At 71.2% G+C, this 46,684-nt stretch carries 43 protein-coding genes and 2 pseudogenes; 25 read left to right on the forward strand and 20 right to left on the reverse strand.

The features are described from left to right. Positions 1 to 135: 135 nt before the first annotated feature. The 9 genes from ACFYX0_RS36080 (at position 136) to ACFYX0_RS36120 (ending at position 8,034) form a co-directional block, all read left to right on the forward strand. Positions 136 to 792 carry an HAD family hydrolase gene (locus ACFYX0_RS36080; RefSeq protein ID WP_388977032.1) on the forward strand — a complete coding sequence of 219 codons (657 nt, stop codon included), beginning with the start codon at positions 136 to 138 and terminating at the stop codon, positions 790 to 792. 93 nt (positions 793 to 885) lie between these two features. After that, positions 886 to 1,620: a VC0807 family protein gene (locus ACFYX0_RS36085; protein WP_388977035.1), complete on the forward strand. Its 735-nt coding sequence runs from the start codon at positions 886 to 888 to the stop codon at positions 1,618 to 1,620. A 105-nt stretch (positions 1,621 to 1,725) separates the two neighbouring features. Then, positions 1,726 to 2,943 carry an MFS transporter gene (locus ACFYX0_RS36090; protein ID WP_388977037.1) on the forward strand — a complete coding sequence of 406 codons (1,218 nt, stop codon included), beginning with the start codon at positions 1,726 to 1,728 and terminating at the stop codon, positions 2,941 to 2,943. Further along, positions 2,894 to 4,066 (forward strand): acetoin utilization protein AcuC, encoded by a 1,173-nt coding sequence (locus ACFYX0_RS36095; RefSeq protein WP_355918962.1) that lies wholly within the window; start codon positions 2,894 to 2,896, stop codon positions 4,064 to 4,066. Before ACFYX0_RS36090 ends, ACFYX0_RS36095 begins: the two co-directional genes overlap by 50 nt. Before the next feature lie 114 nt (positions 4,067 to 4,180). After that, positions 4,181 to 4,996 carry a phosphatase gene (locus tag ACFYX0_RS36100; protein WP_388977094.1) on the forward strand — a complete coding sequence of 272 codons (816 nt, stop codon included), beginning with the start codon at positions 4,181 to 4,183 and terminating at the stop codon, positions 4,994 to 4,996. Positions 4,997 to 5,125: 129 nt separating this feature from the next. Next, positions 5,126 to 5,338 (forward strand): helix-turn-helix domain-containing protein, encoded by a 213-nt coding sequence (locus tag ACFYX0_RS36105; protein WP_004984898.1) that lies wholly within the window; start codon positions 5,126 to 5,128, stop codon positions 5,336 to 5,338. 143 nt (positions 5,339 to 5,481) lie between these two features. Beyond that, complete coding sequence (locus tag ACFYX0_RS36110) at positions 5,482 to 5,580, forward strand: 30S ribosomal protein bS22 (RefSeq protein WP_003948845.1); 99 nt, start codon at positions 5,482 to 5,484, stop codon at positions 5,578 to 5,580. Positions 5,581 to 5,875: 295 nt separating this feature from the next. After that, entirely contained in the window at positions 5,876 to 6,937 is a 1,062-nt protein-coding gene (locus ACFYX0_RS36115; RefSeq protein WP_355918956.1) for an NAD-dependent epimerase/dehydratase family protein, read from the forward strand. 14 nt (positions 6,938 to 6,951) lie between these two features. After that, positions 6,952 to 8,034, forward strand: coding sequence for a 1-acyl-sn-glycerol-3-phosphate acyltransferase (locus ACFYX0_RS36120; RefSeq protein WP_388977040.1), 1,083 nt, complete (start codon positions 6,952 to 6,954; stop codon positions 8,032 to 8,034). A gap of 96 nt (positions 8,035 to 8,130) precedes the next feature. Here ACFYX0_RS36120 and ACFYX0_RS36125 read toward each other — a convergent pair whose 3' ends face one another. The 3 genes from ACFYX0_RS36125 to ACFYX0_RS36135 all read right to left on the reverse strand — a co-directional run bounded on the left by ACFYX0_RS36125 (position 8,131) and on the right by ACFYX0_RS36135 (position 12,052). Further along, positions 8,131 to 9,348, reverse strand: coding sequence for a DUF5667 domain-containing protein (locus ACFYX0_RS36125; RefSeq protein ID WP_388977043.1), 1,218 nt, complete (start codon positions 9,346 to 9,348; stop codon positions 8,131 to 8,133). A 417-nt stretch (positions 9,349 to 9,765) separates the two neighbouring features. Continuing rightward, entirely contained in the window at positions 9,766 to 10,539 is a 774-nt protein-coding gene (locus ACFYX0_RS36130) for an ECF subfamily RNA polymerase sigma factor, BldN family (protein WP_311697457.1), read from the reverse strand. A 580-nt stretch (positions 10,540 to 11,119) separates the two neighbouring features. Continuing rightward, positions 11,120 to 12,052, reverse strand: coding sequence for an HAD family hydrolase (locus ACFYX0_RS36135; protein ID WP_388977046.1), 933 nt, complete (start codon positions 12,050 to 12,052; stop codon positions 11,120 to 11,122). A 172-nt stretch (positions 12,053 to 12,224) separates the two neighbouring features. Between ACFYX0_RS36135 and ACFYX0_RS36140 the strand changes: the two genes are divergently transcribed. The 5 genes from ACFYX0_RS36140 to ACFYX0_RS36160 all read left to right on the forward strand — a co-directional run bounded on the left by ACFYX0_RS36140 (position 12,225) and on the right by ACFYX0_RS36160 (position 18,083). After that, the gene (locus tag ACFYX0_RS36140) at positions 12,225 to 12,524 is read left to right on the forward strand and encodes a glutaredoxin family protein (RefSeq protein WP_355918941.1); all 300 of its coding nucleotides are present in this window, start codon (positions 12,225 to 12,227) and stop codon (positions 12,522 to 12,524) included. A gap of 306 nt (positions 12,525 to 12,830) precedes the next feature. Further along, a complete protein-coding gene (locus ACFYX0_RS36145) occupies positions 12,831 to 13,598 on the forward strand; it encodes a redox-sensing transcriptional repressor Rex (protein WP_355918938.1) in 768 nt (255 codons plus the stop codon). Further along, complete coding sequence (locus ACFYX0_RS36150) at positions 13,595 to 15,388, forward strand: glutamyl-tRNA reductase (protein ID WP_388977049.1); 1,794 nt, start codon at positions 13,595 to 13,597, stop codon at positions 15,386 to 15,388. Before ACFYX0_RS36145 ends, ACFYX0_RS36150 begins: the two co-directional genes overlap by 4 nt. After that, positions 15,385 to 16,380: a hydroxymethylbilane synthase gene (hemC, locus tag ACFYX0_RS36155; RefSeq protein WP_355918932.1), complete on the forward strand. Its 996-nt coding sequence runs from the start codon at positions 15,385 to 15,387 to the stop codon at positions 16,378 to 16,380. The genes ACFYX0_RS36150 and hemC overlap by 4 nt, the downstream gene beginning before the upstream one ends. Beyond that, entirely contained in the window at positions 16,377 to 18,083 is a 1,707-nt protein-coding gene (locus ACFYX0_RS36160) for a uroporphyrinogen-III synthase (protein ID WP_355918929.1), read from the forward strand. The genes hemC and ACFYX0_RS36160 overlap by 4 nt, the downstream gene beginning before the upstream one ends. 49 nt (positions 18,084 to 18,132) lie before the next feature. Here ACFYX0_RS36160 and ACFYX0_RS36165 read toward each other — a convergent pair whose 3' ends face one another. Continuing rightward, positions 18,133 to 19,002 (reverse strand): NmrA family NAD(P)-binding protein, encoded by an 870-nt coding sequence (locus ACFYX0_RS36165; RefSeq protein ID WP_388977052.1) that lies wholly within the window; start codon positions 19,000 to 19,002, stop codon positions 18,133 to 18,135. A gap of 50 nt (positions 19,003 to 19,052) precedes the next feature. After that, a pseudogene (locus ACFYX0_RS36170) lies at positions 19,053 to 19,429 on the reverse strand (nuclear transport factor 2 family protein). Positions 19,430 to 19,652: 223 nt separating this feature from the next. On the opposite strand from ACFYX0_RS36170, the gene hemB reads away from it, so the two are divergent. Further along, on the forward strand, positions 19,653 to 20,645 hold the full coding sequence (hemB, locus tag ACFYX0_RS36175) for a porphobilinogen synthase (RefSeq protein ID WP_355918921.1): 993 nt from the start codon (positions 19,653 to 19,655) through the stop codon (positions 20,643 to 20,645). On the opposite strand, the gene ACFYX0_RS36180 is transcribed toward hemB, so the two are convergent. The 3 genes from ACFYX0_RS36180 to ACFYX0_RS36190 form a co-directional block, all read right to left on the reverse strand. Then, the gene (locus ACFYX0_RS36180) at positions 20,605 to 21,750 is read right to left on the reverse strand and encodes an amidase family protein (RefSeq protein WP_388977055.1); all 1,146 of its coding nucleotides are present in this window, start codon (positions 21,748 to 21,750) and stop codon (positions 20,605 to 20,607) included. The genes hemB and ACFYX0_RS36180 overlap by 41 nt on opposite strands. Positions 21,751 to 21,832: 82 nt before the next feature. Further along, the gene (locus ACFYX0_RS36185; protein WP_388977058.1) at positions 21,833 to 22,399 is read right to left on the reverse strand and encodes a DUF4232 domain-containing protein; all 567 of its coding nucleotides are present in this window, start codon (positions 22,397 to 22,399) and stop codon (positions 21,833 to 21,835) included. Positions 22,400 to 22,819: 420 nt separating this feature from the next. After that, positions 22,820 to 23,752, reverse strand: a complete 933-nt coding sequence (locus ACFYX0_RS36190) for an aminoglycoside phosphotransferase family protein (RefSeq protein WP_355918909.1) — start codon at positions 23,750 to 23,752, stop codon at positions 22,820 to 22,822. A gap of 394 nt (positions 23,753 to 24,146) precedes the next feature. Here ACFYX0_RS36190 and thrS point away from each other — a divergent pair, with 394 nt between their 5' ends. After that, on the forward strand, positions 24,147 to 25,385 hold the full coding sequence (thrS, locus tag ACFYX0_RS36195) for a threonine--tRNA ligase (protein ID WP_388977061.1): 1,239 nt from the start codon (positions 24,147 to 24,149) through the stop codon (positions 25,383 to 25,385). Between the two features lie 15 nt (positions 25,386 to 25,400). Here thrS and ACFYX0_RS36200 read toward each other — a convergent pair whose 3' ends face one another. From ACFYX0_RS36200 to ACFYX0_RS36210, 3 genes are read right to left on the reverse strand one after another with little or no spacing between them, the layout of a single operon-like run. Further along, a complete protein-coding gene (locus ACFYX0_RS36200; RefSeq protein WP_388977064.1) occupies positions 25,401 to 26,249 on the reverse strand; it encodes a DUF4253 domain-containing protein in 849 nt (282 codons plus the stop codon). Positions 26,250 to 26,284: 35 nt separating this feature from the next. Continuing rightward, positions 26,285 to 26,524 (reverse strand): DUF397 domain-containing protein, encoded by a 240-nt coding sequence (locus tag ACFYX0_RS36205; protein ID WP_388977066.1) that lies wholly within the window; start codon positions 26,522 to 26,524, stop codon positions 26,285 to 26,287. Next, a complete protein-coding gene (locus ACFYX0_RS36210) occupies positions 26,521 to 27,348 on the reverse strand; it encodes a Scr1 family TA system antitoxin-like transcriptional regulator (RefSeq protein ID WP_388977069.1) in 828 nt (275 codons plus the stop codon). Before ACFYX0_RS36210 ends, ACFYX0_RS36205 begins: the two co-directional genes overlap by 4 nt. A 113-nt stretch (positions 27,349 to 27,461) precedes the next feature. Between ACFYX0_RS36210 and ACFYX0_RS36215 the strand changes: the two genes are divergently transcribed. Further along, positions 27,462 to 27,884: an ATP-binding protein gene (locus ACFYX0_RS36215; protein ID WP_388977072.1), complete on the forward strand. Its 423-nt coding sequence runs from the start codon at positions 27,462 to 27,464 to the stop codon at positions 27,882 to 27,884. Here ACFYX0_RS36215 and ACFYX0_RS36220 read toward each other — a convergent pair. After that, a complete protein-coding gene (locus tag ACFYX0_RS36220; protein WP_388977074.1) occupies positions 27,874 to 28,611 on the reverse strand; it encodes a DUF4232 domain-containing protein in 738 nt (245 codons plus the stop codon). The two genes, ACFYX0_RS36215 and ACFYX0_RS36220, sit on opposite strands and share 11 nt — an antisense overlap. 210 nt (positions 28,612 to 28,821) lie before the next feature. Here ACFYX0_RS36220 and ACFYX0_RS36225 point away from each other — a divergent pair, with 210 nt between their 5' ends. Next, positions 28,822 to 30,132, forward strand: a complete 1,311-nt coding sequence (locus ACFYX0_RS36225) for a helix-turn-helix domain-containing protein (RefSeq protein WP_388977077.1) — start codon at positions 28,822 to 28,824, stop codon at positions 30,130 to 30,132. Positions 30,133 to 30,211: 79 nt separating this feature from the next. On the opposite strand, the gene argS is transcribed toward ACFYX0_RS36225, so the two are convergent. Beyond that, on the reverse strand, positions 30,212 to 31,978 hold the full coding sequence (gene argS / locus ACFYX0_RS36230) for an arginine--tRNA ligase (protein ID WP_388977079.1): 1,767 nt from the start codon (positions 31,976 to 31,978) through the stop codon (positions 30,212 to 30,214). 229 nt (positions 31,979 to 32,207) lie between these two features. Between argS and lysS the strand changes: the two genes are divergently transcribed. Next, positions 32,208 to 33,953: a lysine--tRNA ligase gene (gene lysS / locus ACFYX0_RS36235; protein WP_388977082.1), complete on the forward strand. Its 1,746-nt coding sequence runs from the start codon at positions 32,208 to 32,210 to the stop codon at positions 33,951 to 33,953. 83 nt (positions 33,954 to 34,036) lie between these two features. Here lysS and ACFYX0_RS36240 read toward each other — a convergent pair whose 3' ends face one another. The 3 genes from ACFYX0_RS36240 to ACFYX0_RS36250 form a co-directional block, all read right to left on the reverse strand. Beyond that, a complete protein-coding gene (locus ACFYX0_RS36240; RefSeq protein WP_388977097.1) occupies positions 34,037 to 35,347 on the reverse strand; it encodes a DUF2637 domain-containing protein in 1,311 nt (436 codons plus the stop codon). A gap of 176 nt (positions 35,348 to 35,523) precedes the next feature. After that, positions 35,524 to 36,444 (reverse strand): DUF3558 domain-containing protein, encoded by a 921-nt coding sequence (locus ACFYX0_RS36245; RefSeq protein ID WP_388977085.1) that lies wholly within the window; start codon positions 36,442 to 36,444, stop codon positions 35,524 to 35,526. 126 nt (positions 36,445 to 36,570) lie between these two features. Further along, a complete protein-coding gene (locus tag ACFYX0_RS36250; RefSeq protein ID WP_388977087.1) occupies positions 36,571 to 37,425 on the reverse strand; it encodes a DUF3558 domain-containing protein in 855 nt (284 codons plus the stop codon). Positions 37,426 to 37,617: 192 nt separating this feature from the next. Between ACFYX0_RS36250 and ACFYX0_RS36255 the strand changes: the two genes are divergently transcribed. Next, positions 37,618 to 38,811, forward strand: a complete 1,194-nt coding sequence (locus tag ACFYX0_RS36255; protein ID WP_355918875.1) for an RtcB family protein — start codon at positions 37,618 to 37,620, stop codon at positions 38,809 to 38,811. 208 nt (positions 38,812 to 39,019) lie between these two features. Here the strand turns inward: ACFYX0_RS36255 and ACFYX0_RS36260 are convergent, their stop codons facing one another. The 3 genes from ACFYX0_RS36260 to ACFYX0_RS36270 all read right to left on the reverse strand — a co-directional run bounded on the left by ACFYX0_RS36260 (position 39,020) and on the right by ACFYX0_RS36270 (position 40,439). After that, positions 39,020 to 39,187, reverse strand: a complete 168-nt coding sequence (locus ACFYX0_RS36260) for a hypothetical protein (protein WP_355918872.1) — start codon at positions 39,185 to 39,187, stop codon at positions 39,020 to 39,022. Beyond that, positions 39,187 to 39,963, reverse strand: a complete 777-nt coding sequence (locus ACFYX0_RS36265) for an SDR family NAD(P)-dependent oxidoreductase (RefSeq protein ID WP_311697484.1) — start codon at positions 39,961 to 39,963, stop codon at positions 39,187 to 39,189. Before ACFYX0_RS36265 ends, ACFYX0_RS36260 begins: the two co-directional genes overlap by 1 nt. 140 nt (positions 39,964 to 40,103) lie before the next feature. Next, positions 40,104 to 40,439: a YnfA family protein gene (locus tag ACFYX0_RS36270; protein WP_388977090.1), complete on the reverse strand. Its 336-nt coding sequence runs from the start codon at positions 40,437 to 40,439 to the stop codon at positions 40,104 to 40,106. Positions 40,440 to 40,571: 132 nt separating this feature from the next. Between ACFYX0_RS36270 and ACFYX0_RS36275 the strand changes: the two genes are divergently transcribed. The 5 genes from ACFYX0_RS36275 (at position 40,572) to ACFYX0_RS36295 (ending at position 45,913) form a co-directional block, all read left to right on the forward strand. Then, complete coding sequence (locus tag ACFYX0_RS36275; RefSeq protein ID WP_388977092.1) at positions 40,572 to 41,027, forward strand: hypothetical protein; 456 nt, start codon at positions 40,572 to 40,574, stop codon at positions 41,025 to 41,027. Positions 41,028 to 41,321: 294 nt separating this feature from the next. Beyond that, the gene (locus ACFYX0_RS36280; RefSeq protein WP_311697487.1) at positions 41,322 to 42,437 is read left to right on the forward strand and encodes an LLM class flavin-dependent oxidoreductase; all 1,116 of its coding nucleotides are present in this window, start codon (positions 41,322 to 41,324) and stop codon (positions 42,435 to 42,437) included. After that, entirely contained in the window at positions 42,434 to 43,189 is a 756-nt protein-coding gene (locus ACFYX0_RS36285; protein ID WP_355918863.1) for an FMN reductase, read from the forward strand. The genes ACFYX0_RS36280 and ACFYX0_RS36285 overlap by 4 nt, the downstream gene beginning before the upstream one ends. A gap of 448 nt (positions 43,190 to 43,637) precedes the next feature. Beyond that, positions 43,638 to 44,348 (forward strand): response regulator transcription factor, encoded by a 711-nt coding sequence (locus ACFYX0_RS36290; protein ID WP_355918860.1) that lies wholly within the window; start codon positions 43,638 to 43,640, stop codon positions 44,346 to 44,348. Between the two features lie 116 nt (positions 44,349 to 44,464). Further along, positions 44,465 to 45,913, forward strand: coding sequence for an ATP-binding protein (locus ACFYX0_RS36295; protein WP_388977100.1), 1,449 nt, complete (start codon positions 44,465 to 44,467; stop codon positions 45,911 to 45,913). 21 nt (positions 45,914 to 45,934) lie between these two features. Here the strand turns inward: ACFYX0_RS36295 and ACFYX0_RS36300 are convergent. Further along, positions 45,935 to 46,684 (reverse strand): annotated as a pseudogene (locus tag ACFYX0_RS36300) (amino acid transporter); the annotation flags it as partial.

Here is a 46,684-nt window from a genome sequence, read left to right on the forward strand (position 1 = left end):
ACCCGGAAGCTAAGCCTTACAGCGCCGATGGTACTGCAGGGGGGACCCTGTGGGAGAGTAGGACGCCGCCGAACAAATTTTGAGAAAGCCCCCGTGCCATTCGGTACGGGGGCTTTCTGCGTTTAGGGTCGAGTCATGCGCTATGACCTCGTCATCTTCGACAACGACGGCGTACTCGTCGACAGCGAGCCCATCTCTAACCGGCTGCTGGCGGCCCATCTCACCGAGTTGGGCCACCCGACCACGTACGAGGACTCCATCCGGGACTACATGGGATCGGCGATGCACCGCATCCACGACCTCGTGTACGAGCGGACGGGCCAGCGGCTGCCGGACGACTTCGACGACGTCTTCCACGCCCGTGTCTTCGCCGCGTTCACACGGGAGTTGAAGCCCGTGACCGGGGTCGTGGACGTCCTGGAGAAGCTCAGCGCGGACGGGGTCCCGTACTGCGTGGCGTCGTCCGGAAGCCATGAGCGCATCCGGGTGGGGCATCGCACGACCGGGCTCGACCGTTGGTTCGGCGACGCCCGGATCTTCAGCTCGCAGGACGTGGGGCGCGGGAAGCCGGCACCCGACCTCTTCCTGTACGCGGCCGAGCGGATGGGGACCGCCCCCGAGCGGTGCGTGGTCGTGGAGGACAGTCCTCTCGGCGTGCAGGCCGCGGTGGCCGCCGGCATGGACGTCCACGGGTTCACCGCGATGACGCCCGCCGACCGGCTCATAGGTGCCACGCAACTCTTCGCCCACATGGACGCGTTGACTGACCTGCTGGTACGTCCGCGGTCATGACCCCGGCCACCGGACCGGCACTGACATTTGTCATGCAGAGCTCCGGACGATCGTTTCTACTGGCACACCCCTGCCCTCCGCGAAGCTAAGGGCATGACGACGAACACGGTTCCCCAGCGCCAGAGCAAGAAGAACACCTTCGCGCCGCTGATCATGGACGTGGCGGTGCCGGTCGGGTCCTACTACCTCTTCAAGGACGGACTCGGGACGAGCACCCTCATGGCTCTCGGACTCAGCAGCGTCGTCTCCGCCGTACGAGTCGCCTGGAGCATCGTCCGGGAGCGGAAGTTCAACCACTTCGCGTCTCTCATCCTGTTCGTGAACGTGGTCGGGCTGGCGCTCAGCTTCGTCTCCGGCGACCCGCGGCTGATGCTCGCCAAGGACAGCGGGGTCAGCAGCGCGATCGGGATCGGGGTCCTGGTCTCCGTGGTGCTCGGCAAGCCGATGATGACGGCCGGCATGAAACCCTGGCTCGTGAGGGGCGACGCGGAGAAGGAGGCCGCCTGGGAGCGGCTGCGGAACGGGTCGCCGGCCTTCCGGCGGGCCGAGCGGGTCTTCTCGGTGGTGTGGGGTGTGGTGCTGCTCGGTGAGTGCGTCGTGCGGATCGTGGGCGCGTACACGCTGCCGGTGGACACGATGGTCTGGCTCGGGACCGTCATCTTCATCGTCGCGATGGTCCTGGGCTTCCTCGTCAGCGGCGCCCTCGCCGCCGGTCCCATGGCGGGGATGCTCGCCGCCGAAGTGAAGGCGGACGACCGGACCTTCGCCCCGGAGGCAGCGACGGGCGAGCCCCGGGTGGCCGCCCCCGCGCCGGCCCTCGCCCGGTGAGACTCCTCCCCGCGACTGAACGGCACTGCTGAACGGCAAAGCTGAACAAAAATCAACTTAGGCTGGATCTATCCAGCGGTAGCCAGGGGCCCTACGCTCGCCGCCATGACAGATGTGCTGCGGCGCGGTAGGGCCTCTCTGGCGTTCAGCTTCTTCGCCCAGGGCGTCACCTTCGCACTGCTGGTGACCCGGATCCCGGCCATCCAGAACCGCTACGGCATCTCCGACGCGCTGCTGCCCGCCTTTCTCGCCGCGGTACCGATCCTCGCGGGTGTCGGCAGTGTCACCACCGAGCAGCTCGTCAAGCGCGTCCGGCCCAGTCGGCTGCTGCGCTGGTCGCAGCCCGTGGTGCTGCTGGCCCTCCTCGGCGTCGGGTCCGGGGACCGGTTGGCCGAGGTGGCCGTCGCGCTGGGCGCGTTCGGGCTGACGGTAGGGGCCCTCGACGCCTCCATGAACATGCTCGGGGTGAGCCTGCAACGGGCCTACGGGCGCAGCATCATGCTCGGCTTCCATGCCACGTACAGTCTCGGCGGGATCGTCGGCGCCTCGCTGGCCTGGGTGGGGGCGCACTGGCATCTGGCGCTGTGGGTGTCGTATCTGCCCGTCGTCGCGGTGCTGCTGCCGGCGACCCTGGTGGGCAGCCGCTGGTACGTCGACGGTGAGGGACCGGCCGCGCAGGGGGAGCAGGGCGGGGCCGACACCGGCAGCGTGGCCTTCCGGCTGCTGCTGCCGCTGTGTCTGGTGATGACCTTCGCGTACATCGGGGACTCGACCGTCTCCAACTGGAGCGCCAAGTACCTTCAGGACACCCTCGGCAGCTCGGAGCAGTTGGCGACCGTTCCGTACAACGTCTACATGGTCACCACGCTGCTCGGGCGGTCGATCGGGGACTTCGGGGTGCGGCGGTTCGGGGCCGCGGCGGTCGTGCGGGCCGGTGCGCTGGTGGCGGCGCTCGGGTTCGCGGTGGTGGCCGGGGCGCCCGGTGCCTGGGTGGGGATGCTGGGATTCACTCTGCTGGGTCTGGGGCTGTGTGTGCTCGTGCCGCAGACGTTCGCGGCGGCCGGGCGGCTGTTCCCCGGGGCGTCGGACGCGGCGATCGCGCGCCTCAACATCTTCAACTACGTCGGTTTTCTGATCGGTTCGCCCTTGGTGGGTGCGCTCGGCGACGCCTGGAGCTACCGCGGCGCCATGCTGGTTCCGATGGTGTTGGTCCTGGTGACGCTGGTGTACGCCCGTTCGTTCGCGCCCAGTGGGGACCGATACGGTGGCGGGCATGAGCGGCCGCGCACAGCTGATGTGGGACGAGGCAGTAACGGGCTATGACTTCGGCCCGGACCATCCGATGGATCCGGTCCGGCTGGCGCTGACCAGGAAGCTGGTCGACGCCTTCGGGCTGGAGAAGGACATCGAGGTGGTCGGGGCGAAGCCCGCGGGTGACTCGACGCTCAGGCTGGTGCACCGGGAGGACTACATCGAGGCGGTGAAGGCCGCCTCCGCGGATCCCCGGTCGGCCGACGGGGCGTACGGGCTCGGGACCGTGGACGACCCGGCCTTCGCCGGGATGCACGAGGTGTCCGCCCTGATCGCCGGGCAGTCGGTCGGCGCGGCCGAGGCCGTGTGGCGCGGGGACGCCCTGCACGCCGTGAACTTCGCCGGGGGGCTGCACCACGCGATGCCGGGTGGTGCCTCCGGGTTCTGCATCTACAACGACGCCGCCCTCGCCGTGGCCCGGCTGCTGGAGCTGGGTGCCGAGCGGGTCGCGTACGTGGACGTGGACGTGCACCACGGGGACGGGGTGCAGGCCGCGTTCTGGGAGGACCCCCGGGTTCTCACCGTCTCGCTGCACGAGCATCCGCGGACCCTTTTCCCGCAGACGGGGTGGCCCCAGGAGACGGGTGCCGAAGGGGCCGAGGGCAGTGCGGTCAATGTGGCGCTGCCGGCCGGGACGGGGGACACGGGGTGGGTGCGGGCCTTCCACTCCGTCGTACCGGAGCTGATCGCCGACTTCCGGCCGCAGGTGCTGGTCACCCAGCACGGTGCGGACACCCATTTCGAGGACCCGCTCGCGCACCTGGCGGTGTCGCTGGACGCCCAGCGAGCGGTGCAGATGGCGTGCCACGACCTGGCGCACGAGTACGCCGAGGGGCGCTGGGTCGCGCTGGGCGGGGGCGGGTACGCGGTCGTGGAGGTCGTGCCGCGTTCCTGGACGCATCTGGTCGCCATCGCGGCGGGGCGGCCGATCGAGCCGGAGACCGTGATCCCGGAGAGCTGGCGCAGCGAAGTCTTCGCCCGGACCCGGACGTTGGCGCCGATGCGGATGACGGACGGGCGGTGGCCGGTGGGACACGCGGACTGGGACGCCGGGTACGACCCGGCGGACCGGCTGGACCAGGCGGTGCTCGCGACGCGCAAGGCGGTGTATCCGCTGCGGGGCCTGCTGCCGTAGCGGGCCCGTGGCTCGTGCCGTCTCGCGCGGGCAGGGTCGCACGATTAGGCCGACTGTGGGGTGTTTCCTGCATTCCGTTCATGCGGGGCGGGTGGTTGGGCCAGCATCGCTGGAGTGTTGAGCACCGGAGCGCTGCGTGCGCATCTGCTGGCCGCCGGCCTGGCCGGACCCGTGGCCACGGCGCGCGAGGACAGCCTGCGCAGCTATCGGCTTTTCGCTGCGCGTGACCCCCGTGTACTGATCGGACTCGATCCCGAATGGACATGGGGAGCCATAGACCTGATCGAATTGATGGCGGACAAGTGTGGGGTTTCGGCCGATCCTCGTCATACGTCCGGCCGTGATGTGATTGACCCGGAGCGCACCCTGGAGGCTCTGGAGGCCTTCGGCGAGCGGGTCGGTGACGCCGCGCGGCGCGGGGAGACGGTTCTGCTGGGCACCGGTCATCCGCACCGGCTGGTCGGCTTCTACGCCGCTCTCGCTCATGCTCTGTCGGCGGCGGGATGTGCTGTGCTCACACCGGCGCAGGGTCGCTGTGTCGACATATTGACCCGGTTCGGCCTACGTACGTACAACCTTGATTACGTACAGGGCGTCGCTCTCGTACGGAGACCGGATCGCGGACGGACGGGTTGTGAGCCCGGCGCACACACGCACTCGCCGCTGCCGGTTCGGACCGCGCTGGCCGCCGCGGCGGAGTCCGGGGGGCCGCTGCCGGACCTGGTGATCGGGGACCACGGCTGGGTCTGCGGGGCAGGTCAGCTGGGGTTCGAGGCGATCGGGCTGGCGGACACGGACGATCCGGCGCTCTTCGTCGGCGAGGCGGAGGGGCGGGTGTCCGTCGTCGTTCCACTTGATGACGCTGTGCGGTCTGATTACTACCGGCCGCTTACTCGCTATGTACTCAATCGAGCGTGTCTGTCACAGTAGGCCGCGGATGGCATCCCCTCTTCCCCACTTGCATCACCCGCACCTAGTCTGGGGAGTGAGCACGCAACGACGAAGAGTCACCGGAAGGGGAAGCCGGTGGCCGTCGAGTGCGGAAGGTTCAGGTGTGTCATGGCTGCAGCAGGCGAGAGGCCTCTGAACGAGGTTCAGTTCCTGACCGTGGCGGAAGTCGCCTCGGTGATGCGCGTGTCGAAGATGACCGTGTACCGGCTGGTGCACAGCGGTCATCTGCCGGCAATCCGGGTGGGGAGGTCCTTCCGGGTGCCGGAGCAAGCGGTTCACGAGTACCTCCGCGAGAGCTATGTGGGGGTGGAGACGGCCTGACGGCGGCCCGGCGGGGTCCGGTTGGGGCCTGCCGGGTCACCTCGATTACGACCTCAGCGCTCGGGCGGGTAGGCTAGCCCCTCGTAGGTCGTGTGGGCCCATGGCGCCCAGCACCGAGTGATGAGAAGTGAGCGAGGGTAGTCGTGGGCTCTGTTATCAAGAAGCGGCGCAAGCGGATGGCTAAGAAGAAGCACCGCAAGCTGCTCAAGCGCACTCGCGTTCAGCGTCGTAACAAGAAGTAAGGCGCGGCCCCGCGAGGGGCGCCCTTACCGCTGTACGCGCACGCGCGTGGCCCCCCACCGACGGTGGGGGGCCTTTGCCTTTTTCGGGCCCCTCGTCGGGGAAGCCGCTTGCGCACAGGCCCGTGGGCCGAATGGCTGGGTCTGGTCGTACGTACGGGGTTGTCGTCACTTCGTGCATCAGGCGGTCATCACAGCGCAACGTCAACCCGCTAAGTTGGCCGCACACGGGGAACGCGGCAGGCTGAGGGCAGAGCTACGTCCATGACTGGACGGGACGGGAAGAAAGGCGCTGATCTTGGGCAAGGTCGTGCTCGTGACCGGGGTGGCCCGCCGGCTGGGCGGCCGGTTCGTACGGCGGATCCAGCGTGACCCGGAGGTGGAACGGGTGGTCGCGGTGGACGCGGTCCCGCCCGAGCACCATCTGGGCGGCGCCGACTTCGTCCGGGCCGACATCCGTCAGCCCACCATCGCCCGCGTGCTCGCCGAGCACGCCGTCGACACGGTCGTCCACATGGACGTGACCGGCACCCCGCTGGGCAGCGGCAGCCGGGCCACGGTCAAGGAGACGAACGTCATCGGCACCATGCAGTTGCTCGGTGCCTGCCAGAAGTCCCCGTCGGTCAAGCGGCTCGTGGTGAAGTCCAGTACCAACGTCTACGGCTCGGCGCCCCGCGACCCGGCCGTCTTCACCGAGACGACCCCGCCCAAGTCCCTGCCCAGCGGAGGCTTCGCCAAGGACACCGTCGAGGTCGAGGGATATGTACGGGGCTTCGCGCGGCGCCGCCCGGATGTGGCGGTCTGTGTGCTGCGCTTCGCCAACATCCTCGGCCCGAACGCCGATACGCCTCTCGCCTCGTACTTCTCCCTGCCGGTGCTGCCCACCGTCCTCGGCTACGACCCGCGGCTGCAGTTCGTGCACGAGGACGACGTGATCGAGGTGCTGCGGATCGGCTCGCACGAGCCGCAGCGCGGCACGCTCAACAGCGGCACCTTCAACGTGGCCGGGGACGGTGTGCTGCTGCTGTCGCAGTGCGCGCGGCGGCTGGGCCGGCCCACGGTGCCCCTGCTGCTGCCCGCGGTCACCTGGGTGGGCTCGGCGATGCGCACCCTGGGCATGACGGACTTCTCGCCCGAGCAGATCCGGCTGCTGACCCATGGACGGGTGGTGTCGACGGACCAGATGCGCGAGACACTGGGGTACGAGCCGAAGTACACGACCGCCGAGACGTTCGCGGACTTCGCGCGCAGCCGCGGGCCCGGACTGCTGCCGCCGGAGGCCCTCGCGGGGGCCGTGGACCGGATCGCCGCACTGCCCGCACTGGGCGGTGGCCACCCCCCGACGCAGAGCGCCAACTGAGGAGCGCATCAACGATGGCGGACGCCAAGGTCATTCCGTTCGACGACGACCGGTCCCGCGGGGCTGCCGTGCAGCGGCCGCAGCGGCGCCGGAGCGCGGGGAGCCGGCGCAAGGGCGAGCCGGCGGCGGTCCGGGAGGTGCAGCCGCTGCCCGGCAGCGAGGCGCCCCAGAATGCCCAGGATCCCCAGGAACCACAGGGTCCCCAGGACGAGTCCCCTGTGACGCGTGAGGAGGAGCCGCCGGTCCGGCCCCGGGACGGCGGCCTGGAGCGGCGGGTCGCCGGGGGCCTGGCCTTTCTGCGGCGCCGGCTGACGGGCGACTACGAGGTCGACGACTTCGGTTATGACGAGCAGCTCACGGACCAGGTCCTGATGTCGCTGCTGCGGCCGGTGTACGAGAAGTACTTCCGGGTCGAGGTCAAGGGCATCGAGAACATCCCGTCGAAGGGCGGGGCGCTGATCGTCGCCAACCACTCGGGCACGCTGCCGCTGGACGGCCTGATGATGCAGGTCGCGGTGCACGACAAGCATCCGGCCGACCGCCATCTGCGGCTGCTCGCGGCGGACTTGGTTTTTGTGCTGCCGGTCGTCAACGAACTGGCCCGCAAGCTCGGTCACACCCTCGCCTGCGCCGAGGACGCCGAACGGCTGCTCGAGCAGGGCGAGCTGGTCGGGGTGATGCCGGAGGGGTTCAAGGGCATCGGCAAGCCCTTCAGCGACCGCTACAAGCTGCAGCGTTTCGGCCGGGGCGGGTTCGTGTCCACCGCGCTGCGTCATGGGGCGCCGATCATTCCGTGCTCGATCGTCGGGGCCGAGGAGATCTACCCGATGATCGGCAACGCGAAGACCCTGGCCCGGCTGCTGGGCTTCCCGTACTTCCCGATCACCCCGACGTTCCCGTGGCTGGGGCCGCTGGGCGCGGTCCCGCTGCCGACGAAATGGACGATCCAGTTCGGTGAGCCGATCCGGACGGACGGCTATCCGCCGGAGGCCGCCGAGGACCCGATGCTGATGTTCAACCTGACGGACCAGGTCAGGGAGCAGATCCAGCACACGCTGTACAAACTGCTGGTGCAGCGCAGGTCGGTCTTCTTCTGACGCGTCCTGCCCCGAACTGCCCCGAACTTCCGGTACGACGACGGGGGCGCTCCTCTCGCAGAGGGCGCCCCCGTCGTCGTACGGGCCCAGTGGGCCCTATTTGTTCTCCTCGCTCTCGATGCCGAGGCCCGGCAACAGGCCCGGGAGCAGCGGGGGCAGGGTCACGTTCGGTTCCGTCGACGGGCTCCTGCTCGACGACGGTGAACTGCTGGCGGAGTTGTTCGGTGGGTCCAGCAGGCCGCCCGTGCTGCCGCCGAGCAGACCGCCACCGCCGCTCTGGGACGCGGACGGCTCGGGTGTGCCGCTGCCGCTGTGGGTGGCGTCGGCGGAGCGGTCCGGGCTGCTGGGGGCCGCGCCGCTGGTGCCGGCGGGGCCGCTGGGGGTCGGACCGGAGCCCCGGTGTGTGCCGGTGCCGCCCTTGGCCGGGGCCTGCGGCAGCAGCGACTGCAGCGGGGCGACCTCCTGGTCTATGGCGTCGAAGACCGACGAGACCTGTCGGCTGACGTCGCCGAGCTGGACGGGCAGCCGCTCGCGCAGGCTGCCCCAGGTCGTGCGGTGGGACTGGGAGAAGGCGGAGAGGGCCTGGATGGGGGCGAGGGAGCCGTCCCGCTCATAGGCCTCGTGCAGCAGGCGGTGTCCTTCGGACGCGTCGTGCTGGACGCCGGACAGGGTGCGCCGGATCTCGCCGATGGACTCGTGGTCGAGGTGGCCGACGCGGTCGCGCTCCATCAGCCGGCGGGCCTCGTTCAGCCGGCTGGAGGCCTGGTCCAGGTAGAGCTGGCCGCGTTCGTTGTTCCCGTCGGCCATGCCGAGTCTGACGTCCTCGAGGCCGCGTTTGAGGCCGTAGAGGGAGTCACCGGGCAGGGCGTCTGAACTGGCGGCGGCCACTCCTCCGAAGGAGGCCGCCGCCACGCCGACGCTGAGCCCGCCCGCGGCGAGGCCCTTGGTGAGCCGGGTACGCGGGCGCAACTTCCCCAGGGGGCGGGCCCGGTGCGCACCCCGGGCCCGGTGGCTGCGCTGCTCGGGTACGGAAGGATCCGCGGCCTCGCCCAGCGTGCCCTCCTGCAGCATGGCCTCCATCGCGGCCACCAGCCGCGCGCGCTGGACCACCTTGACCTCGGGATCCAGTACGGGCCCGGGCAACTCGCGCAGGCCTGTCGCGAGGGCCAACAGGCGGGCGCACTCGGTCCGTTCCGCGGCAGCCGGGGCCGATCCGTCGGGCCGTCCGGCCGCCGTGCCGCGGTCGTCGGACTGCTCCTCCAGGGCCTGGGCGAAGGCGTTCGCCCGCCGGTGCGCCGATACGTTCGCGATCACTGGCGGCACCTCCTCTCGTCATCACGGTCGACTCCCCAGGGGGTCCTGAGGGTTGCACGCCCTGGCCGCATACACACGATCGGGTGAGCGGAGGCGGCCAGGGGTGACCACAGGGAGCCTGTATCCCGCACAACGAGCGGCTCGGCACTTGGGTTACGGACGACGGATGATCGGACCGCGAACTCAACGGGCGTACACGGAACGTGAGTTGAGAGTGGCGCTGTGTGCACGAAGGGTGCGGTGAGCGCGGTCGCGAGGCGGCCTCGATGAGTGGGCGGCGGCTCGACGGACCCGCGGTGGGTGGGGGGACGGCTCGGTGGGGGTCGGTGCCGGACGGTGGGGGGAGGGGGATGGAGGCGGTGGGGGGACGGGACGGGGTGGCCGGACCGGCTGGGAGGGGGGTGCGGTCCGTGGGGCTCAGCGGGCGTCTTCGGGCAGGAGCCGGGCGAGGGTGCGCACGGCCCGGTACTGGAGGGTCTTGATCGCGCCCTCGTTCTTGCCCATCACCCGGGCGGTCTCGGCGACGGAGAGCCCCTGGAGGAAGCGGAGCGTCACGCACTCCTGCTGCTGGGGGTTGAGCCGTCGTACCGCATCGAGGAGGGCGGCGTTGGAGAGGGATTCGAGGACGGAGTCCTCGGGGGAGCGCTCGACCTCGTTGGCGTCGAGCATCTCGCCGGTGGTGACCTCGAGCCGGAAGCGGCTCGACTTGAAGTGGTCGGCCACGAGGTTGCGGGCGATGGTGACGAGCCAGGCGCCGAAGTCGCGGCCCTGCCAGGTGAAGGTGCCGATCCGGCGCAGAGCGCGCAGAAAGGTCTCACTGGTGAGGTCCTCGGCGGTCGCCCTGCCTCCCACCCGGTAGTAGATGTAGCGGTACACGGTGTCGCTGTACTGGTCGTACAGCCGCCCGAAGGCCTCGGCCTCGCCGGCCTGGGCGCGCTCCACGAGATCCATCATGCGGGCGCTGTCACTGTCCGCAGCGGGGCGGCGTGCGGTGGTCGCGGAACCGGAACGGCCCCGTCTGCCGCCGACCGCGGCGCTGCCGTCGGCCAGTGCGTAGCACGGGCCGACAGGGGCGGCGGTGGCGAAGGCGGGGACGGCGTACGCGGTGGGGACGAAGCCGCGCAACAGGTCGTGGACCGTCGCGCGCAGCGTAGCCAGGCCCGAGGCGTCAACCCCGACGTGTGGGTACACGGGACTCCCAGAGGCAGAGCTTCCATCACGTGCAGTACGGGACCGTTCACCCGTCGTAGCGACGGAGGGGTACCGGTTTGCGTCTGAGGAGAATAACGCTTAGTACAGGCAGCGCTACACCCAGTTGCTCAAATCATCGATTACGTCGCTTCTGTAACCGATTGATGCCCGTTCAAGTGCCGCACGCTGACCGATTGTTGATCGAATCAGTTCGTCTTCCGTCTGGCTGTGGGGCGTGTTGTGGCCGGGTGCGCGGGAGGGGAGTGGTGGGGAGGGGTGGGGGGTAGAACACGGCGAATGCGGGCGTCCTCCGCGGTCCGATCGGCCTGAGCGCGCCTCGATTGCGCTCGCGCGCGGGCCGTCCGCGGTCCACCGGGGCTCTTTCGCGGTCCGCCCGTGGCGTGCCCATGGTCCGCTCGTGGTTCACCCATGGTCCGCTCGTGGTCCGGCTGTGGTCCGGCTCAGGGCAGGCGGATGTCGGTCACGGAGTGTGATGGGCGCGCAGACGTCCCGCCCGGCGCTTCGTAGGGCGCCCGGCGGTGGTGGCGGTCTGTCCGGTGGTGGTGGTCCGTCCGGCGCTTCAGCGGCGGCGCCGGTGCAGGGCGATGGCCGCTGCCGTACCGCCCGCCACCGCGCCCACGCCGGCCGCTGCCGGGAGGCCGACCTTGGCGGCCTTGCGGGCCGTGCGGTAGTCACGCAGGCGCCAGTCCTGGGCGCGGGCGTGCTTGCGGAGCTTGGTGTCCGGGTTGATCGCGTAGGGGTGACCCACCAGCGACAGCATCGGGATGTCGTTGTGGGAGTCGCTGTACGCGGCGCAGCGGGACAGGTCCAGGCCCTCCGCCGCGGCGAGCGCGCGCACCGCCTCCGCCTTGGCCGGGCCGTGCAGGGGCTCGCCCACCAGGCGGCCGGTGTAGACGCCGTCGACGGACTCCGCCACCGTGCCGAGGGCTCCGGTCAGGCCCAGTCTGCGGGCGATCACCGTGGCGATCTCCACCGGTGCGGCTGTGACCAGCCACACCTTCTGGCCCGCGTCCAGGTGTGCCTGCGCTAGCGCCCGCGTACCGGGCCAGATGCGCTCAGCCATGTACTCGTCGTAGATCTCCTCGCCGATCGACATCAGCTCGGAGACCCGGTGGCCCTTCACGATCGACAGCGCCGAGTCGCGGGCGTCCTGCATGTGCTCGGGGTCCTCGACCCCGGCCAGCCGGAACCACGCCTGCTGCCACGCGAACTTCGCCAGGTCGCGCGTCTCGAAGAACTTCCGCTTGTACAGGCCCCGTCCGAAGTGGAACAGCGCGGCGCCCTGCATCACGGTGTTGTCGAGGTCGAAGAAGGCAGCGGCCTGCTCGTCGCCGAGGACCGGGAACTCCGGTTCCTCGGAGACGTCCACGCCGCTGTCGGCCACGGCGTCCTGCGAGGTCTTGCGCGCTGCCTCCGCCGAGGCCTCGCCTGCCAACACGCTCCGCGCCGTGGCGGAGCGCCTACGGGGAGTGAGCCATCCGAGAGCGGCCATGACGCGAGCATAGCCAGTTTGTTCGGTGGTTCCGGAGTCGAGAGGTTGGAAGGCTGTGAACTCTCCGCGACCGTGTCGTTAAAGAAGTGATCCGATCGGCGTGGCGGCGTGGCGGTGACCGGCGGTCCCGCGTTAGGGGCTCGGGCTCGCGCCCGGGTCTTCCGGAGTGAAAATGGCCGACATGAGTCCCATCTTTCGGAGCAACAGCACCAAGGGCCGCGATCCTCAGGACCGCCTCGTCACCCTCATCCGCAAGCCCGGCTGTCATCTGTGCGACGACGCGCAGGTCGTCGTCGAGAAGGTGTGCGGCGAACTGGGGGTCCCCTGGGAGCAGAAGGACATCACCGAGGACGAGGAACTGCATCGCCAGTACTGGGAGCAGATCCCGGTCGTGCTGGTGGACGGCGCCCAGCACACGTTCTGGCGTGTGAACGAGGAGCGCCTGCGAAAGGCGCTCACCACGGCCCGCTGAGCGTCCCGCGGAAACTGACTGATCAGTCCAAGTGGGCCGGGGGGTCGCTTAGGATCGTCGGCGATCGGTCTCGGGGGCGTGGATTGTCGAGGAGAGTGGGCGGCTTTGCCCCCAGGAGAAAAGGAACGGCTGGGTCCGTGCGCCGGTTCCCCACCGGCGCGCCCAGGGCGCGTGACGCCGGTCACGTTGGCCGGGCAAATCGGACACCATCTTTGTGCACGCGTTCACAAAGACATAGCCTGCATTCGACGGGGCGGTCTGGGGACGTGTGACCGCCTGCAGCCCCGCGCTACCCGCAGGAGCACCGTGGCAACTGGCCGAACTCACCGACCGGCGACCCGCAGCCGAGGGATTCCCGAGGCCACCGTCGCCCGTCTTCCGCTGTACCTCCGAGCTCTGACCGCGCTGTCGGAGCGCTCGGTGCCCACGGTCTCCTCCGAGGAGCTGGCCGCCGCTGCGGGAGTCAACTCCGCGAAGCTGCGCAAGGACTTCTCCTACCTCGGCTCCTACGGCACCCGGGGCGTGGGCTACGACGTCGAGTATCTCGTGTACCAGATCTCCCGTGAGCTGGGCCTGACCCAGGACTGGCCGGTTGTGATCGTCGGTATCGGTAACCTCGGTGCGGCGCTGGCCAACTACGGCGGGTTCGCGTCCCGTGGCTTCCGGGTCGCCGCGCTGATCGACGCCGACCCGGCGATGGCCGGAAAGCCCGTCGCGGGCATCCCGGTCCAGCACACCGACGACCTGGAGAAGATCATCCAGGACAACGGCGTCTCCATCGGCGTCATCGCCACCCCCGCGGGCGCCGCCCAGCAGGTCTGCGACCGGCTGGTGGCCGCGGGCGTCACCTCCATCCTGAACTTCGCGCCGACCGTGCTGTCCGTCCCGGACGGTGTGGACGTGCGCAAGGTCGACCTGTCCATCGAGCTGCAGATCCTCGCCTTCCACGAGCAGCGCAAGGCGGGCGAGGAAGCCATGGAGGCCATGCCCGACGGCCTGCCCGCCGCCGCGGCGGCCAAGGGTTCCGCCGACCAGGGGCCTGACGGGGACGTCCCCGCCGTGATGCCGGCATGAGTCTCCTCGTCGTCGGCCTGAGCCACCGCAGCGCTCCGGTGAGCATCCTGGAGCGGGCCGCGCTGGCCGCGGACACCCAGACCAAGTTGCTCCAGGACACGGTCGCCGCCGAGCCGGCCACCGAGGCCGCGGTGCTCGCCACCTGCAACCGCATCGAGCTGTACGCCGACGTGGACAAGTTCCACGCGGGCGTCGCCGAGCTGTCCACCCTCCTCGCCCAGCACAGCGGGGTCGGCCTGGACGAGCTCACCCCCTACCTCTACGTGCACTACGAGGACCGGGCCGTCCACCACCTGTTCTCGGTGGCCTGCGGGCTGGACTCGATGGTCGTGGGCGAGGGCCAGATCCTCGGCCAGATCAAGGACTCCCTGGCCACCTCGCAGGAGCTGCACACCGCCGGACGGCTACTGAACGACCTGTTCCAGCAGTCGCTGCGGGTCGGCAAGCGAGCCCACTCCGAGACGGGCATCGACCGCGCCGGGCAGTCGCTGGTGACCTTCGGTCTGGAGCAGCTGGCGGCGGGTGCGCCGGTCGCGGCCTGGGCCGCGGGCAAGCGGGCCCTGGTGATCGGCGCCGGTTCGATGTCCTCGCTGGCCGCCGCGACCCTCGCGCGCGCCGGGGTCGCCGAGGTCGTGATCGCCAACCGGACCCTGGAGCGTGCCGAGCGCCTCGCGCGGATCTTGACGGAGTCGGACGACACGTACGTGGTGGCCCGTGCGGTACCGATGGAGTCGGTCCCGGACGAGCTGACACGTGCCGACGTCGCGGTCTCGTGCACCGGCGCGACCGGCCTGGTACTGACCGCCGAGGCGGTCGCCCAGGCCCTGGAGGGACGCGTGGAGGGGCCTCTGACCCCCTCGCTCCCGAGCCCCGCGGGTGCCGGATCCCGCCGTACGGCCGCCGCCGACGCCCCGCGCACGAGCGCTCCGGCCGTCGTACGCGACGGACTCGCGCCCCTCGGCCCCGACAGCGACGACGACTGCCCGCTGGACCTGTCGGCCGTGCAGGGCACGGCCGGATTCTCGGTGCTGGGCGAGGCGGCCGTGGCCGGGATGGGCGCCGCCGAGCTGGAGCAGCACGCGGCATGGGTGGACAAGGGCGCCGCAGAGCGCACCGCCCGCCCCGCCGCCGGCGCAGTACTGGACCCCGAGGCCGAGACCGAGGTCATCACGGCGCTCGCCGCGACCGTGGCCACCGTCGGCCGGATCCCCGAGCGCCGCCGCCCCGAGGCGGTCGTGCCGGCTCCCCGGCCCGAGCCCGTGCTGTCGCTGCTGGACCTGGCGATGCCGCGGGACGTGGACGCCGCCGTGCACCGGCTGCCCGGCGTGCGGCTCGTGGACATCGAGTCCCTCGCCGAGGCGTCCGCGGACGCGCCCATGGCCTCCGACGTCGACCAGGTGCGGGGGATCGTCTCCGACGAGGTCGCCGCGTTCGGTGCGGCCCTGCGCGCCGCGCACATCACCCCGACCGTGGTCGCGCTGCGCTCCATGGCCGCCGACGTGGTCGCGAACGAGATCGCGCGCCTCGAGGGACGGCTGCCCGGGCTGGACGCCAAGCACCGCGCGGAGATCACGCAGACCGTGCGGCGCGTCGTCGACAAGCTGCTGCACGCGCCGACCGTACGGGTCAAGCAGCTGGCCGCCGAGCCCGGTGGTGCCGGGTACGCGGACGCGCTGCGCACCCTGTTCGACCTGGACCCCGAGACGGTCGCGTCCGTCTCCCGGGCCGACGAGAACACCGACAACCCCGAGAACCCTGTGAACACCGCCGAGAACCGAGGGCGAGCATGAGTGAGCCACGTGAGCCGAAGGGGCGCGCCCCCCGAGAAGAAGGGGCGCTCAGGCTCGGTACCAGGCGCAGCAAGCTGGCCATGGCCCAGTCCGGGCTGGTCGCCGACGCGGTGAGCCGGGTGACCGGACGGCCCGTGGAGCTCGTCGAGATCACGACCTACGGTGACGTCTCGCGCGAGCACCTCGCGCAGATCGGCGGCACCGGTGTGTTCGTGACCGCACTGCGCGACGCGCTGCTGCGCGGCGAGGTCGACTTCGCGGTGCACTCCCTGAAGGACCTGCCGACCGCGCAGCCCGAGGGCCTGGTGCTGGCCGCCGTGCCCGAGCGCGAGGACCCGCGCGACGTGATAGTGGCGCGGGACGCCCTGAAGTTCGCCGACCTGCCCCGCGGCGCCCGCATCGGCACCGGCGCGCCGCGCCGCATGGCGCAGCTGAACGCGTACGCGCGCAGCCACGGCCTGGACATCGAGACGGTCCCGATCCGGGGCAACATCGACACCCGGATCGGATACGTCCGCAGCGGTGAGCTGGACGCCGTGGTCCTCGCGGCGGCCGGACTGAACCGGATAGCCCGGATCGACGAAGTGACCGACTTCCTGTCGGTCGACACGGTTTTGCCCGCCCCCGGCCAGGGGGCCTTGGCGATCGAGTGTGCCGCGGACAACGCGGACCTTATCGCCGCGCTCGCCGAGCTCGACGACCCGTTCACCCGGGCCGCCGTGACCGCCGAGCGGTCCCTGCTCGCCGCCCTGGAGGCCGGCTGCAGCGCCCCTGTGGGCGCGCTGGCCGACCTGTTGGCCGACGGGCAGATTGTCAAGGAAATGCGCCTGCGCGGTGTCGTCGGAACGGCCGACGGCCAGACGCTGGTGCAGCTGTCCACCACCGGTCCCGTGCCCGAGACGCACGACCAGGCAATGGCGCTCGGTCGCGAACTCGCCGCCGAGATGCTCGCCAAGGGCGCGGCCGGTCTGATGGGGGAGCGAGCACATTGAGCCCCACCACCCTTCCCGCCGGCCTTGACCACGGGCACGTCACCTTCCTCGGTGCCGGACCCGGGGATCCGGGACTTCTCACACTGCGCGCCGTGGAGGCGCTGGCGAACGCGGACGTCCTCGTCGGCGAGCACGAGGTGCTCGACGTGGTGCGCACGCATGCCAGGGCGAGCGTCGCGGTCCTGACCACAGGTCCGGACCCCTTCGCCGGCACTCAGCCAGGCACGGGCACGCCGCAGCTGGCGGTCGTTGACGGGCAGTCAACAGCCGCAGGTGTCCCTGCGTTGAGGGATGCTGCACATCTTGTCATGGAGGCTGCGCGCGGCGGCAGGCGGGTCGTCCGTGCGGTGACCGGCGACCCCGGTCTCGACGCGTACGCCGCCGAGGAGATGCTGGCGTGCGCCGCCGCGGGCGTTCCGTTCGAGGTCGTGCCCGGTGTCGCGACCGCCGTGGGTGTGCCCGCGTACGCGGGTGTGCCGCTGCGGGACGCGCAGGGCGCGGACGTCCGGTTCGTGGACGCGCGGACCGCCTCGGACCGCTGCTGGACCGAGGTCGGCGCCTCCGACGGCACGGTCGTGGTGTCCACGACGCTGGACGCGGTGGCGGCCGCCGCCGGGGAGCTGGTGGCCGCGGGCCGCAAGCCGGACACCCCGCTGACGGTGACCGTCGCCGGCACGACGACCCGGCAGCGCACCTGGACCGCGACGCTCGGCTCGATCGCGCAGACGCTCAAGCAGGCGAAGGTGCTGCCGTCCCCGGACGGCGGGCGGCCGGTCATAGCCGTGGTCGGTGAGCGTTCCGCCGCCGCCCAGCGCGACCAGCTGTCGTGGTTCGAGAACAAACCGCTGTTCGGCTGGAGGGTTCTCGTCCCGCGGACGAAGGAGCAGGCGGTGTCCCTCTCCGACCAGCTGCGGTCGTACGGAGCCGTGCCGCACGAGGTGCCGACGATCGCCGTCGAGCCGCCGCGCACGCCCCAGCAGATGGAGCGGGCGGTCAAGGGCCTGGTGACGGGCCGCTACGAGTGGATCGCGTTCACGTCGGTCAACGCGGTGAAGGCGGTCCGGGAGAAGTTCGAGGAGTACGGGCTCGACGCGCGTGCCTTCGCGGGCATCAAGGTGGCCGCGGTCGGCGAGCAGACGGCGAAGGCGCTGGTCGCCTTCGGTGTGAAGCCGGACCTGGTGCCGAGCGGGGAGCAGTCCGCCGCCGGCCTGCTGGAGGACTGGCCTCCCTACGACCCGGTGTTCGACCCGATCGACCGGGTGTTCCTGCCGCGCGCGGACATCGCCACGGAGACCCTGGTCGCCGGTCTGATCGAGCTCGGCTGGGAGGTCGACGACGTCACGGCCTACCGGACGGTCCGCGCCTCGCCTCCGCCGGCCGACACCCGTGAGGCGATCAAGGGCGGCGGCTTCGACGCGGTCCTGTTCACGTCGTCCTCGACGGTGCGGAACCTGGTGGGCATCGCGGGCAAGCCGCACAACGTGACGATCATCGCCTGTATCGGCCCCGCCACCGCCAAGACGGCGGAGGAGCACGGTCTGCGGGTGGATGTGATGGCCCCGGAGCCGTCGGTCCACAAGCTGGCGGAGGCTCTGGCGGACTTCGGTCTGAAGCGCCGCGCCGCGGCTCTGGAGGCCGGTGACCCGGTGACGCGGCCGAGCGAGCGGCGGCCGGGCGCCCGGCGCCGTCGCACGACCACCTGAGCACACGGCGAAGCGCCCCTCGACGAGGGGCGCTTCGCCGTTTCCCTGTTCAGGGTCGGGCGGCGCCGGCCGAGCGTGCCGTCTCCCGGGTGACGACCTCGTGGAAGGTGTGCGGCGGGCGGCCGGTGAGGCGTTCCACGGTGTCCGTGACCCGGTCCTCCGCTCCTTCGGCGATGGTCCGGTCCATCGTGGCGAGCATCGCGGCGAACTCGGCCGGGATCCCGGCCGTCCTGGTCAGGTGGTCGCGGAGCTGTCCGTGCGTCAGCCGGCGGTGGGTCACGGGGCGGCCGGTGGCCTCGGCGTAGATGCGTGCGATGTCGTCGTAGGCGAGGGCCTCGGGGCCGGTGAGGACCAGGTCGGTGCCGGGGACCCGGTCGTCGGTGAGGGCGTGGACGGCCACGGCGGCGATGTCCTCGGCGTCGACGAAGCCGACGCGGCCGCTTCCGGTCGCGGTCAGGACGACGCCGTCCTCACGGATGCTCGCCGCGTGGGCGTGGGTGCCGGTGAAGTTCCGCATGAACCAGGAGGGGCGCAGGACCGCCCACTCGTCGAAGAGATCGGGCAGGGCCTCGTGCACCGCACCCGCCGCGGGGCCTCCGGCGGCTGTGGCCGAGGAGCTGAGCAGTACCGCGCGGCGCACCCCGGCGGTCCGGGCCCGTGCCAGGAACGGCAGCATGACCGCCGCCGGGTCCGGGTCGCCCACCGGCGGGACGAGGTGGACGCGGCCGGTCCCAGCGACGGCGTCCCCGTGGGTGGCGGGGTCGTACCAGTCGAAGCGGACCGCCGTCGCGCCCGGCACCGGGGTCGCGCTCCGGGAGGCGGCCCGCACCCGGTGTCCGGCGGCGGCCAGGCGTGCGGCGGTACGGCTTCCGGTGGTGCCGGTGGCTCCGATGACGAGCGTGGTGCCGGTGGCCGTCATCGGGTGCTCCCGGTGACGTCGGCCGCCGGGTCCTGCACGGCGAGGGGGTTTCAGTAGTCGCGGTAGGCGGCGATCCGGCCGTCCCGGACGGTCACCACGGCGATGTAGGTCATGTCGAAGGGCGCGCGGTCCGCACCAGGCGGCCCACGCCGCGCATCTCGACCACGACGGTCGCGGGGTCGGTGGTCTCGTGGATGCGCAGCTCGGGAAAGTCGTGCAGGTCGATGTGGTCGGGGTAGGCGCGCATGTGCGCGGCGACGGCCTCCCGGCCCTCCAGGCGCCGGGGCCGGCCCTGGGGGGCGAAGGGGAACTCCATCACGCCGTCCTCGGCCCACAGGCCGATCCAGTCGCCGATGTTCTTGTCCAGCAGCAGGCGCAGGCCGTGGCGGTACAGCTCCGCCGGTGCGGTGGGGGTGGTCGCGGGCATGGGTGTCTCCGTCCCATACGATGCGGACCGGCGGTCCGCTTCAATGAAAAATTCGGACCGTGGGTCCGGATTGCAAGCGAGAGCCGTAGCCGAGGAGCCGTATGACCGGGCGCAAGCGCTGGGCTGAGCGCGGGCGGCGGCGCCGGCGGGGGAGGGGCGCCGGGGTGCGCGGTCGACAGGGCGTCGGCAAAAGGGGGTACGGGCCGGGCGTAGCGTAGAAGTCATGACGAAGTACGGTTCCTTCCCCGGTACGCGTCCCCGTCGACTGCGGACGACGCCTGTCATGCGGCGCATGGTCGCCGAGACCCGTCTGCACCCCGCCGACTTCATCCTCCCCGCGTTCGTGCGGGAGGGCGTCAGCGAGCCGGTGCCGATCGAGGCCATGCCCGGGGTCGTCCAGCACACCCGGGACAGCCTGAAGAAGGCGGCCGCGGAGGCCGTGGAGGCCGGGATCTCCGGGATCATGCTCTTCGGCGTGCCGGAGGAGTCGAAGAAGGACGCGCTCGGCACCGCCGGGACCGATCCGGACGGAATTCTCCAGGTCGCCCTCCGGGACGTGCGGGCCGAGGTCGGGGACGACCTGCTCGTCATGTCCGACCTGTGCCTGGACGAGTTCACCGACCACGGGCACTGCGGAGTGCTCGACGCGAAGGGCCGCGTGGACAACGACGCCACCCTGGAGCGGTACGCCGAGATGGCCCAGGTCCAGGCCGACGCGGGCGCCCATGTGGTCGGGCCCAGCGGCATGATGGACGGTCAGATCGGGGTCGTCCGGGACGCCCTCGACCAGATCGGCCAGGAGGACGTCGCCGTCCTCGCCTACACCGTCAAGTACTCCTCCGCCTTCTACGGCCCGTTCCGCGAGGCCGTCGGATCCTCGCTCCAGGGCGACCGGAAGACCTACCAGCAGGACCCCGCCAACTGGCGTGAGTCGCTGCGGGAGCTGGCCCTGGACCTCGAGGAGGGCGCCGACATGGTGATGGTCAAGCCGGCCGGGCCCTACCTCGACGTCCTGGCGAGGGTCGCGGACGCGGTCGACGTGCCCGTGGCCGCGTACCAGATCTCCGGCGAGTACTCGATGATCGAGGCCGCCGCCGAGAAGGGCTGGATCGACCGGGACCGGGCCATCCTGGAGACGCTGACCGGCATCAAGCGGGCGGGCGCGCGCTCCATCCTCACGTACTGGGCCGTCGAGGCCGCACGGAAGCTGAGCTAGTCGGCAGCGCCCCGGCGCGCAGGGCGACGGCCAGGAGGTCGGACTCCCGTCCCGGCGGGGCGATCAGCTGGAGTCCGACCGGCTCGCCCGCCTCGGTACACCCCGCGGGAATGCTGATCGCGGGGTGCCCCGTGATGTTGAAGGCCCACGTCAGAGCGACGCTCATGCCCGTTCCGGGCCCCTGGTGTCCGTGCGGGGGACGGGGCGTCGTCGGCGTGGCGAGGATGTCGTACGCGGCGAAGAGGCCGTCCAGCGCGTGCAGCAGGGCGGTTCGGGTCGCTGCCGCACGGGTCGCCTCACCACTGTCCTTGCCACCGCGCAGCGCGGTCCAGCAGGCTGCCGGGTCGGGCAGTTGCAGCGGGACGTCCCTCGGGGCGACCGCGTCCGCGGCGGCCAGGTCCTCCAGGCAGGCGCGGGCGCGGACGGCGATCCGCCGGGCCGTGTCCGCGAAGCCCAGCGTGGCCGACCAGGCCGTCCGCAGCGGCCGTCGGGGCGGCGCGAGGCCGGGCAGGGTCTGCGTACCGGCGAGGGCGTCGAGATAGGCGGCCGCGTCCTCGGCGGTGCGCGCGAGCGGGCCGGACACGTTGAGCCCGGCGCGATCGCGGGCGGGGACCAGGCCGTTCGTGGGCTTCAGACCGATGACCCCGCACCAGGCCGCCGGGATGCGCACCGAACCGGCGCCGTCGCTTCCGGTGGCCAGCGGCACCATCCCGCACGCCACCGCGGCGGCCGAGCCGGCCGAGGAGCCACCGGGGCTCCAGCGCGGATCGTACGGGTTGAGCGTGGGGCCGCGGTCGGTGGCGCCCCAGGTCTGCCAGGCGGTACCCCCGCCTGGTGTGGCGGTGGCGCCGACGGGGACACAGCCCGCGGCCAGCAGACGGGCCGTCTGGCGGGCGCCGAGCCCCTCGGTCGCCTTGACGGCGAGCGGGACACCGGCCAGCGAGAGCCGCTCGCCCGCCCGGACCCGGCGGTCGACGTCGGCGGCGTGGGCCGCGGCCTGCTCGGGCCACAGCTCGGTGAACGCCCGCACCGCGCCGTCGAGCCGGGCGATGTGCTCCAGTGCCGCGTGCGCCGTCTCGCGAGCGCACAGCTCCCCTGCCAGCACCCGTGCGGCGATCTGCCGGGCGGACAGCCGGGCGTACTCCTCGTGTTCCGCCGTCGTCCTCCCCCTCCCCTGTGCGTGTGCCTCAGTACATCAGGGCCGCCTCGCCGCTGGAGAGCCAGTACGTCACCGTCATGGCGTCGTCGACATGGACGCCGCGCGCCGGGAGCGGCGGGTGGGCGGCGGGGCCCGCGGGCAGGGTCAGGGTGAGGGTGCGTGCCGTGCGGGCGTGCGCAGCGCTGCCGTCCGCCGACGACAGGACCACGCCCGCGTAGGCGGACTCGCCCGGGGAGAGGGTGAGGGCGGTGCGCGGCCTGGTCTCCTCGGCGGGCTGCACGGCCGAGGACTCCTCGCCGAAGCGGGCTCTCGGGTAGCCGGTGAGGGTGCAGTTCGCGGTGCCCGTGTTGGTCAGCCGCAGCAGCAGACGGTTCGCGGGGCGGCTCACCGCGGTCGCCGTCGTTCTCGTGCGGCTGCCCGAGCAGGGGGTTGCCGCGGGCGCCGCGGCGTGCCGGGGGGAGGCGGAGGACGCCGCTGTCGAGGGGCCCTCGTCCCGTACGCCCTCGCCGTTCTGGCAGGCCGTCAGCGCGAGCGCGGCGAGCGCGAACGTGGTGGCGGCGAGCAGACGGGTGGGGGCGACGGGAGAAGCGGTCATGGGGACGGGTCCTTCGGCGTGGGGAGCTGGGGGTGGGCCGCCGCTCGACCGGTCGACGGGAGCGGACGCCTCGATGGTCACAGCTTGAGCCGAACGCTGCCCCGGGCGCCACATCGGCCGCGGTTTTCGGGACGCCGGGATCGGGGGACGGCGGCTGAGCTGCGCGAACGCCGTCCCCCGGGAACGGTTTCCGGGACGCGGACGACGGTTCGGACGGCCTCCCGAGGTCGAAGTGGGCACTTCCGACTTGCCTCATGAGTTACGTTGTTGACCACCCATTGCGCGTTGAATGACCGACTTCTTACGCCGGCCTTCAGGGAGAGCCGGCGGCCGCCGGCACCAGGACGGCGCGGCGCCCGCACCCGAGGCCATGGACCCGGCCCGTCTCGCGGACCTCGACGACATCGAGAAGGTCCGCCCTCAGCCCTTCGTGCCGAACCACAGCTCGGCCAGCGCGTCGAGCCGGGGTTCCGGCGGCACCGGCAGTTCCCGCAGATAGAAGGGCAGATCGCTGTACACGTGCAGCAGCGCGTACGCGAGCAACTGGTCCGGGTCGTGCGGGTCGCGCCCGTAGGCCTCGTAGAAGCGGCGTAGCCGGCGAGGGTCGCCCCGGCTGACGAACAGGCCCACGCTCGCGAAGTCGTAGGCCGGGTCGCCGATCATCGCCGGTTCGAAGTCGAACAGCCCGGTCAGTCGGCGGCCGCCCCGCATGTCGATGGTCAGATGGTCCAGTATGAACTCGGTGTGCAGCAGCGCGAGTTCGCTGGAGGCGGGCAGGGGCACCGAGTCCAGGAAGCCGGGGATGCGGCTGAGCCAGGGCTCGGTCACGCCGGTGAGACGGTGTCTCTCGAGCACGCTCGCGCGCTGACGGCGCAGGAACGAGGACCACTCCGAGGGGCCCACGATGTCCGTCAGCGGCTTCCAGGCCATCGCGTGCAGCGCGGCCAGCACCTCGGCCGACTCGGTCACGATCCGGTCCTGGTCGGCCGCCGTGAGCATCGGCCACGCCTCGGCGACGCTCCGCCCGGGCAGCCGGGACATCAGCACGAACCGCCAGCCGTTCACATACTCGTCCGTGGCGATCAGCCGGGGCGTGGGCAGGGGCAGTTGACCCCACAGATGGCTCAGCACCCGTGCCTCACGTATCGCCTCGGCCGCCCTGAGGCGCGGATACAGCTTCAGCACCATGTCGCCGCCGAGTGCGTACACCGGCAGGGTCCCGTCGTCGAAGCGCCGCAACGCGAGCCCTACCAGACCCATTTGATCGCACAGGTCCAGGGCCGCCGGACGCAGCACCGTCTCGTCCGAGACGATCGCTTCCAGATCCTCGTACGTGTCCACGGTGGGCAGCATGCGCCGCATGCTAGGCCCCACCGGGGGCCGTCCGCAGGGCGAAACGGGATTGATGTAGGGGGCAGTGATGTCCCTAAGATGCGCGAATGAGCTGTTTTCGAGTGGCGGGTTTGCGCCGTTCGTACACCTGACGCCTGGCCGCCGACGCTACGGGTCCCCGGACGACCCGGTGACCCGGGTGGCCCGGGCGGTCCGCCGAGCCCGCTCCCGCCGAAAAATGACCGGGTGGACACCGCCACCGCCTGCTAGCGTCTTCGGCATGAAGCGCGCTGCCATGACGACGACGCCGGAGAGTGTCCCGGCGCGCTGACCGATGTCTTGGTTCGAAGCCCCGGGGCGAGCGCCCCGGGGCTTCGCCGTGCGGTCGCTCGCCCGATGTCCGCGAGGAGACGCCATGCACGACCAACACAACGACCACCGCAGGCTCGGCCGTGAGCTGGGCCTGTTCGACACCGATCCGCTGATCGGCGCGGGCCTGCCGTACTGGCTGCCCGACGGCGCGACCGTGCGGCACGCCCTGGAGGAGTACGTCCGTGCCGCCGAGCGGCGCGCCGGGTACCGGCATGTGTACTCGCCGGTGCTCGGCAAGCGGGAGCTGTACGAGATCTCCGGGCACTGGGCGCACTACAGCGACGACATGTTCCCTCCGATGGACCTCGGCGGTGAGCAGGTCGTCCTACGGCCGAGCCTGTGCCCGCACCACGCGCTGATCTACCGCTCCCGCTCGCACAGCTACCGCGAACTGCCGCTGCGCATGGCGGAACTCGGGGGCATGTACCGCTCGGAGCTCTCGGGCGTGCTCGGCGGGCTGACCAGGGTGCGCGCCATCCAGCTCAACGACGCGCACATCTTCTGCACCCTGGACCAGGTGGCCGAGGAGGCACGGGGCGCGCTGGACATGATCCGCCGGGCGTACCAAGCGCTCGGCATCACCCCGGCCCGCCTCCGCCTCTCCCTCCCCGGCCCCGGCGGCAAGTACGTCGCCGCCCCCGAGAAGTGGCAGCGGTCCACCGCTCTGCTGACCGAGGTCCTCGATCGCTCCGGACTTCCCTACGAGGCGGCCGAGGGAGAGGCCGCGTTCTACGGCCCCAAGATCGACATCCAGGTCACCGACGCCGCCGGCCGGGAGTCCACCCTGTCCACCGTCCAGGTCGACTTCCACCAGCCCGAGCAGTTCGACCTGCACTACATCGGCCCGGACGGCCGCAGACACCGCCCGGTCATGGTCCACCGCAGCATCATCGGCAGCGTGGAGCGAGCCGTCGCCCACCTCGTCGAACAGCACGGCGGCGCCTTCCCCGCCTGGCTCGCCCCCACCCAGGTGGCGATCCTGCCGATCTCCGACGCCGAGCTGCCGAACGCCGCGGCGCTCGCCGGGCGATGCGCCGAACAGGGACTGCGGGCCGAGATCGCCGGTCCGGAACACGGCAGTCTCGGCGCCCGCGTCCGGGACGCCCGTCTGGTCCCCTACCAGGCCGTCATCGGCGCCAGGGAGGCCGCCGACGACCGCGTGGCACTGCGGCTACGGGACGGACGGCGGCTCGATCCGCTGCCGGCCGGGGACGTGCTCACCCGCATCGGCGCCCTCGTCTCGGCCCACAGCACCGAGCTGTGGGCCGACTCCGCCGCATAGCGGAGAGACGTCAGGTCAGTCCCACCAGAAGGACCACACCCGCTGTCCCAGAACCTCGTGCTCGGCGTACTCCCGCAGGGTCTCGCGGTACCCCTGCGTGATGTTGTCCGGGCAGAACGCGAAGTGCTCGGCGGCGACCGCCTCCGCCTCGGCCTGGGTGGTGGGCGGCGCCGCGACCGACAGGACCAGCCGGTCGTAGGTGAGCGCGACGACCCGTATGCCGAAGCGGTCCTCCCAGGAGCGGAGCACGGAGCACAGGACGGCCGTGTCGTTCTCGTAGTTGACCGGGCCGGTCCAGCCTATGGCGGCGGGGAGGTCGGCGGAACGGCGGGCCGGGACGAGGGCGAGGCGCGGCTCCTTGAACCAGGAGCCGTCGTCCAGCAGACGGTCGGCGACCTCGGCGGCACGGCTGTCGGGGTCGGCCTCCAGCCGGGGCCCCTCGGCGAGACCGGGCCAGTCGGAGCCGTGGGGCGCGAGCATCTCGTCCAGGTCGTCGAGGGCGTCGTCCTCGTCGTCCTCGGACGCGTCGGCGACGTACTCGTCCCACAGCTCGGCCAGCACCTCTTCGGCGTCGTGATCGCCGGGGTACGACATGCCGCCGGGCGTCAGAAGCCACTCCTGCGGCCCGCCCGCCTCCCCGCCGACGTCGACGAGCACCGGAAGGAGCCCGACCCGCGCACCGGGCATGCCCAGCCGCATCCAGTTGCCGGAGGACGCCGTGCGCCCGGCATGCCACAGCAGCGGCTCGTGCCACGGACCCTCGTCCGTCGCGTCGATCAGGCTCCCCGGAGGAAGCTCAAGCCCGAGCGCGCGCCCGCTCGGATCTGCCGCCAGCTTGGGCAGCGGATTGGGAAGTGTCGCCATGCCAGTGACTGTAGGGCCAGCCACTGACAACCCCCTTAGCGGGCCGCGTAGTCGGTGAACGCGACCCAGGCCTCCGGCGAGACGGTGAAGGTGGGGCCGGCGGGGTTCTTGGAGTCGCGGACGTGGATGGTGTGGGGGCAGGCGGCAACTTCGATGCACTGGCCGCCTTCGTCACCGCTGTAGGACGACTTGTGCCAGGTATAGGCGACTTCGAGGCATTCGCCGCCTTCACTGCCGCTATAGGACGACTTGAACCACTGAAGTGCGGTGCTCATTGCTCTCCTAGCAGTCGGTCCAGCAGGCACTGCGACTCCCGGGGCGTAAGGGCCTGGGCTCGCAGCATCGCATACTTGCGCGCCAGGATGGACACCTCGCCCGAGTCGGAGACCCACTGGCTGCCGCGTTGCCCCTCGATGTAGGCCAGGTGCTGATGGTCGGGGGTTTCCAGGAGAACGAAGGGGCCGTCGAGTCCCGCATGGGACGGACTGGCCAGTGGCAGGAACTGCACTGACAGGCCGGGGAGTTCGGCGTACTCACGCAGGTGGCTCAGCTGCTCGCGGTGCACTTCCGGGCCGCCGATCTCCAGGTGCAGCACCGGTTCCCAGACGACGAAGCTCACCGTCGGCGGATTCTTACGGTGCAGTACGTCCCGACGACCCACGCGGGCCGCGGTCCTGGTCACCATCTCGTCCTCGTCATACGCAGGCACCCGTTCACGCAGGACAGCGCGTGCGTACGCCTCGGTCTGCAGAAGTCCAGGCAGGGCCTGGTTGGCGTACAAGGAGAGAGTGATGGCCTCACTCTCGTGTTCCACGTACAGCTCCGCCCACATCGGGAACTGGTCGATCTCCGGCAGGTTCTCCACCCCGGCCGATAACAACCCCTTCGTCCCCAGGAGTTCGTCCAGCAGCGCGGTCAGGTCCGGCTTCAGCGGACGTCGCCCCTGCTCGATCGACGCGATGGTCTCCTCGTCGAGCATCAGGCGTTCGGCGAGGGCCCGTTGGGTCAGGGCCGCCGCCCGGCGTGCGGTGGCCAGCTGGACCCCCAGCATCTTCATGGCCGAGAGGTTCTTCTTCCGTGGAGGCTTCCTGGAGTTCATGCTGGACCAACTCCCCACGCCTGCCCGTACGCGACCCCGAACGAACCCGTACAAAAAATCTGTACGGGCTCACCCGGTGATCCACACCAGTCACTCTCCGCAACGCTCGTCTCGTGAACGAAACGATTCAACTCCCGCCGTTGCGCGAGAGGTTCTTCCGGCGCGAACGCCGAGCCGTCCCCGCCGCCCGACGGTTCACCCAGGAGACGCTGGCCGGATGGGGCCTGGCGGCGGCCGGCCGCAGCGACGACGTGCTGCTGTGCGTGAGCGAGCTGGCGACCAACGCGCTGGTGCACGGAGTGCCGCCCGGCCGCCGGTTCCGGGTTTTCCTGCGGTACGGCGGTGCCGTACTGCGCATGGAGGTGCACGACAGCGGCGGGGGCGAGCCGCACATCCCCGAGCAGGCGGACGAGGGCGGGCGCGGCCTGCTGCTGATCGCCGCGCTCGCCGACAAGTGGGGTGTCGACGAGCGGGACCCCGGCAAGGTGGTGTGGTGCGAGTTCGCCACCGCACCACCCGGAGGCGTCACCAGTTGAGGGCGTCGGTCGCGTCGGACTGCCAGTACGTCGAGGTCAGCTTGCTGTCGTAGTACACGCCCTTGGCGGGCAGCGTCACGTTGGCCGTGGGGCCCCCGTCGCTGCGCGGGGTGCGTCCCTGGAAGATGATGCTCAGCTTGTGCCCCGTGGTCCCGTTCTCTCCGCTGCCGTCGGCGGCGGAGAGGCGGACACCCGCGTAGCCGGACTGGCCGGGGGCCAGCGTGACCACGGCCTGCGGCCGGCTCTCCTCGAACGCGCCCGGCGCCCACTGCATCTCGTCGAACCGCAGATAGGGGAAGTACGTCAGGTCGCACGGCCGGGAGCCGATGTTCTTGACGGTGAGCAGCATGTGGTTGAGGGGGCGGGACACCAGCTGGGCGGTGACCCGGGTGTTGGCGCCGTTGCACAGGACGGAAGTGGTCGACGTCGTCCCACGGCTCGAACCGGAACCGGAGGCGCGGCCCGTGGAGCCCTGGCCGGCCGTCGTGCCGGTGTGGGACGCCGTGTTCGTGCCCTGCGCGGCCGACGAGCCGGTGTCGGAACCGGAGTTGGAGCCGGAGCCGGAGGTGGTGTGCGAGGCCTGGGTGGTCTGTGTGGCGGGCGTCGACGCCTTGCCCTCGTCCTGCGTGCCGGTGCCGCTCTGGCACGCCGTCAGGGCCAGGGCCGCGAGGGCGACGGTGGTGGTGAGCAGCCCGGTGCGGGAGCGGGCGGTGCGGAAGGTGCGCATGAAGGGAAACCTCTTCGCGGATCCGGTCGGTGCGTGCCGCCGGGCCGGTCGGCGGGGCGGCGTGTTTGGATGGCAGGAGCCTGCGGGGTGATCCGTCCCAGCCGCCACGACCGGCGCACCTTCAGGGACGCTGGGACGCCCGCACTGCTCTGAGCTGGGGAAACGTGCTGTTCCTGGGACGCGCGCAGGGACACGGGGAGTGGAGGAACGGTGTCGGGGGCGGATGCGGCAGACGCGTTCGGGCAGCTGCTGAGGGAACTGAAGGAGCGGTCCGGGCTGAGCTACGGGACGCTGGCCAAGCGGCTCCACTTGAGTACGTCGACGCTGCACCGGTACTGCACCGGGGACGTCGTACCGACGGACTACGCGCCCGTGGAGCGGCTGGCCCGGCTCGGCAAGGCGTCGCCCGAGGAACTGGTCGAGCTGCACCGGCGATGGGTGCTGGCCGACGCGGTGCGGGAGAGGAAGGGCAAGACGGCCGCCGTGCGGCCCGGTGACAAGGCAGGACCGGAGCCCGGCGGCGAGACGGAACCGGAATCCGGCGGCACCGGGGAGCCGGAGCCCGGTCCGGAGGCCGTCCTTGTGGGGCCGAGTGCCCCGGCAACTCCCGGCAGCCGTCGGCGTATCCGCACCAGGGTGCTCGTCCCGGCCGGCGCACTGGCGCTGCTGGGCGCCGCCGTATTCGCGTGGAGCCCCTCCTTCGGCCTCGGCGGGGACCACGCCGAGAACCCGGCGGGGGCATCGCCCGCCGTACGGCGAACCATGGACGGGGGCGGCACGGCAGCCTCGACGAGTCCCTCGCCGTCGCGGTCCGGCCGGGACGCGGACCAGAAGGCCGACGGGAGGGGGAGTCCGGAACCGAGCGCCGGGACCGGGGCCCCGAGCACCGGTGCGGCCGGCATCCCCACCGCCCCCGTCCCCGCCGTACCGCTGACGGTCAACACCCGTCCGTACGCCTTCGAGGACCCGTGCAGCCAGCACTATCTGATCGACCGGGCGCCGCAGCAGGTACCGCCGCCGCCCGTCGAACAGGACGCGCCGGGCTGGGTGTCGGCGCTCGGCGCGGTGTCCTCCGGTGGGCAGTACGTCGTGCTCACGGTGCAGGGCACCAGCGCGTCGACCGTGGTCCTGGAGGACCTGAGGGTCCGGGTCGTCTCGTTGGACGCACCCCTGGCCTGGAGCGACTACTCCATGGGCGTGGGCTGCGGCGGAGGTGTGGAGACCAACGGGTTCGACGTCGACCTGGACGCGGGCCGCCCGGCGGCGGCGCCCGCCCAGGGACAGCGCGACTTCCCGTTCAAGGTGAGCGAGTCCGACCCGGAGGTCTTCCAGGTCCGGGCCCGCACCGCCGCGCACGATGTGCACTGGTACCTGGAACTGGAGTGGTCAAGCGGCGCCAGGCACGGCACCGTCCGGATCGACGACCACGGCAAGCCGTTCCGGACGAGCGGCAACACGGGACGGCCGGGCTACGACTTCCCGAACGGCGGCGCACAGTGGATCGTCCGCGAGGGCGGCTGACCGGACGCCGCCACGGGCGGCCGGAGACGAACGCGGCCCCGCCGGAAGCAATCCGGCGGGGCCGCGTCACGCGGGAAGGTCAGAGACGCTCAGGCGTCCTGATGCCCAGCAGGGCCATGCCCTCGTGGAGGGTGCGGGCCGTGACCTCGGACAGGAACAGACGGTTCTCCGCGACGTCCTTCGGCGGCGCCGGCTTGATCACCGGGCACTTGTCGTAGAACGACGTGAAGAGCGACGCCAGCTGGTAGAGGTACGCGGCCAGCTTGTGCGGGGCGTACTCCGCCGCCGCCTCCGCGACCGTCTCCGCGAACTGGTCCACGTGCAGACCGAGCGCCCGCTCCGCGTCCGCCAGTTCCAGCTCCGGGTGCGCGACCGGGCGTACGTCGCCGGCCTTGCGCTGGATCGACTTGCTACGGGCGTACGCGTACTGGAGGTACACGGACGTGTCGCCGTTCAGCGACACCATCTGGTCCAGGTCGAACTTGTAGTCGCGGTTCGCCGACGTCGACAGGTCCGCGTACTTCACCGCGCCGATGCCCACCTGGGCACCGCGCTCGGTGATCTCCTCCTCGGACAGGTCCTGCGCCTTCTCCCGTACGACGGCGGAGGCGCGGTCGATCGCCTCGTCGAGGAGGTCGACCAGCCGGACCGTCTCGCCCTCACGGGTCTTGAACGGCTTGCCGTCCTTGCCGAGGACCGTGCCGAAGGCGAGCTGGTACGCCTTCACGTCGCCGTTCAGCCAGCCGGCCCGCCGCGCGGTCTCGAAGACCATCTTGAAGTGCAGCGACTGGCGGGCGTCCACGACGTAGATGATCGAGTTCGCCTTGAGGTTGAAGACTCGGTCGCGGATCGCGGAGAGGTCCGTGGCCGCGTAGCCGAAGCCGCCGTCCGACTTCTGCACGATCAGCGGGACCGGATTGCCGTCCGGGCCCTTGATGTCGTCGAAGAAGACGCACAGGGCGCCCTCGGAGCGCACCGCGACGCCGGACTCCTCCAGCAGCCGGCAGGTCTCCTGGAGCATGTCGTTGTAACCCGACTCGCCCACGATGTCGGCGTCCCGGATCTCCATGTCCAGCTTCTCGAAGACGGAGAAGAAGTAGATCTTCGACTCGTCCACGAACTTCTGCCACATGGCGAGGGTGTGCGGGTCGCCGGCCTGGAGGTCGACTACCCGGCGCCGGGCACGTGTCTTGAACTCCTCGTCGGAGTCGAAGAGCTTGCGCGCGGCCTTGTAGAGGCGGTCGAGGTTCGACATCGCCTCCTCGCCCGAGACCTGGGCGGCCTTGTGGTCCAGCTCGTGCGGGTGCTCGTCCAGGTACTGGATGAGCATGCCGAACTGGGTGCCCCAGTCGCCGATGTGGTGGCGGCGGACCACCGTCTCGCCGGTGAACTCCAGCAGCTTGGCCACCGAGTCGCCGATCACCGCGGAGCGCAGATGGCCGACGTGCATCTCCTTCGCCACGTTCGGCTGGGCGTAGTCGATGACCGTGGTGCCCGGCCTCTCCGCGTACGGCGCGCCGAGGCGGCCCTCGGGGTCGGCGGCGCGGGCGGCGAGGTTCTCGGTGATCGCCTTGTCGGTGACCGTGATGTTGAGGAAGCCGGGGCCGGAGACCTCGACGTCCTTGATCACGTCACCGGTGACGACGTGGGAGACGACCTGGGCCGCCAGCTCCCGCGGGTTCGCCTTCGCCTTCTTCGCGAGCGCCAGGATCCCGTTGGCCTGGTAGTCCGCCCGGTCGCTTCGTCGCAGCAGCGGGTCCGCGGCGGCGGCCTCCGGCAGGGTGGCCGAGAGGGCGTTCGCGAGGTGCTGGTGGACGGAGGCGGTGAGGGACGTGACCGAGGCCATGAGGTGGGTGCCGTTCTCCTCGTGCGGGCGGATGGCTGTGGCCAGTATCCCATGGGGGTAAAGCGGTTTTTCCGGGTCCGGCCGCGCGTGGTCGGACCCGCGCGTGTGGTGACGCGCGGGTAAGAGCTTGAAAAGCGGTTTTCGTGGATGCGGTTTCGGCAGGGACAATGGATCGGAACAGCCGTGTGACCGTACGGCTGGTCCTGAGGAACCCCCAGAAAAAGAGGACGTGCCGATCGTGGCTCAGAGCACCGAGACCACCGACTGGGTCTCCCGTTTCGCGGATGAGGTCATCGAGGAGTCGGAGCGCCGGGCCCCGGGCAAACCGGTCGTCGTCGCGTCCGGACTCTCCCCCTCCGGCCCCATTCACCTGGGCAATCTGCGCGAGGTCATGACGCCCCACCTCGTCGCCGACGAGATCCGGCGGCGCGGGTACACGGTGCGCCACGTGCTGTCCTGGGACGACTACGACCGGTACCGCAAGGTCCCCTTCGGTGTGCCGGGCGTCGACGAGTCCTGGGCCGAGCACATCGGCAAGCCGCTGACCTCCGTGCCCGCCCCGAAGGGCTCCGCGTACCCGAGCTGGGCGGAGCACTTCAAGGCCGCGATGATCGAGTCGCTGGCGGAGCTGGGCGTCGAGTACGACGGCATCAGCCAGACGGAGCAGTACACCTCCGGCGTCTACCGCGAGCAGGTCCTGTTCGCGATGAAGCACCGCGGGGACATCGACGCGATCCTCGCCCAGTACCGGACCAAGCCGAAGGCCGCCGGGAAGAAGCAGCAGCAGAAGGCCGTCGACGAGGCCGAGCTGGAGGCCGAGGAGGGCTCGGGCGCCGCCGCCGAGGACGACGGCAGCTCCGGCTCTGCGGGGTACTACCCGTACAAGCCCTACTGCGGTCAGTGCGGCAAGGACTTCACCACCGTCACCGCGTACGACGACGACACCACCGAGCTGACGTACTCGTGCACGGCCTGCGGGTTCTCCGAGACGGTGCGGCTGAACGAGTTCAACCGCGGCAAGCTGGTCTGGAAGGTCGACTGGCCGATGCGCTGGGCCTACGAGGGCGTGGTCTTCGAGCCCTCCGGCGTCGACCACTCCTCCCCGGGCTCCAGCTTCCAGGTCGGCGGGCAGATCGTCGGGATCTTCGGCGGCAAGCAGCCCATCGGCCCGATGTACGCCTTCGTGGGCATCAGCGGCATGGCCAAGATGTCCAGCAGCAAGGGCGGGGTCCCGACCCCGGCCGACGCGCTCCAGATCATGGAGCCGCAGCTGCTGCGCTGGCTCTACGCCCGCCGCCGGCCCAACCAGTCCTTCAAGATCGCCTTCGACCAGGAGATCCAGCGGCTCTACGACGAGTGGGACAAGCTGGCGGGCAAGGTCACCGACGGCTCCGCGCTGCCGGGCGACGTGGCCGCGTACACCCGGGCCGTCGGCACCGCCGCCACCGAGCTGCCGCGCACCGCGCGTCCGCTGCCCTACCGCACCCTCGCGTCCGTCGCCGACATCACCGCCGGCCACCAGGACCAGGCGGTGCGGATCCTGTCCGACCTCGACCCGGCCGACCCGATCGCCTCGCTCGACGAGGTCCGCCCGCGCTACGACCGGGCCGAGGCCTGGATCAACACCCAGGTCCCGGCGGACCAGCGCACCATCGTTCGCGACGAGCCGGACGCCGAGCTGCTGAAGTCCCTCGACGAGCAGGCGCAGCAGTCGCTGCGGCTGCTGCTCGACGGCCTGGAGGAGCACTGGTCGCTGGACGGGCTCACCCACCTGGTCTACGGCGTGCCCAAGGTCCAGGCCGGGTTCTCCGCGGACGCGACCCCCAAGGAGCTGCCCGCGGAGATCAAGACCGCCCAGCGGTCGTTCTTCGCGCTCCTGTACCACCTGCTCGTCGGCCGTGACACCGGCCCGCGTCTGCCCACCCTGCTCCTCGCGGTGGGGCAGGACCGGGTGCGGAGGCTGCTCGGCGAGTAGCGCCGGCGGACGGTCCAGCGCATACGGAAAGGGGGGCGCCCGGTGATCACCGGGCGCCCCCCTTCCGTATGCGGCCGGGCCGCCTACGCGATGTGGTCCTCCTCCAACTGCGCCGTGTGGCGGTTGGTGAAGCGGTTGACCATGCGCTTCGCCTCCTCTGCGGGGAGGGTGATGCGGAACTCGGCCTCCACGTTGTCGATGAACTCACGCGGGGTCGGGTAGCTGCCGTTGATCGACTGCTTGAAGACCTGGTAGTACGCCTCCTCGTCCGGCTCCGGGCTGCCGCCGCCCTCGCCCAGCTCGCGGGTGCGGCCCGCGGTCACGGGGATGGGGAAGCTGCCGGTGTCCTCGGGCGAGGGGTACTGCTGCGCCTGTTCCGGGACCTGCGCCTGGTACTGCTGCGGCTGGTCCGGGTTCGGGTTCTGGTACTGCTGCGGCTGCTGCTCCTCGTACCACTGCCAGTGCTCTTCCCCCGGCTCGTAGGAAGGCTCCGGCTCGAACGAGGGGTCGTAGTCGCCGTGGTACTCCCCCTGCGCCGGGCTGGTGAACCAGGGGCTCTGGTCGTCCGGCTGCCCGGGGTCCAACTGGGGGCGCTGCCCGCCCGCGGGCGCCTGCCCCGGTGCCTGGGTGGCGGGCTGGGCGACACCGGGGCCGCCCATCTGGGCCGCACGCGCTCCCGGGGCCGCGCCGGCCGTCACCTCGAGCTGCGGCGCCGGGGGTATCAGCGCCGGTTCTATACCGGCCGCCGCGAGGCCCGCCCCGGCCGTCTCGGCCAGCGGTACGCCGTAGCGGGCCAGCCGCAGCGGCATCAGCGACTCCACGGGGGCCTTGCGGCGCCAGGCGCGGCCGAAGCGGGAGCGCAGGCGGGCCTGGTAGACGAGACGTTCCTGCTCCAGCTTGATGACTTGGTCGTAGGAGCGCAGCTCCCACAGCTTCATCCGGCGCCACAGCAGAAACGTGGGCACGGGGGAGAGCAGCCAGCGGGTCAGCCGGACGCCCTCCATGTGCTTGTCCGCCGTGATGTCCGCGATCCGGCCGATCGCGTGGCGCGCCGCCTCGACGGCGACCACGAACAGGATCGGGATCACCGCGTGCATGCCCACGCCCAGCGGGTCCGGCCAGGCCGCCGCGCCGTTGAACGCGATCGTCGCCGCCGTCAGCAGCCACGCCGTCTGGCGCAGCAGCGGGAAGGGGATGCGGATCCAGGTCAGCAGCAGGTCCAGGGCCAGCAGGACACAGATACCCGCGTCGATGCCGATCGGGAAGACATAACTGAAGTCCCCGAAGCCCTTCTTGAGGGCCAGTGCACGGACGGCCGCGTACGAGCCCGCGAAGCCGATTCCGGCGATGATGACGGCACCGGTGACGACCACGCCGATCAGAATCCGGTGCATCCGTGTCAGCTGCAGTGGCCCGGCCACCGTTTTCCCCTCCCGTTGCATGTTGTTGCGCGAACAGGGTGGCACACCCGTACGGCGTACGGGTGGCCGGTATGCCAGGAGCCCGGTCCGCACGGGACCGGGCTCCGGCAATATCCCTGATGGCGCGGGCAGTTGCGGCGCCCGCCGGGTCAGCTCTTCTTCGAGGCCGAAGCGGACGGGGACGCGCTTTTCGACGGGCTCGCGGACGCGCCCTTCGAGGGCGAGGCGCTCTTCGAGCCACCCTTCGTGCCGTCGTGGTTCGCCGTCGACACCGAGGACACGACCTCCTTGACGGCCTTCTCCGCCGCCTTCGCCAGGTCGTCGGCGTCCGGCGCCTTGTCACCGGCGAGTCCGGCGCCGTTGTAGTCGAGGGTGACGACGACGTTCTCCACCCGCGCCACGATCGTCTCCTGCTTGAAGGCGCCTTCCTTCTTCTTCAGGTCGTAGCGCACCGCCGTCGCCTGGTCGCCCGCCCCCGCGACCGGCGCCGACTTGACGTTCTTCGCGCCGTCCACGGACTGCGCGTCCTGTATCTGGCGGCCGTAGTAGTCCTCGGCGAGCTTGTTGCCCGAGCCGCGTGCGGCGTCCGACGCGAAGCGCAGCAGGGAGACGTTCAGCCAGCGGAACTGGGAGCCCTTGACGCCGTTGTTCTCCAGGCTGCTCCACGAGCAGCTCGAACGCGTCCCCGCGTCGTCCGACGTGCCCTGCTTGCCGGACTTGTCCTTGGGTACGAGGTCGCCCAGGGTCTTGTCGGACAGAACGGAGCACGGCTTCGGCAGGCTGGCGTACGCGGCCGGCTGCACCGTGTTCGTGGACGCGCTCTGCGAGGGCTGCGCGTCCGTGGTGTGCTGCTTCTGAGCCTGCGGCTTGGTGTCGCTGCCCGAGCCGGAACCGGAGTCCGAGGAGCAGCCGGCCGCGACGAGCACCGCCGGAACGGCCGCCGCGCAGACGAGGAGGCGGCGCAGGCGTGCGCCCTGGCGGCTCGTCCCCAGGCCGCCCTGAACCTCCTGAACGCGCTGAACGCCCTCATCGTGCTGATCTCGATGGTCTCGCTGTGCAGGTCGGTGCATGGTTCCTTCACTCAATGACGCTCGTGGATCGTGCGGTCGGATCGGGTCCGAGGGGCCACGGTACGCGGTGGGGACGCATGCGGTACGAGAATCCGTTCCTCTGCCCGGGCGGGCGACGGGGGTGCCTCAGCCGAGGGAACCGGCCAGCTGCCGGGCCAGTTTCCTGGCCTTGTCCTGCATGTCCTCGCTGCTCGGGGCACTTCCGGCGGCGGCCGGCTGCTCGTCGTACTGGATGGTCACGATCACGTTGGACGTGCGGAACACCACAGTCACCGTGCGCTGCTGGGAGGTGCTCAGCTGGTCGTCGAGGAACGCCTCGTCGCCCAGATCGTCGAGCGTGCGGGGCTGGAGGTCGGGCTCCGCGTCGTCGGCGGACGGGCTCCCGGACGAGGACGGGGAACCGGAGGCGGACGCGGAGGGGGGACCGCCGGGGTGCGGGCTGCTGCCGCCGCTCGGCGAGGGGGAACCAGAACCGGAGGGGGAGCCGGAAGCGGAGCCCGAGGGCGAACCGGAAGCGGAAGCGGAGCCCGTCTCGGGGAGGCCCGCGGCCTGCTGCTTGGAGTCGTAGACCTCATGGGCGCGGTCGTCGTCGCTGACCGCGTTGTCGTACGACACCACCCGCTCGAAGTCGACGAACAGATGGTCCGTGGCGTCCGTCGACTCCGCCTTCCAGCGGCAGCCGGAGCGGCGGTCGTTGTTGTACGTCAGCGCGGCCTCGCCCTGGTAGGCGTTGTCGCGCTGCTCCTCGTCCGTCATCTGCCGGATGCCCGGCAGCAGCGAGTCCAGCGTGCTGTGGTTCACCGCGCCGCAGGCGTCCGAGAGGGAGCGGTACTTGCCGGGCTGGGCGGCGGTGGCGCTCGCCCTGGAGTTGCCCGCCTTGGAGTCCTCCGCCGCGCCACCGCTCCCCGAGCCCGAGGTGCAGGCGGTCAGCAGGGCCGCGAGAAGCACGGCGGCGCCCGGTACGTACGCCTTCCGCTGCACGGTGAGGGTCCTCTCGACGTTCCGTGGGCGTGCGGGGCCCCTGGTTAATCGGTTGCCGCCGGTGGCGGCCCCCTGGAGACAATGTCTATCGCACGCACTGCCGTGGACGCCGGTCCGTTGTCCTATACGTCGACCTTGGCACCGGTTTTGCGATCAGAGACTTATGTTCTTATTCGGGGTAAAGAGGCTGGTATGTCGTATGTAGAAGTGCCGGGCGCCAAGGTCCCGATCCGTATGTGGACGGATCCGGCGACGGTCGAGGACGTCGCGATGCGGCAGCTGCAGAACGTGGCGACGCTGCCGTGGATCGAGGGCCTCGCGGTGATGCCGGACGTCCACTTCGGCAAGGGCGCCACGGTCGGCTCGGTGATCGCGATGCGGGACGCGGTCTGCCCGGCGGCGGTGGGCGTGGACATCGGCTGCGGTATGTCGGCGGTGAAGACGTCCCTGACGGCGAACGACCTCCCCGGGGACCTCTCCCGGCTGCGCTCGAAGATCGAGCAGGCGATCCCGGTGGGCCGCGGAATGCACGACGACCCCGTCGACCCGGGCCAGTTCCACGGCCTGGCCACCGCGGGGTGGGGCGACTTCTGGGGGCGGTTCGACGGGGTGGCTGAGGCGGTCAGGTTCCGCGAGGAGCGTGCCACCAAGCAGATGGGAACCCTGGGCAGCGGGAACCACATGATCGAACTGTGCCTCGACGAGACGGGGTCGGTCTGGCTGATGCTGCACTCCGGTTCCCGGAACATCGGCAAGGAGCTGGCCGAACACCACATCGGCGTGGCCCAGAAGCTCCCGCACAACCAGGGGCTGGTCGACCGCGATCTCGCCGTCTTCGTGGCGGACACTCCGCAGATGGAGGCCTACCGCAACGATCTGTACTGGGCTCAGGAGTACGCCCGGTACAACCGCATGATCATGATGGCGCTCCTGAAGGACGTGATCCGCAAGGAGTTCAGGAAGGCGAAGCCGACCTTCGAGCCGGAGATCTCCTGCCACCACAACTACGTGGCCGAGGAGCAGTACGAGGGCATGGATCTGCTGGTGACCCGCAAGGGCGCGATTCGTGCGGCGGCCGGCGACCTCGGGATCATCCCCGGTTCCATGGGGACCAGCTCGTACATCGTGAAGGGCCTCGGCAACGAGAAGGCGTTCAACTCGGCGTCGCACGGCGCGGGCCGGCGCATGAGCCGCAACGCGGCGAAGCGCCACTTCACGGTGCAGGATCTGGAGCGGCAGACGCGGGGTGTGGAGTGCCGCAAGGACACCGGTGTGCTGGACGAGATCCCGGGTGCCTACAAGGACATCGACCAGGTGATGCGGCAGCAGAGCGACCTCGTCGAGGTCGTGGCGAAGCTGAAGCAGTTCGTGTGTGTGAAGGGCTGACGGGCGAGGTCCCGGTCGGGAGCCGGGACCTCTGTCTGAGCGAAGTTCGTGGACCGGGGAGCTCACTTCTTCCGTGTCGGCCGGCCCCAGGCGGAAGGCCGGGGCCGTTGACGTGAGGGAGCGTAGGGCGGCCGTTCGGGAGGCGTGCGGGTGATCGACGTGATGCACCACTGTGAGTGACCGGCCGCCCGGCCGGTCACTCATGAGCTCACTTCGCGTGGCGTACCGCGTAGATCATGACGAATGCCACCAGGTGGATGCCGAAGAGGAAGTAGCCCAGGTAGTACCAGACGTAGCGTTGGCGCTTCTTCTCCAGGGCGAGGCGTTCGCGTTCCGCGGTGCGGTCCTCGTCGGGGGCCGGGTCCGGGGTGGTCATCACAGTTCCCGGTGGACCTTGGTGTTGGAGGCCTGGGCCCGGGGGCGGACCACCAGGAGGTCGATGTTGACGTGGCTGGGGCGGGTGACCGCCCAGGTGATCGTGTCCGCCACGTCGTCGGCCGTCAGCGGCTCCGCGACGCCCGCGTAGACCTTCTCCGCCTTCGCCGTGTCACCGCCGAAGCGGGTCAGCGCGAACTCGTCCGTCTTCACCATGCCGGGGGCGACCTCGATCACCCGCACCGGCGTGCCGACGATCTCCAGCCGGAGGGTCTCGGCGAGGACGTGCTCGGCGTGCTTGGCGGCGACATAGCCCGCGCCGCCCTCGTAGGTGCCATGGCCGGCGGTGGAGGAGAGGACCACCACGGTGCCGTCGCCGCTCGCGGTCAGCGCGGGGAGCAGGGCCTGGGTGATGTTGAGGGTGCCCAGCACGTTCGTCTCGTACATCCGGCGCCAGTCCTCGGGGTCCCCGGTGGCGACCGGGTCGGCGCCGAGCGCGCCGCCCGCGTTGTTCACCAGGACGCCGATCGTCCGGAAGGCCGTCGCGAACTCGTCCACCGCCGCCCGGTCCGTGACGTCCAGCGGGTAGGCCGTCGCCGAGTGGCCCGCCGCGGTCAGTTCCTCCGCGAGCGCCTCGATCCGGTCCTTGCGGCGGGCGGTGAGGACGACGCGGTAGCCGGCGGCCGCGAGTTGCCGGGCCGTCGCGGCGCCGATGCCGCTGCTCGCGCCTGTGACGACGGCGATGCGGGAGGCGGCGGAGGGTGCTGCGGCGGTCATGGCGAGGCTCCTCGGACGGCGGGCTCGGACGTGTGCGGCGCCGCGCACGGTGGTGCGGACGGCGTGCGCCCAGGATAGGTCGGGGCGCGGATGACCTGCCGGAGTGTCCGGCGGACGGCCGGTGCCCGGGGTGCCCGCGGTCAGTGTCCTCGGGGCGCCCACATGATGACCGCCATCCCGGCGAGGCAGATCAGCGCGCCGGTGACGTCCCAGCGGTCTGGGCGGTAGCCGTCCGCGACCATGCCCCAGGCGAGGGAACCGCCCACGAAGACGCCGCCGTACGCGGCGAGGATGCGGCCGAAGTGGGTGTCCGGCTGGAAGGTCGCGACGAAGCCGTAGACCCCGAGCGCCATCACGCCCGCCCCGACCCACAGCCAGCCGCGGTGTTCGCGCACGCCCTGCCACACGAGCCAGGCCCCGCCGATCTCGAAGAGGGCCGCGACGAGGAAGAGGGCGGCGGAGCGAAGGATCAGCATGCGGTCACTCTCGCACGGGTCTTCGGCACGCCGGACGGCCCCCGAGCAGGTCACCTGCCCGGCGGTGCCTGTCGCGTCGGGCACGTGGGATACATGCGGTGATGTCAGGCCTGATATTGGAGGAAAGTGACAATGAGGAAGTGGATTGTCGGCGCGCTGGGCGCGGCCGTCGCGGTGGGCGCGGCCCTGCCCGCCGCGGCGCTGAACGCCGAGACCGGTCTCGCCTATCACGGGTACGTGACCATGGGGCGCGGTGAGGTCAACGTACGGCTCACGCCGTGGAACAAGGGGATGTCCCGCGTGGAGGACGCCACGGTGCGGCTGCGCTGGTCCAAGGCGCTCGCGGACGAGCAGATGCTGCCGGGAGGCTGTGCGCGGTACGACGCGAGCACGGTGCTGTGCCGTACGGGGGCGGTCCTGCCGATGGGTGAGGGCAGGGAGATCCATCTGCGGGTACATCTCGCCGACACGTCGACGGACGAGGTGCGCATGGAGATCGACTCCCTGTGGGGCGGCGGTGCGGCGGACCGCAACCCGGGCAGTCAGCAGGTGCTGGCCCTGGGTACCGGGGACCGCTACACCTTCTGAGACGCGGCCGGTCCGGGGGTGGCGGGCCGGCGCTGTCCGGGGGCGTCACGTGGGGCGGGCAGGCGCACGCGGCGGCGCTGAACCCGGGGGATGCGAGGTGCGCGCCGGTGTGTCCGGCGGCGCGCTCCGGCTCGGCGCGCGTGAAGGGGGGGCGGGGTGGACGGGAGCAGGGGGCGTACGCGGGGGCATTCGCCGGGCGCGACCGGATCCGATTCCGAGGCGGAATACCGAACCAGGTGCTGCGGTTCAAGGGGTATAGTTGAACCGTAAACCATTTGGAGGGTGTGAGCGATCATGCAGTTCGGGATCTTCAGCGTCGGCGATGTCACTCCGGACCCGACCACGGGCCGTACCCCGACCGAGCGCGAGCGGATCAAGGCCATGGTCGCCATCGCGCTGAAGGCCGAGGAGGTCGGCCTGGACGTCTTCGCGATGGGCGAGCACCACAACCCGCCGTTCGTGCCGTCCTCGCCGACCACGATGCTCGGCTATGTGGCGGCCAGGACGGAGAAGCTGCTCCTCTCCACCTCCACCACTCTGATCACCACCAACGACCCGGTGAAGATCGCCGAGGACTACGCGATGCTCCAGCACCTGGCCGACGGCCGGGTGGACCTGATGATGGGGCGCGGCAACACCGGCCCGGTCTACCCCTGGTTCGGGCAGGACATCCGCCAGGGCATCAACCTCGCCGTCGAGAACTACGCGCTGCTGCACCGGCTGTGGCGCGAGGACGTGGTGAACTGGGAGGGCAAGTTCCGTACCCCGCTCCAGGGCTTCACCTCCACCCCGCGTCCGATGGACGGGGTCCCGCCGTTCGTCTGGCACGGCTCGATCCGGTCGCCCGAGATCGCCGAGCAGGCCGCGTACTACGGCGACGGCTTCTTCCACAACAACATCTTCTGGCCGTCCGACCACACCAAGCGGATGGTCGAGTTCTACCGGACCCGCTTCGCCCACTACGGGCACGGCACCCCGGAGCAGGCGATCGTCGGCCTGGGCGGTCAGGTGTTCATGAGGAAGAACTCCCAGGACGCGGTCCGCGAGTTCCGGCCGTACTTCGACAACGCGCCGGTCTACGGGCACGGGCCGTCCCTGGAGGAGTTCACCGACCAGACCCCGCTGACGGTCGGCTCGCCGCAGCAGGTGATCGAGAAGACGCTGAGCTTCCGCGAGTACGCGGGTGACTACCAGCGCCAGCTGTTCCTGATGGACCACGCCGGTCTGCCGCTGAAGACCGTCCTGGAGCAGATAGACATGCTCGGCGAGGAGGTCGTGCCGGTGCTGCGCGAGGAGTTCGCGAAGGGCCGTCCGGCCGATGTGCCGGAGGCGCCGACCCACCAGTCGCTGCTGGCCGCCGCGCAGGAGCCGAAGGCCGCGGAGGACGCGGAAGGAGTGAGTGCCGCATGAAGCTCGTCGTCGTCTCGGCGGGGCTGAGCGTCCCGTCCTCCACGCGGCTGCTGGCCGAGCGGCTGGCCGCCGCCGTGGAACGGCAGGCTCCGGTCGAGGTGCGGATGATCGAGCTGCGCGACCTCGCCGTGGAGATCGCGCACAACTTCACCAACGGCTTCCCGGGGCGTGCGCTCGCCGCCGCCCTGGAGGCGGTGACCGAGGCCGACGGGCTGATCGTGGTGACGCCGGTGTTCTCGGCGTCGTACAGCGGACTGTTCAAGTCGTTCTTCGACGTGCTCGACAAGGACGCCCTGGTGGGCAAGCCGGTCCTGATCGCGGCGACCGGCGGCACCGCCCGGCACTCGCTGGTCCTCGATCACGCGCTGCGTCCGCTGTTCTCCTACCTGCGGGCCATGGTCGCCCCGACCGGCGTCTACGCGGCCTCGGAGGACTGGGGCGCGGAGGGTCTGCCCGAGCGGATCGAACGGGCCGCGGGCGAGCTGGCCCTGCTGATGACCGCGGGGGCCCTGCGGGAGCGGGGCGGCCCGGTGGCGGAGTCCGCCGGTTCCGGGACGGACCTCGCCGGGGCCGTGCCCGAGCCCGCTCGGCCGGCGGCCGTCGCGGTCCGGCCGGTTCGGGAGGCGGGCGGTTCCGTACCGCGGGCCGCCGGGCCGGGGCGCGCAGGCGGGGTGGAGGCTCCTCCCGCAGCCGACGCGGCCGGGTTCCGGGTGATCCCCTTCGAGGAGCAGCTGGCCGCGCTGCGGAGCTAGTGCGAGTGAGGGGTGGGCCGCCGCCGTCGTGCGAACCGGCCCACCCCTCCCGTGCCGGCGGACCCTTGCGGGACCGGCCGGCGTCACCCGGGCCGCGCCCTGGCCCGGCGCACCCGAGTGGGCCTGGCGGAGTACGTCACCCGGTGAGGACGCGGCGGGACCGGGGGTGCGGTCGGTGCGCCCGGCGACGGGCCCCAGCCCGTCCGGCCCGGTGTCCGCGACCGCGGCCGCGACCGATCCCGCCTCCATGTCTTTCACGGCTTTCACGGCATTCATGACTTCCGTGCCCTGTCCCGTCCCCGAACGGGACAAGGCGACGTGATATAGCCGACACAGTGGCTCTACCAGGTAAACCGCCACGCCAGCAGCGGTGAGAGGCGGGTAAGAAGCCCGCCTGTGGCTCGGTCCATCCGCTGGTGCACCGCGCTGGCCTTGGCAGACTGGTGGGGTGACCCAGACAGTGCTGCTCGCTGAGGACGACCGCGCCATCCGCCATGCCCTGGAGCGCGCACTGACGCTGGAGGGGTACGCGGTGACCGCCGTGGCCGACGGGGTGGAAGCCCTCGCCCAGGCCCACCGCACCCAGCCCGACGTGCTCGTCCTCGATGTGATGATGCCCGGCATCGACGGCCTCCAGGTGTGCCGGGTGCTGCGTGCCGAGGGCGACCGCACCCCGATCCTGATGCTCACCGCCCTGGTGGAGACCGCAGACCGGATCGCGGGACTGGACGCGGGCGCCGACGACTACGTCGTCAAACCTTTTGACGTCGAGGAGGTCTTCGCCCGGCTGCGCGCCCTGCTGCGCCGCACCAACGGCACCTCCTTCGAGGCACCGAAGGAAGAGGAGAGGGTCCCCACCGGCCAGGTCTCCGTCGCCGGACTGCGCATGGATGTGCAGGCGCGGCGCGCCTGGCGCGGCGAGCGGGAGCTGGAACTCACGCGGACCGAGTTCGACCTGCTGGAACTGCTCGCGCGCAACGCCGGCATCGTCCTCGACCACGCCACCATCTACGACCGCATCTGGGGCTACGACTTCGGCCCCGGTTCCAAGAACCTCGCCGTCTACGTGGGCTATCTACGGCGCAAGCTCGACGAGCCGGGGGCCCCGGCCCTCATCCACACGGTGCGCGGCGTGGGGTACGTCCTGAGGGAGGACTAGTGCCTCCACCACCGCAACCCGGCGCCGAGGAGGACGCCGGACTCGGACTGCGCCTGTGGCGGCGGCTGCCGATCGGACTGCGCCGGCGGCTGCGGCTGCGCTCCCGGCTGCGCCAGATGTCGTCGCTGCGGACCACCTTCACCCTGTCCTTCGCCGCCGTGGCCGCAGGGGTCACGGTCCTGGTCGGCTTCCTCAGCTACGACGCAGCCGCCCGGCTGGTGCGCGTGGACCAGCAGACCGTGTTCGCACAGGTCGTGGCGGATCTACGGGACCAGGTCAGCCAGAGGCAGCTGATGCCGGACGACTTCGCGATCTCCGACAAGGACCACGACACCCCCCGCGACGACATCATCCGGCCCAGCCGCACGGTGGTGCAGGTGCTCGGGCCGGGCGGCAAGGTCGTCGACCACTCCAATCCGGCGCTGCCCGTCGACGACACCGACCGGCGGATCGCCGAGACCGTCAAGGCGGGCAAGCTCGTCGAGCACACGAACGTCACCGTCGACGGCGATGTCTACCGCGTCGCGACCGTGGCGCTGGGCCGCCGCCAGGGCGCGGTGCAGGTCGCCCAGGAGCTGAGCAGCACCGAGGACCTGCTGCGCAGCCTTCAGCAGCGCACCGCCCTGCTGATGGGCGGGGTCGTGATAGCGGCCGGCCTGTTCGGCTGGTGGCTGGCGCGGCGGATCACCGGGCGGCTGGTGCGGCTCGCCAGTGCCGCCGAGGGCGTGGCGCGCACCCGGCGGCTGGGCATCCAGGTCCCGGTCACCGGGAACGACGAGGTGGCCCGGCTCGGCCGTTCCTTCGACCGTATGCTCGGGCGGCTCGCCCAGTCGGAGGAGGACCAGCGGCGGCTGGTGCAGGACGCCGGCCATGAGCTGCGGACGCCGCTGACGTCGCTGCGGACCAACATCTCTCTGCTGCGCCGTATCGACGAGCTGCCGCCCGCCGCCCGGGAGGAACTGGTCGCCGACCTCGCCGAGGAGTCCCGGGAGCTGACCGACCTGGTCAACGAGCTGGTGGACCTGGCGGCCGGCGACTCGGACACGGAACCGGTGCAGCGGCTGAGCCTCGCCGGCATCGCCGAGGACACCGCGACGATCGTCCGGCGCCGCACGGGCCGGGAGATCGTGGTGCGGGTCACGGGTGACACCACGGTCGACGGGCGGGCGACGGCGCTGCAGCGGGCGGTGTCCAACCTGGTGGAGAACGCGGCCAAGTTCGACCGGGACGGCAAGGCGCCGATCGAGGTCGTCGTCACGGGCCCGGTGCACCCGCTCCAGCTGGAGGACTCCGACGCCCCGGACACCGGGCCGCCGCTGGGCAGCGTGCGCGTCGAGGTGCTCGACCGCGGGCCCGGCATCCAGGAGGGCGACCTCGTGCGCGTCTTCGACCGCTTCTACCGGGCCGCGGACGCCAGGAGCCTGCCCGGCTCGGGTCTCGGCCTGTCGATCGTGCGGGACGTGGCGACGTCGCACGGCGGAGCGCCGTTCGCCGCCCGGCGCGAGGGCGGGGGATCGGTGATCGGGTTCACGGTCGGCGGGGGAGCCGCGCCCAGGGGCGAGTGAGGCCGTACGGGCCGTGGCCGGTCAGCCGACGTGGACGCGCGGCCGGCGTTTGCGGTCGGGTTCCGCCTCGCGCAGCACCTCCCGGGTGACGGGGGCGACCTCGCCCTGGCCGAAGAGGAAGAAGCGCAGGAAGTTGGCGAACGGATTGCCCTCGGTCCACTCGAAGTAGATGTGCGGGGTGCAGCCGGTCCGGTCGCGGACGTGCAGGACCAGGGCGGCGAGGGCGTTGGGGATGGAGGTCGACTCCAGGGTGAGCACGCGGTAGCGGCCGTGCAGGACCTCGCCGCGTACGGTCAGGCACCCCTCGAACTCCGAGGGGTCGGTGACGGTCACCTCCACGAAGACGAAGTCCTCCTGCGGGGGCAGCTCGTTGTCGGCGCGGATCTGCTCGATCTTCTGGCGGTACTCCGCGGCATCCCGCTCGCCGGGCTCGTTGGCGATGAAGCGGATGCGGCGGCTGGCGATGTCCCGGACGAACCGTTCCGCCATGTCGTCCAGGGTCACGCTGGTCACCCGGAGCTCGAAGGACCGGGCGAGGCGGGACAGCAGCGAGACGAGGATGATCCCGGTGATGAAGCAGGCACCGATCTTCACACCGTCCGGCCGCTCGATGACGTTGACGACGGTGGTGTAGAGGAAGACGGTGGCGATGACGGCGAAGGCCAGCGTCCAGCGCCGCTGGCGGGCCTTGCGGGAGGCGATGGTCACCGCGATCGCCGCGGAGCTGATCAGCACCAGCACACCGGTGGCGTAGGCGCCGCCCTGGGCGTC

Origin of the sequence: Streptomyces sp. NPDC002573 (assembly GCF_042889625.1) — a bacterium.
Taxonomy (GTDB): domain Bacteria; phylum Actinomycetota; class Actinomycetes; order Streptomycetales; family Streptomycetaceae; genus Streptomyces; species Streptomyces gibsoniae.

Excerpts from the sequence above, each read along its gene's own strand:
- ACFYX0_RS36080 (WP_388977032.1), top strand. The coding sequence starts at position 136 with ATGCGCTATGACCTCGTCATCTTCGACAACGACGGCGTACTCGTCGAC.
- ACFYX0_RS36085 (WP_388977035.1), top strand. The coding sequence starts at position 886 with ATGACGACGAACACGGTTCCCCAGCGCCAGAGCAAGAAGAACACCTTC.
- ACFYX0_RS36090 (WP_388977037.1), top strand. The coding sequence starts at position 1,726 with ATGACAGATGTGCTGCGGCGCGGTAGGGCCTCTCTGGCGTTCAGCTTC.
- ACFYX0_RS36095 (WP_355918962.1), top strand. The coding sequence starts at position 2,894 with ATGAGCGGCCGCGCACAGCTGATGTGGGACGAGGCAGTAACGGGCTAT.
- ACFYX0_RS36105 (WP_004984898.1), top strand. The coding sequence starts at position 5,126 with ATGGCTGCAGCAGGCGAGAGGCCTCTGAACGAGGTTCAGTTCCTGACC.
- ACFYX0_RS36120 (WP_388977040.1), top strand. The coding sequence starts at position 6,952 with ATGGCGGACGCCAAGGTCATTCCGTTCGACGACGACCGGTCCCGCGGG.
- ACFYX0_RS36135 (WP_388977046.1), bottom strand. The coding sequence starts at position 12,052 with ATGGCCGCTCTCGGATGGCTCACTCCCCGTAGGCGCTCCGCCACGGCG.
- ACFYX0_RS36140 (WP_355918941.1), top strand. The coding sequence starts at position 12,225 with ATGGCCGACATGAGTCCCATCTTTCGGAGCAACAGCACCAAGGGCCGC.
- ACFYX0_RS36150 (WP_388977049.1), top strand. The coding sequence starts at position 13,595 with ATGAGTCTCCTCGTCGTCGGCCTGAGCCACCGCAGCGCTCCGGTGAGC.
- hemC (WP_355918932.1), top strand. The coding sequence starts at position 15,385 with ATGAGTGAGCCACGTGAGCCGAAGGGGCGCGCCCCCCGAGAAGAAGGG.
- ACFYX0_RS36165 (WP_388977052.1), bottom strand. The coding sequence starts at position 19,002 with ATGACGGCCACCGGCACCACGCTCGTCATCGGAGCCACCGGCACCACC.
- hemB (WP_355918921.1), top strand. The coding sequence starts at position 19,653 with ATGACGAAGTACGGTTCCTTCCCCGGTACGCGTCCCCGTCGACTGCGG.
- ACFYX0_RS36185 (WP_388977058.1), bottom strand. The coding sequence starts at position 22,399 with ATGACCGCTTCTCCCGTCGCCCCCACCCGTCTGCTCGCCGCCACCACG.
- ACFYX0_RS36190 (WP_355918909.1), bottom strand. The coding sequence starts at position 23,752 with ATGCTGCCCACCGTGGACACGTACGAGGATCTGGAAGCGATCGTCTCG.
- thrS (WP_388977061.1), top strand. The coding sequence starts at position 24,147 with ATGCACGACCAACACAACGACCACCGCAGGCTCGGCCGTGAGCTGGGC.
- ACFYX0_RS36200 (WP_388977064.1), bottom strand. The coding sequence starts at position 26,249 with ATGGCGACACTTCCCAATCCGCTGCCCAAGCTGGCGGCAGATCCGAGC.
- ACFYX0_RS36205 (WP_388977066.1), bottom strand. The coding sequence starts at position 26,524 with ATGAGCACCGCACTTCAGTGGTTCAAGTCGTCCTATAGCGGCAGTGAA.
- ACFYX0_RS36210 (WP_388977069.1), bottom strand. The coding sequence starts at position 27,348 with ATGAACTCCAGGAAGCCTCCACGGAAGAAGAACCTCTCGGCCATGAAG.
- ACFYX0_RS36220 (WP_388977074.1), bottom strand. The coding sequence starts at position 28,611 with ATGCGCACCTTCCGCACCGCCCGCTCCCGCACCGGGCTGCTCACCACC.
- argS (WP_388977079.1), bottom strand. The coding sequence starts at position 31,978 with ATGGCCTCGGTCACGTCCCTCACCGCCTCCGTCCACCAGCACCTCGCG.
- ACFYX0_RS36240 (WP_388977097.1), bottom strand. The coding sequence starts at position 35,347 with ATGCACCGGATTCTGATCGGCGTGGTCGTCACCGGTGCCGTCATCATC.
- ACFYX0_RS36245 (WP_388977085.1), bottom strand. The coding sequence starts at position 36,444 with ATGCACCGACCTGCACAGCGAGACCATCGAGATCAGCACGATGAGGGC.
- ACFYX0_RS36255 (WP_355918875.1), top strand. The coding sequence starts at position 37,618 with ATGTCGTATGTAGAAGTGCCGGGCGCCAAGGTCCCGATCCGTATGTGG.
- ACFYX0_RS36260 (WP_355918872.1), bottom strand. The coding sequence starts at position 39,187 with ATGACCACCCCGGACCCGGCCCCCGACGAGGACCGCACCGCGGAACGC.
- ACFYX0_RS36265 (WP_311697484.1), bottom strand. The coding sequence starts at position 39,963 with ATGACCGCCGCAGCACCCTCCGCCGCCTCCCGCATCGCCGTCGTCACA.
- ACFYX0_RS36270 (WP_388977090.1), bottom strand. The coding sequence starts at position 40,439 with ATGCTGATCCTTCGCTCCGCCGCCCTCTTCCTCGTCGCGGCCCTCTTC.
- ACFYX0_RS36275 (WP_388977092.1), top strand. The coding sequence starts at position 40,572 with ATGAGGAAGTGGATTGTCGGCGCGCTGGGCGCGGCCGTCGCGGTGGGC.
- ACFYX0_RS36280 (WP_311697487.1), top strand. The coding sequence starts at position 41,322 with ATGCAGTTCGGGATCTTCAGCGTCGGCGATGTCACTCCGGACCCGACC.
- ACFYX0_RS36285 (WP_355918863.1), top strand. The coding sequence starts at position 42,434 with ATGAAGCTCGTCGTCGTCTCGGCGGGGCTGAGCGTCCCGTCCTCCACG.
- ACFYX0_RS36295 (WP_388977100.1), top strand. The coding sequence starts at position 44,465 with ATGTCGTCGCTGCGGACCACCTTCACCCTGTCCTTCGCCGCCGTGGCC.